Genomic DNA, 55,125 nt, shown 5'->3' on the forward strand with positions numbered 1-55,125 from the left:
CGTGGTTGTGGGGGGCCGGGTAAGGGCGGGGGGCCATCCCCCTTTTTTTGGGGGGCCCGGGGGGGGGGGCCGGGGTGCCGTACGGCACCCGGGCCCCGAGCTTTCAACACCATCTACCGGCAAACTGCGCCGGCCTTCTGTGTCCGCAGGTTCCGCCTGGGAGGGCGGGGCTGCGGGGATCGCGGATGCGTGACCGGGGACCACCTTCCAATCCGGGGCCTGCGGTACCCGAGCGGACTTCTTCCTCGCCCGGGCGATCCTGATGGCGTCTGCTCCTTACCTTCGGTTACTCGGTTGTACTGCTGGATACCGTGGGTACTGCTCGCGGCCTCTGGGGCCGCGTCCTGCTTGACCTGCATGCACGGCAGTTCGTCTCTGCCGCGCCCTCATCGACTTCCTGGGTACGACGGAAACAGTAACCCCGCAACAAGCCAATGTCTACTGTGGACACGACAGGTTTTCTTCAGAGTCGATGCACGGAGTTCTGCCGCAAATACACCCAGAAGAGTGCTGTCCCGGGTTGAAGCCCCGCCCGGCGGGCACACGCTGAGCCTGGCGGCACAACCGATCCAGGGCCGGGTGGTAGCACATGACCGACACGAAGACGACGAGCTCGGAAACCCCAAGGCCCCTGTGGTTCTTGAGGGCGACAGCCCCGCCGGTATCGCTCGCGCCCGTTACGTCGCCCGCGCCTTCGCCGATGGCCTGGAACCGGCTCCGGCCCCCGGAACGGCGGAAACCCTCGCCCTCGTGGTCTCCGAGCTCGCCACCAACGCCCTCAACCCCGCACCCCCGCGGGAACGCGCCCCCGACCTCAACGGTGGTGCCGGCGGGTTCGTCGGGTCAGACCGGCGATGGAGTCGCCCTCGTCGACATAACGGCGAAAGGGCTCAGCCACCACGGCAGCCTCGGCATCATTGATCTCGTAGCGGGCCGCACGCTCCGGGCTCTTGCGTACGAAGCGGTAGCCGAACGGCGCCCCGGACAGCACGTTCACCGATTCGATCCGGCCCGGGCCCGGTCGGTCTTCCCGCGCCGGTAGCGCTCCATCAGCTGGGCCTTTTCGTACTCGGCGAACATGCCCTGGAACTGGACCAGCAGTTGGTCCTCGGGGCTGTCTCCGCGCGGCCCGCGTACGAACCCCACCCGCGTCCCCCCACGGGCGAACTCCTCGATCAGCAGGGCCTGATAGCGAACTTCCGTGCGAGGCGGTCCGGCGCGTAGACGACCACCACATCCACTCCGACCTGAGCGACCAGGTCCCGCAGCCGCTCCAGCGCGGGGCGCATCAGCGTGGCACCGGAATGGCCCTCGTCCTCGAAGACCCACTCCTGGGGCACCTCAAGCCGCATTCGCTCGGCGTACGCGCGCAGCGCTGCCGTCTGCGAGGCGATCGTCTGGTCCTTCTTCTGCCGCTGCGAGGACACCCTCGCGTAGATCCCCGCCGTGGTCACCGCCCGCTCCTTCCTGCACCTGTGGTAGCTGCTGATCGCCTCGGATGCGGGGACGGCGCTGGGCCCAACACCTCGTAGGCCGCACGCAGTTCCTCACCGGTATGCCGGGAGAAGACCCACTCCAGCTCCACCACCGGACGGTTCACGGCCCCGGCCGCCGTCCGCCGTCATCGTTGCGGAGGTAGTCGGCCAGCGCCCGGGCCACCACCGAGGAGACGGTCGCCTCACTCGCACGGGCATGCTCACGGACCCGCTCGGCCAGCGAGCCGGCAGCTTGACGGTGAACACCACACGCGCCTCGGGGACGGCGACTCGACCTTGCGCCACGGCCTGCTCCACATACCGGTGTGCCTGACGCACCGACACCCCGAAACGGGCAGCCAGCACACGGGCCGCCTCCGCGACAGATACCTCCACCGCGAGCAGGTCCGCGGCAGTGTTGACCCGCCGCGCGTACTCGATGCTGTCGACACGATCCCCCGCACCATGTCATGAACGTACTGCCCGTCATGACGCTGCCTGCTCTCGCCACGAGGCAGCTTCTCCAACCTTCGGTAATGCAACGTCACTTCGAAGACGAAGTTGCCCATTGCGTTGGAGGCGTGGCCGGGGAGCACTGCGCAAAATCAGAGGTAGACACTCCACGTTTCCAACGCCTGCCGGTCTCACGCTGCGGACGCTCCGACATTCCTGCCGTCACCTGGTGTACCCCTGGCCGAACTGGGCAGAAAGCGCTTCCTGCCTCCTTGATCCGGCTGACGGAGAGGACCACCGCGGATGGCGTCGTCGCATGAGAGACCGCTCGACCACCGCTACCGGGGCGAACACCCGATACGCACCCTCGCCTACCTGTTCCACGCCGACCGATGGCGACTGGCCGCCGCGGTCGGCGTCTTCACGGTCAAGCACAGCCCGGTCTGGCTGCTGCCGCTGATCACCGCGTCCATCATCGACACCGTCGTCCAGCACCAGCCGATCAGCAGGCTCTGGACCAGCACCGGGATCATCATGTTCATCCTGGTGGTCAACTACCCGTTGCACGTGCTGTACGTCCGCCTCCTGTACGGCAGCGTGCGCCGGATGGGCACCGCCCTGCGCTCCGCGCTCTGCACCCGGATGCAGCAGCTCTCCATCGGCTACCACTCCCGGGTCAGCGCCGGAGTGCTGCAGGCCAAGGTGGTGCGCGACGTCGAGACCGTCGAGCAGATGGTGCAACAGACCGCCGAAACGGGACTCGGCGCGATCACCGTCCTCACCGGAGGACTCGTCATCATCGCCATCCGCACCCCCGAGTTCGTCCCCGTCTTCCTCGTCGTCGTGCCCGCCGCCGCACTCCTCGTGGCCCGCCTCAGGGCCCGGCTGCGCACCCACAACGAGCACTTCCGCCACGAGGTCGAGACGCTCTCCTCGCGCGTGACGGAGATGACCCGTCTGATCCCGGTGACTCGCGCGCACGGCCTGGAGGGCAAGGCGCTGCGCCGCATGGACGGCACCCTGCGCCGGCTGCTGACCTCAGGGATGCGCCTGGACCTGGTCAACGGCCGGTTCGGCTCACTCGCCTGGGTGGTCCTCAACGTGGTCGGTGTCCTCGTTCTCGCCGGTGCCGCGCTGATCTCGTACTACGACGTCTGGGGCGTCACCGCCGGCGATGTCGTCATGCTCAGCGCTTTCCTGACCACCCTCACCAACTCCACGACGACACTCACCGGCCTGGCCCCGGTCATCACCAAGGGCCTCGAATCCGTCCGCTCGGTCGGTGAGGTGCTCCAGGCTCCCGAGCTCGAGGACAACGAGGGCAAGGCCGAACTCACCGCGCTGCGCGGCGCTGTCACCTTCGACAGCGTCTCTCACGCGTACGAGGACGGCGGACGGCCCGCCGTACGCGACTTCAGCCTCTCGGTGACACCGGGCGAGACGATCGCCCTGGTGGGCGCGTCCGGCGCCGGGAAGTCCACCGTGCTCAACCTCGTCATCGGCTTCGTCCGCCCCACCGCGGGCCGGCTGCTGCTCGACGGGACCGACATGAACACCCTCGACCTGCGCACCTACCGGCGCTTCGTGTCGGTCGTGCCGCAGGAGTCGATCCTCTTCGACGGCACCGTCCGTGAGAACGTCGCCTACGGGATGGACGACGCCGACGAGGAGACGGTCCGGGCGGCGCTGCGGGACGCCAACGCGCTGGAGTTCGTCGACGGGCTGCCGCAGGGACTCGACACCCTGGTCGGCGAGCGGGGGGCGCGGCTGTCCGGCGGGCAGCGGCAGCGGCTGGCCATCGCCCGTGCCCTGATCAGGGATCCCAGGGTGCTGGTGCTGGACGAGGCGACCTCGGCGCTGGACACCCGTTCCGAGGCGCTCGTCCAGCAGGCCCTCGCCCGGCTGCTGCACGGACGCACCACGTTCGTGGTCGCGCACCGGCTGTCCACCGTGCGGGGCGCGGACCGGATCGTGGTGATGGCCGACGGCCGCATCCAGGAGATCGGCACGCACGAGGAACTGCTGCGCCGGGGCGGCGCCTACGCGGCACTGCACAGCGGCCAGGCCGCCTGACCGTCCGACAGAAGGGCCGGACACCTGTGCGGTGGGCGACGGTTTTGCGTCAAATGGGTGCCGGGCACCCAAGAAGACGAATGGTCCGGCCCCGTCCGGGCATACGGTGCGCAAAAGTCGAGAGAGGGGCGCCCCGTGCTTGTTCCGGACCCGAAGGTCGTCAGGAGGCTGCTGACCAGGTACGCATCGCTGCGCATCGCTCAGGCGGAGAGGGAGACGCCGACGAGGGCACGGGAGTTGGCGGACGTCAGTCACACCCTGTGCGTCCTGACGGGCACGACCAGCATCCACGAGGCGATCGCCCGGGCGGACGCCCTGCTGGCCGGTGGGAACGCGCCGGACCCGGACGGGGAGAGCGGTCTGTCGCTGGCCGGGTGACGCCGTCCGCGGGGCCGCTCGTAGTGTCAAGGGACCCTGGTGCCCGTGCCGTTGACCCGGTTCGGCCGGTCCGCGGTGGGCCGGGCCAGCCACTCCGCGATGGTGCGGGCGATCGGCTGGCCCGTGTCCACCTCCACGAAGCCGAACTGCCCGGACTGGTTGCACTCCAGGAACCACCACGTCCCATCGGTGTCCTCCACGAAGTCGAAGGCGCCGTAGGACAGTTCCGCCTCCCGGAGGTATGTACGGACGCCGTCCGCGATCCGTGCGGGGACGTCGGAGGGGCGCCAGGGCCGGTTGTCCGTGGCGAAGCGGACGTCGACCTCGTCCGGGTCGGCGTCGGGGGCGGTCGCCTTGCGGGCGGCCAGCATCCGCTCGCCGACCACGGTGAGCCGGATGTCGGCCCGCTTGGCGATCCGCCGTTGCAGCAGGGTCGGGCCGAAGGCGACCGCGGCGAAGTCGGTGTCCGGTGCCACCCGGCTGGTCGGCACCGCCCTCGGCGGCTCCTGGGGATGCGCGCCGGAGACGGGTTTGACGACGAGGTCGGGGAAGCGTTCGGCGAAATCCCGGGCGGCCTGCGGGAAGGTCGTGATCAGTGTGGCCGGCACGGGCAGTCCGCTGCGCTGGGCGAGGCGGAGCTGCCAGGGCTTGTACCGGGCGCGACGGGCCGCGTCCGGATGGTTCATCCAGCGGGCGGTGGAGCTGCGCAGCATGCCGTACAGCGCCTGCGAGGACTCCTCGGTGAGCCACGCGGACGGCTCGGCCACCCGCGTGGCGGGAGTTCCCGGCCGGCGCACCCACACGGACCGCAGCCCGTCCATGCTCACCAGCCGGCCCGCGGACCACAGATGCCCGCGGAAGGCACCGTGCACATACTCGCCCGACAGTGCGGCGCCGCCGGTCAGGTCGGCGGGATCGAGGCGGACCACCGGGACTCCGGACGCGTTCAGGTGGACGACCACCATGTCCGCCGTCACGTCCTGGTCGCCGGTCAGGATCAGTACGGTCATCGTCGACGGTCCGTGTTCAGTCGTCGAAGTGCGTCTTCGAGCCCGCGGTGGACGTCGTGGTCCCCAGCTCTCTGAGCAACGCGAGATCGGTGGCGGCGATCCGGCCGTCGAACAGCACGTTCAACTGCAGGCCGGGATCGTAGGCGTACGGAGTGGCGACATCCAACTCCGCCGCCGGGCGTGCGTAGTTGAGCGCGAACGGTTGCATCGTCTCTCCCTCTTCGGTGCTGCCCCGGCCAGGCGTCGGCCTGCCGTGTCGTCGCGTAGCCCGTGGATCTCCGGGGCTTTCCATGGACTTATACGAATCGAACGGGTGATTGGTTTCCTTACGCTCCGTAGTGGCGGGCGAGTTGGCCGCTCTGAACCTGAGACGGAGGACGGCGCCTTCCGGTTGACTGGTCGTGATGCACAGCACGGCGCACCCCGGGCGACCGGGGGAGCACATGGGGGTGATGGCGGGCGCGCGGGCCCGGCGTCGCCCCGAGCGGCCGCAACGGGGCGTGGATCTGTCGTGGAACGCGGGCAGTTGGAGGTCAGGCGGGGTCGACGGGGCGTCGTGCCGGGGCGGTGCGGTGGTCTCGTGCGGTCAGGGGCGTGCGCAGTGTGCGCAGGGCCAGGAGCAGTGCGCCGACGTCGTCGAGGTACACCGGATCGGGCAGCAGGTCGGCCGGGAGCACGAAGTACAGGACGGCCCCCCAGAACACCCAGGGCGGCCCGGTCGGCAGCCCGGCGCGCCGCAGTCCGCGCCGGGCCCGGACCAGCCGCACCAGCAGCCCGACGGCCGCGGCGAGCACGACGGCGAGGATCACGGCGATGACGGCGAGCACTGCTGTGGTGGAATCCACGGGCCCTCCTCGGTCCGGTGCGCCGCCGGTGGACGCGCCCTTCCTTGAATTCCCGGATTCCGCCCTGATATTGCCTCCGTTATGCCGTTTGTGACCTATCGGCACACCCCGTACGACTATGCCGGTGACCGGAGTGCGCCGGTGACTGCTCTCAGCCGCCGGAACCGCCCTCGGCACCGTCCGGTTCCGCGGACGACGCCGGACGCCGGAACTTCGCGGTCGCCTTGAGACGTCCGAAAGTGCGCGTCAACTGCTGGAGCGGGGAACCGGAGGGCGCCTCCTGCGGTGGCTCCGTCGTCGGCGGTTCCGGCAGCGTGGCGGACGACTCGCGGTAGACGGCCAGCGCCTCGTGGGCCCGCTCGGCGGCCTCCCGGTACAGGTCCCGGGACCTCGTCATCGCCTCCAGGGCCTCGGCGTACATGGCCACCAGCGCCCGCTCGCGGGCGAGCTCCTCCTCCAGGGTCAGCAGGTGCCAGTCCTCCCGCAGCGCGGTGAGGACGCGGTCGGCACCTTCCGGCAGCGGCCGCGGCGAGGCGACGTAACGGGTCAGCGCGTCGATGAGCTCGGCCGGTTCGCTGCCGTCCAGGAAGACACTGCGCACGGAGCAGGCGTCGCTGTCGTAGTCGTCCGGGGCCGGCGAGCCGGGCAGCACCACGGCTCCGCCGCGCGGCACCTGCACACCGAACTCGCGCAGGGCCCAGTTCACGGCCCGCAGCTGGTGCGGCGCGGCGCGGTGCTCCACCACGCGGTGCCGCAGACCCGGCGGCAGCAGCCGGGCCAGCGGCAGGCGTCCCAGCGCGTCGGGCGTCATGGCCTCGTGGACGACGATGTGGACGGACCACGCGCTGCGCGCGGCGCCCCTGAGCACGCGCCGCAGGTCCTTGTCGTCCGGGGGCAGGGGGTTGATGTCCCGCAATCGCAGGTCCGCGTCGGCCTCGTGGTCCCAGGCGGCGTCGGGATCGTCCGGCCAGAACATGGTCGCGGGGGACGGCCATTGCAGGTCCCACGGACGCTCCGCCTCCGCCGCCAGCACCCACTCCTGCCCGGCGGCCGAGCCGTGGGCGAGGGCCAGCCTGGCCCGCACGGTCACCGTCCCGTCCACCTCCCAGCGGGCCTCGAAGACGTGTTCGCGGGCGCCCTCGGGCTCGGGCAGCTCCAGATGGTCGCGGATGACGCCGCGGTCCTTGAGGTGCTGGAGGTTGCGCCGGAGGACGTCTTCCGCGGCGGGCCCGACGTGGCGGCCGCGAGCCAGCCAGACCGTGGGGGGAGTCATGGGGCGGACGGTGGTGGAGGGCATGGGGTCCATCTGTGAACGGGGGCGTGGTGCGACTGCCAGTATCGTCGCCGCAGGTGGCCGGGATCATCCCGGGGGTCACCCGGAACGGCCGTGTCGAGGACGGCGGCCGTCCGCCTGCGGCCGGGTGCATCGTCGGCGATCGTGGGCAGGAGGACATCGGCCGACCGCACTGCGACAAGGAGCGACCCCCGTGAACGTGGACCTCGATGGGCGAACCGCGCTGGTGACCGGCTCCTCCCAGGGCATCGGAGCGGCGATCGCCGTGGGACTGGCCCGCGCCGGAGCACGCGTGGGCGTCAACGGACGCAACGCCGAACGCCTCGAACGGAGCATCGGGAAACTGCGGGCCGAGGCGCCGGAAGGAGACTTCGTACCCGTAGCGGCCGACCTGGGCACCGAGGAGGGCGCCGCGGTTGCGGTGGAGACGCTGCCCGACGTGGACATCCTGGTCAACAACCTCGGCATCTTCGGCCCGGCGCCCGCCCTGGACATCACCGACGACGAGTGGCGCCGCTACTTCGAGATCAATGTGCTCTCGGGCGTCCGGCTGACCCGCTCGTACCTCCCACGGATGATGCGGCAGGGGTGGGGCCGGGTGCTGAACATCGCGAGCGACTCGGCCGTCGTGATCCCCGCCGAGATGATCCACTACGGGATGTCGAAGACCGCCCTGCTCGCGGTGAGCCGCGGTTTCGCGAAGGAGGCGGCCGGCAGCGGTGTCACGGTGAACTCCGTCATCGCCGGTCCCACCCACACCGAGGGCGTCGAGGACTTCGTCCACCAGCTGGTGGGCCGCGACCTGCCCTGGGAGGAGGCGCAGCGCGCGTTCATGCGGGACCACCGCCCGCAGTCACTGCTCCAGCGCCTCATCGAGCCCGAGGAGATCGCGAACCTCGTGGTGTACCTGAGCTCCCCGCTGGCGTCCGCCACGACCGGTGCCGCCGTGCGTGTCGACGGGGGATACGTCGACTCGATCCTGCCGTAGGCACGGGCGGGCCGCTCACCAGCCGGTCCACAGCAGGTGGTTGACGAGCAACGCGACCACGGCCTGCGCCGCCAGCCAGATGCGGGGGTGGGGCAGGAACGCGCAGGCGGTGAGGAGCCAGAGGGCGAAGGGCAGCCAGATGCGCTCCGTCTCCGCCTTGCTCATCCCGGACAGGTCGGCGGCGAGCAGGGCGAGAAAGGCGCCGAGCAGGAGCACGGCGAGGCGGCCCTCGGCGTCACCCGGCCGGCTCAACAGACGGCGGCGCTGCCCGACGAGCGCCCCGCCCGCCCGTGACAGCCCCGCCACCGTCGCGAGGCCCACGACGAGGACGGTGCACGCCGGGTTGGCCCACACCCAGTACCCGTACGGCCGCACGCCCCCGGCACCCTGGTTGTAGCGCTCTACCAGCAGGTGGTACGCCTCCCAGTAGTTGAACCCCGCAAGGGTGAAGACCAGCGGGAACACGGCCAGCCCGGCCAGGAGCGGCAGCAGTACCGCGCGCCGGTTCCGACCGAGGACGAGCACCCCCAGACCGATGATCCCGATCAGCGTGAGCCCGTACGACAGATAGCAGGTCAGCCCGAACAGCAGTCCCGCCCCGCCCGCCGCGATCCGCGACCGAGCCCCCGGCCGCCCCGTCACGGCAAGCGCCAGCAGCGCCACCGCCCAGGCGGCGACCGCCGCGAAGTACCCGTCGGCCGACGTGCCCATCCACACCGCGCCCGGCGCCAGCACCACAAACGGCGCCGCCCGCCGCGCGAGCCCCTCCCCGGTCAGCACCCGCACCGTCACCAGCACGGCCGTCACCGCCGTGGCCCCGACGGTGATGCACCAGACCCCGGCCCAGGCCCCGCCCCCGAGGCCGATCCGGTCGAGCAGGACGAAGGTGAGCGTGGCCGCCGGAGGGTGCCCGGCGATGTGCGCGGGCCAGTGGTCGGGGCCCTGGATCACGATGTACTCGGTGAAGTCCCGCACAGTGGTGGGAATGTCCTGGAAGCGGTCGATGACCTGGAGGTACTCGTACCGCGTGGTGAGCCGCTGCGCGACACCTCGGTGCCAGCCGTCGATCAGGGCCAGCGACCAGGTCCAGGCCATGGCGGTGCCGCAGGCCACAGCCAGGAGCGCGCGCCACGGCAGCCGCGCGGCGAGCCCGGGCCCGTACGCCACCACGGCGATCGCCACCACGATCGCGGCCGGGGTGCCCGGGCCCACGTGCGGGCCCCAGGAGGCGAGCAGTGGAGGCCAGTTGACGAACAGCGTGCCGTCGGTGTCCTCGATGTGGCGGCCGATCAGGATCGCCGCGACGACGAGCAGGACGGCGGCCAGGGCGGCGCCCAGGTCACGGAGAGGAGAGCGGATCACACGCAGGACGCTAGGCCGCCGACGCACCCACCAGGGCGTCCTGCGTCCTGATGTCAGCGTTTCGTCATGAGTTGCGCGGTCTCTTCGGGCGGGCCGCGACCTACCGTCGAATCATGCGCGACCAACGGCTTCCCTCGTCGCCCGGCTTCTGGCGCAGCCCCCTGCGCGGCCCCCGGTTCACCGCCGTCTTCGGCGTCGTGCTGCTGGTCGGCATCACCCTGCTGTTCGTGACCGGCCTGCTGTCGTACGCCGCCTACAACCCCGACCTGTCGCCGGTCAACGACCAGACACCGGACAAGGGGATCCTCGGCTTCTACCTCTTCTCCTGGCCGACCGACCCGCACTGGCTGTACCGGCTCACCCAGGGCGTCCACGTCACCCTGGGGCTCACTCTCATCCCCGTCCTGCTCGCCAAGCTGTGGTCGGTCGTGCCCCGGCTGTTCGCGCTGCCGCCGGCCCGTTCGGTGGCGCACGCGCTGGAGCGGATCTCGCTGATCCTGCTGGTCGGGGGCGCCCTGTTCCAGTTCATCACCGGCGTGCTCAACGTCCAGGTGGACTACGTCTTCCCCGGCTCGTTCTACACGCTGCACTTCTACGGCGCCTGGGTGTTCTTCGGCGCGTTCGTCGTGCACGTCGCCCTGAAGCTCCCCACGGCCGTGCGCAACCTGCGCGGGCTGCGCGCGGAGGAGGGCGATCTGGTGTCCCCGCGGCCGGCCGAGCCGACCGTGACCCGCCGCGGCGCCTTCGGGCTGGTCTCAGGAGCCTCGCTGCTGATGTTCGTCACGACGGCGGGCCGCAGCTTCGACGGGCCGCTGCGCGAGACGGCCGTCCTCGCACCGCGCGGGGGACCCCAACCGGGCAGCGGCCCCGGCGGCTTCCAGATCAACAAGACGGCCGCGTACGCCGGAATCGACCGCCGGGAGACGGGTGACGAGACGTGGCGGCTGGTCGTCACCGGCCGCTCCGGCGTCGTCCGGCTGAGCCGGGACGAGCTGCTGGGCCTCCCGCTGCACAGCGCCGCGCTGCCGATCGCCTGTGTGGAGGGCTGGTCGACCTCCGACCAGTGGTGGCGCGGCGTACGGCTGCGGGACCTCGCGGCCCTCGTCGGCCACGACGAGCCGACCGACGTGCTGGTGGAGTCCCTCCAACGGCACGGCGCCTTCCGCCGGGCCGCGATGCGCGCCAACCAGGTGGCCGACCCGCGCTCCCTGCTCGCCCTGGACGTCAACGGCGAGCCGCTGACCCTCGACCACGGCTACCCGGCCCGGATCATCGTGCCCGCCGCGCCGGGCGTGCTCAACACCAAGTGGGTGGCACGGCTGACGTTCGGAGACCTGTGATGCGCCGCCCCACCCTCGTCCGACCGCGCATCGTCCTCGGCAGCCCGCTGCAACTGCTGCTGCTCGCCGCCTCGTTCGCGCTCGCCGGATACGCGGGCGTCCGGCTGCTCGCGGGCGACTGGTTGCGGGTGGCGCTGTGGTTCGTGGGCGCGGCGCTCGTCCACGACCTGCTGCTCCTGCCGCTGTACGCGGCCGCGGACCGGGCGGTCACCGGCGCGCTCGGCGCGGTGCGGCGCCGGGAGTGGATCCCGTACGTCCGTGTCCCGGCCGCCCTGTCCGGCCTGCTGTTGCTGGTGTGGTTCCCCCTGATCAGCGGCCGGGTCGACGAGCGTTACCGGCTGGTCTCCGGTCTGTCGGCGGACGGCTTCCTGGCCCGCTGGCTGCTGATCACCGCCGTTCTGTTCGGCGGTTCGGCACTGCTGCTGGTGCTCCGGCTGCGCAGGGCGACGAAGCAGCGTCCGCCGGCCGCCCACTGACCCTCCACGTCGAGCCGCAGCGCGCGGGCGTACCGCACCAGGGCCGGGGTGCCGAGGCGGGCCCACGGGAACGGGACGCCGACGGTGCCCCGCCCGTCGGTGACATGGACCTGGACCCGCTCGTCCACGTCCGCGGGAACCGTCTCGGCGATCACCAGACCGCCCGGGGCGAGGAGCCGGGACACCCGGTCCAGCAGCGCGGGCGGGTCGCCGCCGATGCCGACGTTGCCGTCCATCAGCAGCGCGGTGCCCCAGCGCCGCTCCGCGGGCAGCGGCTGGAAGACCGACCGACGCAGGGCCCGGCCGCCCAGCCGTGAGGTGTGCGCGACCGCGGCCTCGCTGACGTCGATGCCGAGCGCGGTCCGGCCCCGGGCGGCGAGTTCCGCGACCAGCCGGCCCGGGCCGCAGCCCACGTCCAGCACGGCACCCTCGCAGCGGTCCAGGACGGTCAGATCCGCGTCGTCCGGGCGCGCACACCACCGCTCCACGTCCAGCGGGAGCAGCCAGCCGTCGGTGCGGCGCAGGAACAGCGGTCCGCGGCCGGTGCGCAGGGCGTGCACATAAGGATCGGCCGACCAGGGGAGCAGGGCGGGCTGTTCGGTGTCGTCGGGCTGGGCGATCTCGTACGGAGCGCTCATCGGCCGGTGGCCGCATGCAGTCGGGCCAGCTCCGTGGCGAACCGGCCGTGCGGCGCCAGCGCGGCCACCGCTTCGGCGTCGGCTGCCGTGTCGACGTCCCGCAGCGGGGGCAGATCCCGCACCCGGAGCCCGGCGGCGACGAGCCGGTCGCGCTGTACGGCGCCGGTGACCGGCGTCGACATCGGGACACCGCGCAGCAGCTCCGGGGCCGGCTCGGCGAGGCCGAGCGCCCAGAAGCCCCCGTCCTCGGCCGGACCGAAGTACGCGTCGCTGTCGGCGAAGTCCACGGTCAGCAGCTGCGGCGTCACCTGCGGCGTGTCCATCCCGATCAGCAGGGCGGGCCCGTCGCACCCGGCGAAGGCGTCCGCGAGCCGCTCGTCCAGCCCGCCCGCACACTGCGGTACGACGTCGAAGCCGGACGGCAGCCAGGCGCCGGGGGTCCCGTCGAGCACCAGGACCCGGCGCCGGGCCGGCGCGGAGGCCACCGCACGCAGGGTGTCCACCAGGGCCGCCTCGGCCAGCACGGCCGCCTGAGCGGGGGTGAACGGGGGCGTCAGCCGTGTCTTGACCCGTCCGGGCCGCGGCTCCTTGGCGATGACGAGCAGCGTGGTCAACGGGCGCTCCCTCCCTGCGCGGACGGGGTGGTGCGCCCCTGTGTGGCGGGGGGTTCGGCCAGGACGCGGCGCATGTCCCGTACCGCCTGCCAGGTGCCCCGCCAGGTGCCTGTGACCTTGGACTCCCCGGTGCGGGGCAGGTAGGGCACCTCGTGTTCGGCGATGCGCCAGCCGGCGTCGGCGGCGCGCACGACCATCTGGAGCGGATAGCCGCTGCGCCGGTCGGTGAGCCGGAGGCCGAGCAGCGCCTCGCGCCGGGCGGCGCGCAGCGGGCCCAGGTCGTGCAGCCGCAGACCCGTGCGGCGGCGCAGCATCAGCGCCAGCGCGATGTTTCCCGCCCGGGCGTGCACCGGCCAGGCGCCCCGGCCCTGTGGCCGGCGCCGGCCGAGCACCAGGTCGGCCGCACCGCCGTGCACCTCGCGCACGAACGGGGCGAGGAGCGAGGGATCGAGCGAGGCGTCGCAGTCGCAGAAGCACACGATGTCGGCACCGGCGGCGGTCAGTCCCGTGTGGCACGCCGCCCCGAATCCGCGCCGCGGTTCGTGGACGACGGTCGCGCCGAGCGCGCGGGCGAGGTCGGCCGAGCCGTCGGTGGAGCCGTTGTCCACGACGAGGGCGCGCCATCCGGCAGGGATGCGCTCCAGGACCCAGGGCAGTGCGTCGGCCTCGTTGAGGCAGGGGAGGACAACGTCGACGGTGGGTGAGGGGGGAGGGGTCGTCACGGCTTTCACCCTACGAAGAGAAAGGGGGCATATCGGACTTCGGCTCCTTACGAAACACGGACGTCGGGCCGCTGCCACGGGGCGGCCCGCTCATTGGCCACGCAGCCCGGACCGCGCGAACTCCCGCATCCCGTCCGCGAATCCGACCTCGGGCTTCCAGCCCAGTTCGGACCGCAGTCGCGAGGAGTCCGCGGTGATGTGGCGGACGTCCCCCAGCCGGTACTCCCCGGTCACCACGGGCTCGGGCCCGCCGTACGCCGCGGCCAGCGCCCGCGCCATTTCCCCGACCGTGTGCGGTTCTCCGCTTCCGGTGTTGTACGCCACGAGCGCGCCCGGCGGGCAAGCCGCCTCCAGCGCCGCCACGTTGGCCGCCGCCACGTCCCGGACGTGGACGAAGTCCCGCCGCTGGCGGCCGTCCTCGAACACGCGCGGGGCCTCGCCCCGGGCGAGCGCCGAGCGGAAGAAGGAGGCGACCCCGGCGTACGGCGTGTCGCGGGGCATCCGGGGCCCGTACACGTTGTGGTACCGCAGGGACACCGCCGACCCGCCCGTGACCCGGGCCCACGCCGCCGCCAGATGTTCCTGGGCGAGCTTCGTCGTCGCGTAGACATTGCGCGGATCGACCGGCGCGTCCTCGCCGACCAGCCCGGGCGACAACTCCGCGCCGCACGCCGGGCACCGGGGTTCGAAGCGTCCCGCCGTCAGATCGGCGACCGCCCGGGGCCCGGGCCGCACCACTCCGTGCCGGGCGCAGTCGTACCGTCCCTCGCCGTACACCACCATCGATCCCGCCAGGACGATCCGCGGGACGCCCGCGTCGGCCATGGCCGTCAGCAGTACGGCCGTACCGAGGTCGTTGCGCGAGACGTACTCCACGGCGTCGGCGAACCCGGACCCCAGCCCGACCATCGCGGCCTGATGGCACACGGCGTCGACACCGGACAGGGCGCGGCGTACCGCGTCGATGTCCCGCACGTCCGAACCGGGGTCGGCGCGCACGTCGTACACGACGGGTTCGTGCCCGCCCGCCGCCAGTGCCTCGACCACATGGGACCCGATGAACCCGGCACCGCCGGTGACCAGTACTCGCATGGCCACACGCTAGGTCGGCGAGCCGCCCGCGCCGCCGCTCCGCGCCCGGCACGTCACAGGTCCGTAAGACCGACCCCGGCACCGCACGCGTGAGGGGCCCGGCGCCACCATCGCGCCGGGCCCCTCACCGCGGGTTCGCCTCCGCGCTTACGCGCCGCTCTCCCGCAGCATGTCCTCACGCTCGACGATCTTCACGCGCTCCCGGCCCTGCGGCTCGCCCAGGGCCTTCTCCGCGGCGTCCAGCTTGTACCAGCCCTCCCACGTCGTGAAGCGGATGTTCCGCTCGGCGAGGAACGCGTCCACGGCCTCGGGCTCCGGCGCCGACGGGGTGTGCAGACGGCTGTTGGCGAAGTCGTCCAGGAGGTTGGACACTGTCTCGTTGGCGTCGCCCTTGGTGTGGCCGATGAGGCCGACCGGGCCGCGCCGGATCCAGCCGGTCACGTACACCGACTGCAGATGCGAGCGGCTCTCCTCGATGACCCGGCCGCCCTCGTCCGGGACCGTGCCCGAGTCGATGTCCCAGGGCAGCTTGGGCAGCTTGTCCGACAGGTAGCCGACCGCGCGGTAGACCGCGGTGACGTCCCAGTCGGTGAACTTGCCGGTGCCCTTGACGTTGCCGGTGCCGTCGAGCTCGGTGCGCTCCGTGCGCAGGCCGACGACCTTGCCGTCCTCGCCCAGGACCTCCGCCGGCGACTCGAAGAAGTGCAGGAACAGCTTGTGCGGCCGGTCGCCGACGTCGCGGATCGCCCAGTTCTCCAGGGTCTTGGCGACCATGTCGGCCTGCTTGTTGCCGCGCCGCGTCTCGATCGAGCCCTCGTCGTAGTCGATGTCCTCGGGATCGACGATGACCTCGATGTTGGGGGAGTGGTCCAGCTCGCGCAGCTCCATCGGGCTGAACTTCGCCTGCGCCGGGCCGCGGCGGCCGAAGACGTGGATCTCCTTGGCCCGGTTGGCCTTGAGGCCGTCGTAGACGTTCGCCGGTATCTCGGTGGGCAGCAGCTCGTCCGCGGTCTTGGCGAGGATGCGCGCGATGTCGAGGGCGACGTTGCCAACGCCCAGCACGGCGACCTTCTCCGCCTCCAGCGGCCAGGTGCGCGGCACGTCCGGGTGACCGTCGTACCAGGAGACGAAGTCCGCCGCGCCGTAGGAGCCGTCCAGCTCGATGCCCGGGATGGGCAGGGCCCGGTCGGCTGTGGCGCCGGTGGAGAAGATCACGGCGTCGTAGAACGAGCGCAAGTCGTCCAGGTTGATGTCGGTCGGGTAGTCGACGTTGCCGAAGAGACGGATCTGCGGCTTGTCGAGCACCTGGTGGAGGGCGGTGACGATGCCCTTGATTCTGGGGTGGTCGGGGGCGACGCCGTAACGGATCAGTCCGAACGGCGCGGGCATCCGCTCGAAGAGGTCGATGGACACACCGGGTTCGGCGGCCACGTCGGACTTGAGCAGTGCGTCGGCGGCGTAGATCCCGGCGGGGCCGGCTCCGACAATGGCTACCCGCAGAGGGCGGGGCATGATCAGGTTCCCTTCGAGCGGTGACGTGCGACTCGAGGGGAAGCCTAAGCTGAGGCAAGCCTAACCTGGTACGCGGGTCCGTTCTATGGGCTCATAAGTTGACCTTATGGGTCTCATAAGGCCTCCTCGGGGAGTGCCGAGGCGCCGCCGCACCACCGGTCCGCGCCGGCCCGCCGGAGTGTTTTGCTTCTGCCTGTGGTGGTGAAGGAGAGCCGCGGTGGCATGCCGCATCTTGATCTGTTGTCGACGTTCCTGGAGATCTACCGGGCGGGATCGCTGTCCGCGGCGGCTCAGCGGCTCGGAGTGACCCAGCCGGCCGTCACCGGTCAGCTCGCCCGGCTCGAGGAGCAGATCGGCGAGCCCCTGTTCGTCCGTACGCACAAGGGCGTCACCCCGACCCAGCGGGCAGCCGCGCTGGCGTCCCGCATCGGCGTGCACGTGGACGGGCTGCGCGAGGCCCTGCACCCGGCCGATGCCGAGCCGCCCCTGCGGGGCACCGTGCGGATCGGCGGAGCGGCCGAGGTGATGACGCTGCGTGTGCTGCCGGTGCTGGCCGGGCTGGCCCGCCGCGGCGTGACCGTCCACGTGACCCTCGGGCTGGCCGACGACCTGCTCTCCCAGCTGGTCAACGACCGGCTCGACCTGGTCGTCTCGGCGGTACGGCCCTCTCGTGCGGCGGTGCTCGCGGTGCCGCTCGTGGACGAGGAGTTCGTCCTGGTCGCACCGCCCGCGATGGCCCACACGATCGACGCCGGCCGCCTGAGAAGCGAGCCGGTGGCCGCACTGGCGCATCTGCCGTTGGTCGCGTACGCCGAGGAACTGCCCATCGTGCGCCGCTACTGGCGCAGCGAGTTCGGGCGGCGGCCGCCGAATCCCGTGGCCATGGTCGTCGCCGACCTCAGGGCCGTCCTCGCGGCAGTGGTCGCGGGTGCCGGAATCTCCGTGCTGCCGCGGTACATCGCCGCACCGGCCCTCGCTGCCGGGGAGGTCGTGCAGCTGCACCACCCGGAGGTGGCGCCGCTCAACACCCTGTACCTGGCGGTACGGCGGGGCGCTCCGGCGGGCCCCGCCGTCACCGTGCTGCGCGACCATCTCCAGCAGGCCGCGCGCCGGTGGAACACCCTGTGACCGCTACTCGGCCACGCCGCCCGGAGTGAGCACGACCTTGCCGACGACGGTGCCGGACTCGGCGTGCCGCAGCGCGGCGGCCGCCTGCCGGAGCGGGTAGACCCGGTCGATCCTGGCCTCGATCGCCCCGGCCCTGAGCAGGCCGAAGATCTGCGTGAGGTCTTCGCGCAGCTCCGCCCGGTACTGCCGCGGATGCCGCGCCTTGCCGGCCCACAGGTTGAAGAAGTGCGCGCTGCGGCCGTTGGGCAGGGCGTTCCACACCGCGAGCCGGGCGACGAGCTTCAGAACCGTGATCGTCCCGTTGCCGGTCTGGTCGCGGGTCGAGGCGCTGCCGTAGGAGACGAGGGTGCCGCCGGGGGCGAGCATCCGCCAGGAGTCCTCGATGCCCTTGCCGCCCACGTGGTCGAAGACGGCGGACACGCCGTCGGGCGCCAGCTCGCGGACGCGGGCGGGGACGTCGCCGCGGTAGTCCACGGGGAGGGCGCCCATGTCGGCGACGGCCTGCTGGTTACGGGCCGAGGCGGTGCCGATGACGGTGATGCCGCTGCTGCGGGCGAGCTGCACCAGCACACTGCCGACGCCACCGGTGGCCCCGTGCACCACGACGGTGTCGCCCGGGCGGACCTTCGCCGTGCGGTGAAGCATGCGCCAGGCCGTCGCGCCGTTGGTGACCAGTGTCTCGGCCTCCGCCGCGGTCACCCCGTCGGGCACCGGCACCAGATCCGCCGCGTCCAGCAGGACGTGGTCGGCCCATCCGCCGGTCTTGGTGAGAGCGGCGACCCGCTGCCCGACGGACAGCCCGGGCTGGTCGGGCACCGGTGGGCCCAGCTGCTCGACGACGCCTACCAGGTCGTAGCCGGGTACGAAGGGGAACTTCGGCATGTCGTAGTACTTGCCGCGCCGCATCTGCTGCTCGGCGAAGGTCACGCCGCTGGCCTCCATCCGGACCACGGCCTGTCCGGGGCCGGGCTGGGGCAGCTCTCGCACCCGGAGTTCGAGGCTCTCGGGCTCTCCGACGGCGGGCAGGACGACTTCGGTGGCTTGCATGGCTGGCTCCTTCTGTGGATGTGTGGTCAACCACTCACTAGTGAGGCCTTGGAAAGGGCGGCTGTCGGTCCACAGGACCGGACGGCCGCCCGGGTGGGGTCGGTCAGTAGTGCGTGATGCCCGCCGCCAGGGTGCGGGTCCAGGGCGCGTCGACGGACTCGGCGTCGATGGAGACGATCAGGTGGCAGAGCATGCCGGTGGCGAAGAACTGCTGGATCTGCTCCTCGCTGCCGCCGGACGCACCGCGCACGTATTCGACCGCGCGGGCGTACCCCGCCCTGACCGCCTCCCTGACGGCGGGCTCGGAGATGGCCGCCGCCTGGGCGTGCAGCTGTACCAGCAGCAGGTCGTTGTCGCTGATGAGGCGGGCGTAGGCGTCGCCCATCGACTCGAGCACGGCCTCGGGGGCGCTGCTGCGGGCCTCGGCCGCTCCGCCTTCGAGGGCCGCGCGCACCTGGGTGAAGCAGTGCTCGACGACCGCGGTGAACAACGCCTCCTTGTTCGGGAAGAGCCGGTAGACGTAGGCCTGCGAGATGCCGGCCGCCTTGGCCACTTCCGTGGTGGTGGTGCCGAAGTAGCCGCGGGCCGCGAACGCGCCGATGGCGGTACGCAGGACCGTCTCGCGGCGTTCCTCGGCGGTGGAGAGCCGGCGCTGTTCCGTCTTCATGTGAGTACTTAACCACTCACACTTTGGGGGTGTCAACGGTCCCTTAGTCACCCGTCTCCCTCGGGGCAAGACGAGAGCCATAAGTTTTCTAATGGCTCTCGCGTGCAGCTGGAAGTTCTCTGATGGAACATGGTCCACATGTCGAAGATTCTGATGGTCATTTCGAGCGCGAACAGCATGCAGTTGGCCGACGGCTCCACCCACCCCACCGGTTACTGGGCGGAGGAGGTCGCCGCGTCCCACGAGGTGCTCACCGCCGCCGGTGCCGAGGTGGCGATCGCCACGCCGGGCGGTGTCCGGCCGACGGTCGACGCCCTCAGCCTGGACGAGCGCGGCGGTGTGGCGGAGGCCGACGCGCAGCGGTTCCGTGCCTACCTCGACGGCATCGCCGACCAGCTGTCCGCGCCGCTCTCCCTCGCCGAGGTACGGGCCGGCGACTACGACGCGATCTACATCCCCGGCGGCCACGCCCCGATGGCCGACCTTGCCACGGACGCCGACCTCGGCCGGCTGCTCGACGAGGCCGACGCCTCGGGCCGAACGGTGGCGGCCCTGTGCCACGGCGTGGCCGCGCTGCTCAGCGCCGGCCGGCCGGACGGCGGCTTCACCTTCGCCGGCCGCACCCTGACCTCCTTCACCGACGAGGAGGAGCGCCAGGGCGGTCTGGGCGACAACACGCCCTACTACGTGGAGAGCAGGCTGCGTGAGCGCGGTGCCGTGGTCGAGGCCGGCCCCGCATGGAGCAACACGGTGGTGCAGGACGGCAACCTGATCACCGGTCAGAACCCCCAGTCCAGCAAGGCCACGGCCGAGGCCGTGCTGAAGAACCTCGCCGACTGACCGCCGGGCCGCGCCCGCTCGGGCGCGGTTCAGCCCTGCACCGGCGTTCGGGCCGACAGCCCTCGGTTCAGGCACTGGGCCAGACGGGCCGCGATACTTCCGTCCGGATCCAGGCGGGGGTTGAAGATCGTGACATCGATTCCGGTGGCCCGTTCGTCGGCCAGGGCCGTGTGCAGTACTTCCTCCAGCTCCGCCCAGCTCAGCCCGCCGGGCAGCCGGTAGTCGACGGCAGGCATGACCGCGTCGTCCAGGACGTCGACGTCGAGGTGGATCCAGTAGCCGGGGCCCGGAACGCCGGTGAGCCGGTCGACGGCCTCGCGAGCGGCCGTGGCAGCGCCCGCCGCACGCACGCCGTCGAAGTCGATCGCGTACAGCGAGGGCGGCAGTGGCTGCATCCCGAACACGGCGGCCTCGGCGGCATCACGGAACCCGAAGACGACGACGTCCTCGTCCCGCACCAGCGGTCCTCGGCCCTCGAGGTCGGCGAGCGGCCGTGGCCCGCGGCCCGTGGCCAGGGCGAGGTCCATCGAGGCCGCCTCGCCCACCGGTTCCGCTTCCGGCTGGTAGAAGTCGCTGTGGCCGTCGAGGAACAGCAGCCCGTGGCGTCCGCGCCGCTTGAGGGCGAGGAGCGCACCGAGCAGGATGCTGCAGTCGCCGCCGAGGACGACGGGGAAGCGACCGGTGTCGAGAACGCCGGCGACCGCGTCGGCGAGCCGGACGGAGTACTCCGCGATTCCGGCACTGTTCAGGACCCCCGTGTCGGGATCCCGCCCGGGGGCGTAGGCCGGCGGTTCGATCCGGCCGGCCCGCACCGCCCCGGGCCGGTCCAGCAGACCGGCATCGAGCAGTGCCGCCGGCAGCTCCTGCACGCCGGTGGGTCGCAGTCCCAGCACGGACGGCGCCTCGATGATTGCCAGTTCCTGCACGTCACAGCCCCTTCGCCGATGGGCGGCGGCTCCACAGTCCATCGTCCCGCAGAACGCGGCCCAGGCCCAGCCGACCCGGGTCAGCCGGCCGCCCCGTCCCGTCGGCAGTACAGGAACAACTGGGGCTCCGGTACGGCATCGGGGTGAGCGGGAGTGAACAGCGCCTCGTCCTGCCGGAGCACCCTCAGGCCCGCCGCGCTCACCATCGCGGTGAAGTCCTCCGCGGCGAAGCTGGTCACCCGTACCGGCTGCCCCATGAAAACCGCCTCGACGTCCTCCACATCGAGCGGCACCGTGGCGAGGACCATGTGACCGCCGGGCCGCAGCGCCCGCGCCAGCCGGCGGACGAGGGCGGACTGCTCGTCGCGGGACATCTGCAGCAGTGCGAAGTACACGCAGATCGCGTCGAACGAGCCGTCCGCAAGCCGCTCCTCGCGGATGTCGGCGCACCGGAAGGAGGCGCCGGGCACCTGCCGGGCCGCGAGGCCGACCATCACGGGGGAGCAGTCGATCCCGAGCACGTCATGACCCGCCCCGGCGAGTGTCTGCGCAGTGGGCCGCCCCGTCCCGCTGCCGACGTCCAGCACCCGGCTCCCCGGCTCCAGCCGCCCGAGCAGCCACGCCAGCGACGCCCGGTGCGGCTCGGACCCCGCGAACGCCTGCTCGTACGCCGCCCCGATCGCGTCGAACACGGCTGCCGCGCGCGGCCGGTGGTCCCCGTCGGTCACGATGCTTCCCTTCGTCACGGGTGTGGCCGGTGCCGCGCATCGTTCCACCCATGACCTGTGGTGACAACGGGGGTTACGGCCGTCCCGGCGCCGTGCGCGGCTTGCGGCCGTACCCGGGGTCACGGCAGGGTTCGGTGGCGTGACCACCTTGCTGATCGTGCATCACACGCCGTCGCCCAACTGCCAGGCGATGCTCGAGGCCGTCATCTCCGGTGCGACGACCCCGGAGATCGAGAACGTCCGGGTCGAGCGACGGGCGGCACTGTCCGCCACGGCGTCCGACGTGCTGTCCGCCGACGGGTATCTGCTGGGTACACCGGCGAACCTCGGCTACATGTCCGGCGCCCTCAAACACTTCTTCGACCAGGTCTACTACCCCTGCCTCGACGAGACACGGGGAAGGCCCTTCGGCTACTACGTGCACGGCGGCAGCGATGTCACCGGAGCGGTGCGCGGCATCGAGTCGATCACGACCGGCCTGGGCTGGCGGCGTACCGCCGACGCGGTGACCGTGACGGGAGAGCCGGACCGGGCCGGCATCCAGGCGTGCTGGGAACTGGGGGCGACGGTGGCCGCCGGACTCATGGAGCCGTGACGATCGGCCACCCGTCCGCCTCCTCGGTCATTCCGTGCCCCGACTCGCCTCGGCCACCGGTCGTGGCGCCGGGTACCGGTCCGCCACCTGCACCATCAACAGCAGGAGCAGCGCGGCGAGCGAGGCCAGCGACGCGCACGCCGCGGTGAGGCCGGCGCTCCAGGGCGGAGCCAGTGTGATGTGCAGGGCCCGGGACAGCCCGGCCGAGTGGATCCTGCCCTCGAGCAGCCCGGCCGCCGCCAGCGTCGCAGGCAGGGCCACACCCGCCATCAGCATCGGCACCGTGGCCCGAAGAGCCAGCAGGACGGCCAGCACCACGCACGCGCCGGACGCCCCGAGTGTGGCGACGTAGATGCTGGAGGTCGTGCCCTGACGGTGCAGCGGGAAGCACGCGGCGCCGCACACGACGAGGGCTGCAGCGGCCAGCCAACTCGGCCAGAAGACAGGTCTCTTGGGCGGGGCAGGGGGACGGTGGCGCCGGATTCGGACGGTTCGCCTTCCGCGAAGCCCGAGGGTGAGTCTGCTGTCCGCCGCCGGGAACACGTTGGGGGCGGGCGCGAGGGCGGCGCTCGCCATCGCCTCCTGTGCGGCGGACCCGGATATCTGCTCCGGCTGAACCCCGTACGGTTCCCGCACCTGTTGCCGGGCCAGCCGCCCGATGAGCTCCACGAGTTCCTCGACCGGCCGGCCCGTGGCGGCCGCCCGCACCGCTGCCTGTCCGCAGTGCGGCCCCAACGGCGTCTGGTGCAGCAACGCCATCAGACGTGTGACGTCCTCAACGCACCGGCCCTCGACCGCCGCGCGGATGGTTTCGTCCGCGCTGTCGGCCTCACGTGGCGGCCGGGTCAGTTCGGCGACCAGCCGGGCGACGTCGTCCACCGAGCGGGTCACCGCGACGGCCCTCAGGACGGCGACGACCGTCTGTGCGTACTCGGGTGACTCCTCCATCAGCGTGACGAGCCGGACGACTTCCTCCAGCGGCCGAGCGCTGACGGCGGCATGGACGAGGTCGAGGACCGGATCGCCGTACGAGCCTCCGCCCGCAGCGCCCTCCTCGGCCCGGGGTGCCGTGGGGAGTTGGGGAGTGCTGTCGTCGGAGTGTCCCGTGGGACAGGCGGACCCGGTGTTCTCCTCGGGTCCTGGGCCGATCGCCGGGGCCGGGCCGACGGCCGAGGCCAGGTCGATCGCCGGGGTGGTCCCGGACAGCGGTTCCGCCGAGGGGATGGCCTGGGTGAAGGCTATGGCGGGCTGATTCGACTGGGATGGTGAAGAGCGGGTGGTCATCCTGGGCTCCATGGGAGAGGTGCGGCCGCTCCTGCGCTGCCGAAGCGCGACGCGCGTTGTACCGTCCCATTCCTATGGCCCCGTCGGCCGCCTCGCCACCTGGGTGCAGCGACCGTGTGATGTCCCGGTGGGGGAGTTCGGTTGTCCTGCATGCCGGACCGGATCTGTGGCCGAGGCCACGCCGCAGATGAGATCCGGGCCATGTGGTGCCGGCCCGGCCGCGGGCTACCGTTTGCACACCCCCTGCTTCCCGCAAACACCTCGGACGGCCCGGCAGTGCTCGTAGACCTCTCCCCGCTCATCGCGGCGACCACCCAGTGGCTGACGCGCGCCTACCCGGCGTCCGGCGGTGCCCTCGCCTCCGCCCTGTGCGAGGTGCAGGCACGGCAGGCCGTGACGGTCGCGGCGCGGCTGCGGTATCCGACGCAGATGGACGCCGCGCTGGTCGGGATGGCCGGGCCCGGAGGCTCGGCGCGACTCGACTGGATCACCGGCGCGGACTCGGACGGGGGACAGGACCCGGAGGGTGAGGCCTGGCGGACCTGGGTGGACGAGGTCGTGGCGAGCTGGGCGGCCTGCCTGCTCACGGACGCCGAGCTGGCCGGCCTTGCGGTGACCGCGCTCGCCGACGGCGGACACACCGGGGGCACACCGGTCGAGTTCCGGCGCCTGATCGCGCCCGACGAGCAGGACCGGCAGGCCGCTGCCCTGCTCCGACACCCCGACCTGCTCGCACCCGTGGCCGAGCTCCACCAGACCCTCCTTCTGGACCGCCTGGGGCCGGGACAGGCACTCACCGCCTGAGGCCGACGTGGCGGTGATGCCGGGGATGGGCGTCTGGGGCCGGCCCTGAGAAGACGCAGGCGCTCTGCGCTGAGGCTGACCTGGCCGGTCCGCCGTACAGGGGAAGGCCGCGCCAGGCGCTCGGCGTCCGGCCCGGCCGTGCGGTGACACAGGCGCTCAGCCCGGGAGGCCGCCCCCGGCCGGTACGCCTGCGGGACCGCCGGGGCAGGCGCTCGGCGGCCGAGGCCCACCCCGTGTGACGACGCGTGTGAGGCGACCCGCGTCGTCAGTCCGGCTTGCCGCGTCCCGTCAGTGTGTCGCGCAGCCGGTCGACCAGTCCGGTACCCGGCGCCAGCAGCTTGTTCAGCGGAGGCGTGTCCGGGGCCGACGGATGCGGACGGGTCGGCGCCAGCATCTTCGCCTGGCGGACCTTGTCGCCCAGGTCGTCGAGTGCCTGCGGCGGACACGCGGCGCGCAGCTTGGGGAACAGGTTCTGTTCCTCGTCCGCCACGTGCGCGCGGATCTCACTCATCAGCAGGCCGATGAGGCGGTTGAACTCCGGATCGTCCGCCTCGCAGCTCTCCAGGTCCTTCATCAGCTGTTCGGCCCTGGAGTGGTCCTCGATCTCCTTGTCGGCCAGGGCGTTCCCGTCCGGTACGTGTTCCCGGACCGCGGGGTAGAGATACGCCTCCTCGGCCACCGAGTGCCGTACCAGCTCCATCGTGACCTGGTCGGCGTGGAGCTTGCGGTCCTTGTCACCGGGCGGCAGCCCCTCGATCCGGCCGAAGAGCTCCTCCACCTCCCGGTGATCGGTCACCAGCTCGTCGATGACGTTTCCCTCATGTGGCATGTCCATCGCCTCCAGCGTGGCTTCGGCGGTTCCGGATGACTCCCGCCACGCCTCCGAGTGCCCTGCACCCCAGGGGACCAACCTGCTCGGGTCCGGCGCCTCACGCCCGCCAGCTGTACCGCCGCTCCGGCCGCCCTGCCACCCCGTACCGCAGCGACACCTCGGCGTTGCCGGTCGTGTGGAAGTACTCCAGATAACGGCGTGCGCTCACCCGGGAGACGCCGGTCAGGGAGGCGCACTCGGTGGCCGAGAGCGTGCCGTCGGCGGAGCGCAGGGCGCGTTCGACCAGGTCGGCGGTCTCGACGCTCATCCCCTTGGGCAGCGCACCGCCGGCCGGCGCCGGTGCGCTCGCCCCGGCCAGGACCCGGTCCACATCGGCCTGACCGCGTACGACGGTGGCCAGCAGGCGCCCGCGCTGGGCGACGTAGCGCTCCAGGCGGGCCCGCAGGTCCTCGAACTCGAAGGGCTTGAGGAGGTAGTCGACCACGCCGTGCCGTACGGCGCCGCGCACCGTGTCCGCCTCCCGCGCGGCGCTGATGATCATGACGTCGCAGTCGTGGCCGGCGGTGCGCAGCCGTGGGATGACGTCCAGGCCGAAGACGTCCGGCAGGTACAGGTCGAGCAGCACGAGGTCGGGGCGCAGTTCGTCGACGGCGTCGATGGCCTGCTCGCCGTTGCTGGCGACGCCGACGACCCGGAACTGCGGGACCCGTTCGACGAAGGTGCGATGGACCCGGGCCACCATGAAGTCGTCGTCGACGACGAGGACGTCGATCGCGTCCCCCGTACCGGACGGTTCCGTCGTGCTGGTCATCGGCCCGCTCCTTCCGCCACCGCGTCGGTGAGGTGGCTGACGGTCATGCGTGCGGTGAACAGGGCACCGTCGGGGGTGTTGGTCACCGAGATCTCGCCGCCGTGCCGCTCGCAGACCAGCCGGGTCAGCGCCAGGCCGATGCCGCGTTCGCCCTTCTGGGCGGCCTTGGTGGTGAAACCGTGCGAGAACACCTCCCGTGCGAGGTCGGGCGCAACACCGGGTCCGGAGTCCCGTACCGCGATCTCGACGGTGGAGGCGTCCTGCCGCAGTTCGACCTCGACCCAGGCCCCCCGGTCACCGCCGTCGCCCGCCGCGGCCGCGTCCACGGCGTTGTCGACGAGATTGCCGACCACCGTGGCCACATCGGCGGCGTCCTCCGGGGCGAGCCGGCCGAGTGCTGTGTCGTCCGAGATCCGCAGGCGGACCTTGCGTTCGGCGGCCTGCGAGGACTTGGCCATGAGCAGGGCGGCCACGGCCGTGTCGCGTACGCGGCGGCTGAGCGTGACGTCCAGCGACTGGCGGCGCTGGTGCAGCGCGCGGATGTAGCGCACCACCTCGTCCTGTTCCCCGATCTGGATCAGCCCGGAGATGGTGTGCAGCTGGTTGGCGAACTCGTGCGCCTGCGCGCGCAGCAACTCCGAGGAACTGCGGAAGGAGCCGATCTCCCGCTCCAGCCGGGCCAGTTCGGTGCGGTCCCGCAGCGTGGTGACCGAGCCGAGGAGCCGGCCGTCCTTGGTCACCGTCATCCGGTTCATCACCAGGACCCGGTCGTGCCGGATGACGACCTCGTCGCGCTTGTCGGCCGGGCCCTCCCGGTCTCCGGCCAGCACGTCCCGCAGCCGCCCCTCGATGCCCAGGTCGGCCAGGCTCCGGCCCACGCAGTCCTCGGGCAGGCCGAGCAGGCGCCGGCCCATCTCGTTCACCAGGGTGAGCCGGTGCTGCGGGTCCAGGGCGACGACGCCCTCGGCGATCCCGTACAGCATCGCCTCACGATGCTCGGCCAGCCCGGTGATCTCGCGCGGCTCCAGGCCGAGGGTCTGCCGTTTGACCCGCCGGGCCAGCAACAGGGACCCGGCCAGACCGAGACCGCTGGCGACGCCCAGGTAGGCGAGCAGATAGGAGGAGGCACCGCTGAGCCGCTGCCACACCGTCGGAGAGGCCTCGCCGATCATCACCGTGCCCAGCTGCCGCCCGAGGTTCTCCCGCGCGGCCCCGAGCACGGGCACCTGCGCCACGAGTTCCCGTACGCCGTCCACCTCCAGCTCCCCCGACCAGCCGCGCCCCGCGATGGCGCCCTCGCCCAGCGGCAGCGCGTCGCCGATCACGGTGGGATTCGTGGAGCTGACGATCCGGCCGTCCGCGTCGGCCACCGTCACCGAGGTCACCCCGGACTGGGACTGCGTGGAGTTGACCAGTGGCGCCAGGGCCTCCCGCGGCAGCGGCGCCACGAGCTGGCTGCGCACCAGGGGATTGGCGGCCACCTGCTCGGCCAGCGCGCTCACCCGGCGGCCCTCGACCCGGTTGAAGGTCGCCTCCGACTGGGCGAGCGAGACCGCGGCGACCGCCAGCAGCACCACCACGACGATGGCGAGCTGAAGCACCAGCATCTCGCCTGCAAGGGTCTGGCGACGGAAGGTGGCGACCACGACGACTCGATCTCTGACAGCGGAGGGCTCACGGACGGGGCTGCCTCATCATGGCGTCCACCTGCGCCGGAGAAAAGAGATCGGTCGGCAGCCCGCGCGCTGACACAAAGACCAAAACCTCCGTTGGTTCCGGAAGCGAGACAGGCAGTCGACACGCAGGCACCATGTGGCCCACATCACCCTCCCCCACAGGGCCTTCCCGAACCGCATCCACGAACCGACAGGTGGTGGCACCAGTGCGCCTGCGCACCCCCCTCGCCCTGCTCGGGGCCGCCGTACTCCTGCTCCTGGGGCCGCCCCTGCTGAGCACCGGCAGCGGCGCCGAGACCGGCACACAGATCCCGGGACTGCGCTTCATGGTCCCCAACACCCCCGGCGGCGGCTACGACATCACGGCCCGCACGGCCGCGAAGAACGCCGAGGACGCCGGTCTCACACCCAACGTCGAGGTGTTCAACCTGCCCGGCGCCGGCGGCACCGTCGGCCTGACCCGCCTGGTGAGCGAGCACGGCAACGGCAAGCTCGCGATGTCGATGGGGCTCGGCGTCGTCGGCGCCGTCCGCTCCAACCACGCGCCCAAGACCCTCGCCGACACCACCCCGATCGCCCGGCTCACCGAGGAGCAGGACGTCGTCGTGGTCGCCAAGGACTCCCCGTACAAGACGATCGACGACCTCGTCGACGCCTGGAAGGCCGACCCCGGCAAGCTCCCCGTCGGTGGCGGATCCTCGCCGGGCGGGCCCGACCATCTCGCGCCGATGCTGATGGCGCGGGCCGCCGGCATCGCCCCGAAGGAGGTCAACTACATCCCCTTCGACGGCGGCGGTGAACTGCTCGCCTCGATCCTCGGCAACAAGGTCGCCTTCGGTGTCTCCGGCGTCGGCGAGTACCTCGACCAGATCAGGGCGGGGGAGCTGCGGCTGCTCGCGGTCACCGGCCCCGAGCGCGTCGACGGCCTCGACGCGCCCACACTCCAGGAGGCGGGCTACGACGTGAACTTCACCAACTGGCGCGGCATCGTCGCGCCGCCCGGTCTCTCCGACGCCGAGCGCGACAAGCTCGTCCGACTGATCGAGGAACTCCACGACTCACCCGAGTGGCGGAAGTCCCTGAAGCAGAACGGCTGGGACGACGCATTCCTGCTCGGCGAGGAGTTCGGCGACTTCCTCGCGGAGCAGGACCAGCGTGTTCGTTCGGTACTGAAGGAGCTGGGGCTTTGACTCCTCCCCCATGCCACCACGGGGGATTCCTGGCTCACGCTGCTCAATCGCTCAGCGAGCGGCCGAGTCTTACGCGATCAACACCAGCCGGGTTGAGACCAGCCCGGATTGTGACTTCAGACTTTGGGACTTGATATGCGCGCTTGGTTCTCGCTACGCACTCGGCGACTTTATCACCGGTCACGTGGGCGCGGGCCCACTTCCGAACTCGGCGTCAGCGTTGCGCTGCTGACGCTCGGCGTGCTCGTCCTGACCGACGCCCTCACCATGGACGTCGACATCGCCCAGCGCGGACCCGTCGGACCGAAGACCGTACCGATCGTCGTGGGCGCCGGACTGCTGCTCATCGCCGCCCTGCTCGCCGTGGACGTCCTGCGCGGCGGCCGCGGCCAGGCCGAGACCGGCGAGGACATCGACCTGTCCGAACCCGCCGACTGGCGCACCGTGCTGCTGCTCGCCGGAGTCTTCCTGGGCGCCGCCGTCCTGATCGAACCCCTCGGCTTCCCCATCGCGGGCGCCCTCCTCTTCTGGGGAGCCGCCTTCGCGCTCGGCAGCCGCCACACCGACCGTGACCCGCTCATCGCGGCCGGCCTCTCCCTCGTCACCTACGTCCTGTTCAACAACCTGCTCGGAGTGCCGCTGCCCGGCGGCCCCCTGATGGGAGTGCTCTGAGATGAACGCCCTCAACTCCCTGCTGGACGGCTTCGGTACGGCACTGACCCCGCTCAACCTCCTCTGGGCCGCCCTCGGCGTGCTCCTCGGCACCGCGATCGGCGTACTGCCCGGCATCGGCCCGGCCATGGCGGTGGCGCTGCTGCTGCCGGTGACGTACGGGCTGGACCCCATCGGTGCCTTCATCATGTTCGCGGGCATCTACTACGGCGCCATGTTCGGCGGTTCGACGACGTCGATCCTGCTCAACACCCCCGGAGAGAGCGCCGCCGTGGTCGCCGCCATGGAAGGCAACCCGATGGCCAAGGCAGGGCGCGGCGCACAGGCGCTGGCGGCCGCCGCCATCGGCCACTTCGCCGGCGGCATGGTCGGCACCATCCTGCTGGTAGCGCTCGCCCCCACGGTCGCCGAACTCGCCGTCGACATCGGCGCCCCCGACTACTTCGCCATCATGGTCCTCGCCTTCATCGCGGTGACCTCCGTGCTCGGCTCGTCCCGCATCCGCGGGCTCGCCTCTCTGCTGATCGGCCTCACCCTCGGCCTGGTCGGTCTGGACCAGATGACCGGGCAGCAGCGGCTCACTTTCGGATCGCTCCAACTCGCCGACGGCATCGACGTCGTGATCGTCGCGGTCGGCCTGTTCGCCATCGGTGAGGCCCTGTGGGTCGCCGCCCACCTGCGGCGCAGGCCCGGTGAGGCGATCCCGGTCGGCCGCCCCTGGCTGGGACGGGGCGATGTGCAGCGGACCTGGAAGTCCTGGCTGCGCGGTCCGTTCATCGGCTTCCCCTTCGGGGCCGTCCCGGCGGGCGGCGCGGAGATTCCCACTTTCCTGTCGTACGTCACGGAGAAGCGCCTGTCGAAGCACAAGGACGAGTGGGGCAAGGGCGCGATCGAGGGCGTCGCCGGACCGGAGTCCGCCGCATCGGCCTCGGCGGCGGGCACGCTGGTGTCGATGCTGACGCTGGGCCTGCCCACCACCGCGGTCGCGGCGGTCATGCTCGCCGCGTTCCAGCAGTACGGCATCCAGCCCGGACCGCTGCTGTTCGAACGCGAACCCGAGCTGGTGTGGGGCCTGATCGCCTCCCTGTTCGTCGGCATGGTGCTGCTGCTCGCCCTGAACCTGCCGCTCGCGCCGGTCTGGGCGAAACTGCTGCGCATTCCGCGGCCGTACCTCTACGCGGGGATCCTGTTCTTCGCCGCGGTCGGCGCCTACGCGGTGGGCGGCGAGGTCGTCGACCTGGTGATCCTGCTGGTCATCGGCCTGATCGGGTTCGGTATGCGCCGCTACGGCCTTCCCGTGCTGCCCGCCGTCATCGGGGTCATCCTCGGCCCGAACGCCGAGCAGCAGCTCCGCCGCGCCCTGCAGATCAGCGACGGCAACGTGTCCGGCCTGGTCGACACGCCGTTCGCGGTGACGGTGTACGCGGTGGTCGTCGTACTGCTGGCCTGGCCGCTGCTGAAGCGCTTCGTGCGCCGTCCGGGCACGTCCTGAGGCACGCTGGGGGCCGCGCGGATGCGCCGCGCGGCCCCGGGCTCCGCCGAAAGGCACGGCCGGTCATGTGTCGTCCGCCCGGCGCCGGTCCGCCTCGTCCCAGGCGCGGGTGTCGCGTGGCTCGATGTAGGGCTCGGCGTCGGGCGGGTGCCCGCCGACGATGGCCCGCTGGCGTGCGATCTCGGCATCGAACTCCAGGCCCAGCAGGATCGCCAGATTGGAGATCCACAGCCAGATCAGGAAGACGATGACGCCGGCCATGGTCCCGTACGTCTTGTTGTACGAGCCGAAGTTGGCGACGTAGAACGCGAAGCCGGCGGAGGCGATCAGCCAGATCACGAGGGCGAGGAAGCTGCCCGGGGTGATCCACCGCCAGCCCTTGATCCTGGCGTTGGGGCTCGCCCGGTACAGGATCGCGATCATGAACGTGACCAGGAGGACCAGCACGGGCCACTTGGCGATCGACCACACCGTCAAGGCGGTGTCCCCGATGCCGATGATGTCGCCGGCCCGGCGGGCCAGGCCGCCGGTGAAGACCACGATCAGCGAGCTGATCATGGCCAGCACCATCAGGACGACGGTCAGTGTCACGCGGATGGGCAGGACCTTCCATGCCGGACGTCCCTCGGGAATGTCGTAGACGGCGTTCGCGGCGCGCATGAAAGCCGCCACATAGCCCGACGCGGACCACACCGCCAGCACCAGGCCGACGACGGCCACGATGGTGCCGGTGCCGGCGGTGTTCTGCAGTTGTTCCACGGCCCGGACGATGATGTCCCGGGCCGGCCCCGGCGCCAGCTGCCGGACGTTGTCCAGCACCTTGTCCGTGACCGACGGACCGGCGATGCCCAGCAGTGACACCAGCACCAGCAGCGCCGGGAACAGCGACAGCACGCCGTAGTAGGTCAGGGCCGCCGAGCGGTCGGTCAGCTCGTCGTCCTTGAACTCCCGCAGGCTGCCCTTCAGCACCGCACCCCACGACCGCTTCGGCAGGTGCGTCGGCGCATCCGGTGCCGTCCGGTCCACCTCCGGCCCCGGTCCGGCCTCCTCCGGCGCCGGACTCCGGTCGCCGTGATTCTTTCGCCCAGGAAGATGGAGCTTCGTCATGCGGGCCGAGTAACCCTCGGTGCCGGATTTCAGTCGGCCGTCACATGGGCCGCGGACAGTGACGGCCGATGACGAGCCGTGGCGTCGGCGCGCCGGGCGGTGCCGTGGCTCTGGTCCGAACCACGACACCTCACGAAGCCGATTCCGCGGCGCCGGCTTCGTGTTCCCTCCGCGTACCCCCGATGAAAGGTCGCTGATCGGGCTGGGTCAGCTTTCCGGGACGGCCTTGGCGCGGATGGTCTGGGCCACGTCGCGGAGCTTGACGTTGTGCGTCTGGGAGATGCGGCGCAGCACGTCGAAGGCCTCTTCCTCGCTGAGGTGATGGCGCTCCCGCAGGATGCCCATCGCCTCGCCGATCGCATGACGGGTGTCCAGGGCGTGCTCCAGCTGGTCCACCGTGCGGGCACTGGCCAGGGCGACGGCGGCATGGGAGGCGAGCAGCCAGCCGGCCGTCTCGCTCTCCGGACCGAAGGCTCCCGGGCGGGAGGAGTAGAAGTTCAGGGCGCCGAAGTCCTCCTCCTGCGTGTAGAGCAGGAAGCCGAGCATGCTGCCCACGCCCAGCTCCTGGGCGGCCGGTGCGAAACGCGGCCAGTGCGGCTGCGGTTTCGTCATGTCGGTGATGCGGAACAACCGCTCGCCGTCGGTACGCCGGGCGGCGTCGAAACAGGGGCCCTCACCCAGTTCGCCCTGCAGCCGGTCGGACTCCTTCCCCATGTCCCCGTACGAGGAGAGGGTCACCGCGCGCCCCTTGCGCAGGGTGAGGACACCCGCCGCCTCGCACCCCTCGATCAGCTCGACGGCACTCGAGGCGATCTCGTCCAGCGTGTCCTGCGTGGAGTTCTGAGCCAGCAGGTGCCGGGCGAGCCCCGCCATCTGTTCGGCGAACTCACGCCACTCCATCGCCCACCGTCCGCTCCTCGTACCTTCGCTGCGGAAGGAGGCCGAAGGTCGATCGTCCGGACCGGCCGCCGGAACCCGACTGCTCACGCCGACCAGAGCGCCGACCCGGCCGCCCTCAGCCTACCGCTCGGCCGCGGCCCTGGAATCCGTGCACGACTCTGGGAACCTTTGCGCCGTCTCGTTACCCTCCGCCCATGATTTCCACGGTTGTGTGGGGTACGGGGAATGTCGGCCGTGCGGCCATCCGCGCGGTCGACGCGCATCCGGCGCTGGATCTTGCGGCCGTGCTGGTGGCCGACCCCGCCAAGGTCGGCCGGGACGCGGGCGATCTGGGCGGGCTGGGCCGCTGCCTGGGGGTGCCGGCGACCGATGACGTGACCTCGGTTCTCGCGGCCCGGCCACGCGCCGTGGTGTACGCGGCGTCGGGTGACCTACGGCCGGACGGGGCGCTGGCGGACATCGGTCGAGCCGTTCGGGCCGGGGCGGTGGTCGTCACCGCGTCGGTGTACGGGATGTACGACGTGCGGGGCGCCCCGCCCGAGATCAGGGACCCACTGCTGGAGGCCGTCTCGGCCGGCGGCGGGTCGCTGTTCGTGTCCGGGGTGGACCCCGGCTGGGCGAACGACACGTTGCCCCTGCTGATCAGCGGACTCGGCTCGCGCATCGACGCGGTCCGCTGCCAGGAGATCTTCGACTACTCCACTTACGAACAAGAGGAATCCGTGCGGAACTTGGTGGGCATGGGCCGCCCGATGGACTACCAGCCGCTCATGCTCGCCGAGAGCGTGCCGACGATGGTGTGGGGCGGGCAGATCCGCATGATGGCCAGGGCGCTCGGCGTCGAACTCGACGAGATGCGCGAGACGCTGGAGCGGCGGGCGCTCGAGACCACCGTCACCACCTCGACGATGGGGGAGTTCGAGGCCGGTACCCAGGGCGCGGTGCGCTTCGAGGTACAGGGCATCGTCGACGGCCGGCCCCGTCTCGTCATCGAACACGTCACACGTATCCACCCGTCCTGCGCCCCGGACTGGCCCGCACCCCCCGAGGGCGGTGCGGGAGCACACCGGGTGATCATCGAGGGCCGCCCCCGCATCGAGGTCACCGTCACGGCGACCGACGAGGGCGAGAACCGGTCGGCGGGCGGCAACGCCACCGCCGTCGGCCGGCTGGTGAACGCCATCGACTGGCTCACCGAGGCCAAGCCCGGCCTCTATGACGCGCTCGACGTCCCGCTGCGCCCGGCAGCCGGCCGACTGGGAAGGACCTGAGCGGTGACCCTGCGCATCGACATCCCCGACGGAGCTGACCCCATCCCGTACGTGTGGGGCGAGATGGTCCCCGAAATCGGCACGGCCGCATCGAACTTCTCGCTGGCCGTGTACGCCCACACGACCCTGGGCCTGAGCGAGTTCGAGGCTGCGCGGCTGCGTATCGCGCAGATCAACGGCTGCGCCTTCTGCCTGGACTGGCGCACCGAGCGGGACGGACGGAAGGTCGGCGAGGACTTCGCCGACGCCGTCGCCTCCTGGCGCACCACGGACGCCTTCGACGAACGGACCCGGCTGGCCGCCGAGTACGCCGAACGCTACGCCCTGGACCACCACCACCTCGACGAGGAGTTCTGGAGCCGGATGACGGCGCACTACAGCCAGGCCGAGATCGTGGAGTTGAGCATGAGCATCGGGTCGTGGCTGGCGTTCGGCCGACTCAACCACGTGCTCGGTCTCGACACGGTCTGCGTTCTGCCCCGGCCGTGAGGCGAGCCGAGGCCACGCGGGGACCTCGGCCCGCCGGAGGCCGGGACGATCACAGATCAGCGGCGATGATCTCTTCGATGTTCCGTTCGGCGAGCGCTGTGATGGTGACGAAGGGATTCACGCTCGTGTTGCCGGGGATCAGCGAACCGTCGATGACGTAGAGACCCGAATGGCCGTGCAGACGGCCGTAGTTGTCCGTCGCCTTGCTGAGCACCGCACCGCCCAGAGGGTGGTACGTGAGGTGGTCGCCCCAGATCTTGTACGCGCCGAAGAGATCGGTCCGGTAGATCGTCCCCTCTTTGGCGTTGATCCGGTCGAATATGGACTTGGCCATGTCGATGGACGGCTGTTTCCAGGCCGTCTGCCAGTTCAGTTCCGCTTTCCCGCTCGCCGCGTTCCAGGAGAACCGGGCGCGGTGCGGGTTCTTGGTGATCGACAGATAGAACGAGGCGTAGGTCTCGATTCCCGTGGGCAGCGGGGCGACTTCCGCGAATGCTCCGCCCGAGGCCCAGTTGTCGATTCCGGCGGTGGGAATGGCGGACTGCAGGGCGCCGGTCGGATCCCACATGTGGTTGGCGCGCCCGCACATGACGTTGCCGTTGTCGCCCCAGCCCTCGCCGACCTCGCCGTTCAGCCCGGGCAGCGCACCGGTTGCCTTCAGCCGGACCAGCAGTTTGCTGGTTCCCACGCTGCCGGCGGCGAAGAACACGCGGTCCGCGGTCACCGTCTTCGTCGCCGTGACGGCGCCGGCGGTGTCGAGTTGTTCGATGCCGACCAGGTAGCCGCCGGTGGCCGCGGGAGTGACCGTCGTGACGCGGTGGAGGGGCGAGACGGTGACCTTTCCCGTGGCTCTGGCCCGGGCGAGATAGGTCTTCTGCAGGGTTTTCTTCCCGTGGTTGTTGCCGTACAGGATCTCTCCGGCCAGCGCCGACCTGGGGACCGTACCGGCGGCCTCCTGTTTCATGTACTCCCAGTCGTACACGTCCGGCACGAAGAGGAACGGGAAACCGGAACGTTCGGCGTGCTTTCGGCCGACACGGGCGTACTGGTAGCACGCGGCGGTCTCGAACCACGCCGGGTCGATGGTGCTGACGCCGAGGCCGGTGTTGGCGCGCGGGTAGTACACGTCGTACATCTCGTCGGCGTCGACCGAGGGCAGGACGGCACCGAAGTTCTCCCGTTTCGGCGTGACGGCCATGCCGCCGTTGACCAGTGATCCGCCGCCTACACCGCGTCCCTGATAGACGATGATCCCGCCCATGTCCTCGGCGTCCAGGATTCCGGTGTAGCGGGGTACGTCCTTGTCGAGCGGATAGCCCAGGAAGTTGCTCAGGGGTTGTCTGGTGCGGGTGCGCAGCCAGAAGGACCGGTAGTCGGGGCTGGTCGTGTTGGCGAAGATCTTGCCGTCCGGGCCCGGGGTGTCCCAGGCCATTCCCATCTCGACGATGTGGACGTCGACGCCCGCCTGGGCGAGTCGCAGTGCGGCGACCGAGCCGCCGTATCCGCTGCCGATCACCAGGGCGGGAACGCGGGCATCCGGTTCGATGACGGCGCCGCTGCTTCGGGACGCCGCCGAGGCGGGAGTCGGAGTGTTGCTCCTCCCGATCGCAGCCGCACCAAGAATAGAACCGGTTCCAACGATGAATCGACGGCGGGAACTCCCTCTGTAATGGCCTCTGTTCTGGAGGTCAGCGCTCATGCAGCACTCCTCTGCTTCGAGTGGTCGAAGCGGGTTTTACTGCCACTTGCGCGATAAGTCACGACACACCCGGAGGTAACTTGCCCTCCTTCTCCACCCCTTGACGAAGGCTTGGTCCGTACCTATGGTCTCGGCCAGCGCGCGTGTTCAGTCCCCCACCTGTCGTTCACATAGAAGAACGGACTCACATGTCACACGCCCCCGTCCGACACCGCCTTCGGTCCCGTGCATCCCTCCTCACCCTGGGAGCCGCCACCGCCGCTCTCGTGGCGGGACTGTTCACCTGGCCCGGCGCACCCCACGCCGACGCCGCTCCGGCCACCTTCGTCCACCCCGGAGTGACCGTCTCCCGGAGCCAGTTGGACTTCACCCGAAACAAGGTCAACTCCGGCGCCCAGCCCTGGAAGGGCGCCTTCGACCGGATGGCGGCGAGCAAGTACGCCGACCTGAACCGCACACCAAAACCCCGCGCGATCGTCGAGTGCGGCTCGTACTCCAACCCCAACAACGGCTGCACCGACGAGCGCGAGGACGCGATCGCCGCCTACACCCACGCGCTCGCCTGGTACATCACCCGCGACGAACGGCACGCGAAGAAGGCCATCGAGCTGATGGACGCCTGGTCGGCCGTGATCCAGGACCACACCAACAGCAACGCACCCCTGCAGACCGGCTGGGCCGGCTCCTCCTGGCCGAAGGCCGCCGAGATCATCAAGTACACGTACACCGGCACATGGGCCAACTCCGGCCGCTTCGCCACCATGCTCCGGAACGTCTACCTGCCCGAGGTCATCAACGGCTCCAACTCCAACGGGAACTGGGAACTGTCGATGATGGAGGCTGCGATCGGCATCTCCGTCTTCCTCGAGGACAAGGCGTCGTACGACAAGGCGATGGCGAAGTTCCGCACCCGTACGGCCGCCTACGTCTACCTCTCCTCCGACGGGGAACTGCCGAAGACCGTCCCCAGCCAGAACCTCAACACCCGCGAGAAGATCGTCAACTACTGGCAGGGCCAGTCCACCTTCGTCACCGGTCTCACCCAGGAGACCTGCCGGGACTTCACGCACGCGGGCTACGGCATCTCCGCGATCTCACACGTCGCCGAGACCAGCCGGATCCAGGGCCAGGACCTGTACGGCACCGACGTCGGCGAACGGCTGCGGCACGCGCTCGGCTTCCAGGCCAAGTACGAGCTGGGCGCGGCCGTCCCGGCCTGGCTGTGCGGCGGTTCCCTGCACCTCGGGCTCGGCCCGGTGACCGAGGTCGGCTACAACGCGATGCACAACCGGCTCGGCCACGCCATGACCAACACCCAGGCGCTGACCGAGCGAAACCGCCCGGCCGGCAGCAACAACCTGTTCGTGGCCTGGGAGACGCTCACACACGGCGACAACCCCAACTGAAGCGGTCAGGTCAGGTGATGTGCACCACCTGGCTGGTCAGCTCGTAACGGGCACCGACGATGGCGAGTTGGCCGGCCCTCACCTTGGCGGCGAGGTCGGGCTCGGCCGCCAGCCGCGAACGGACGAGCCGTACGTTCGCGTCGATCGCCGCGTCGACGCGGGCGTCGCCCTCCTTGGTGTGGTCTATGGCCGGTGCTATCTGGTCGGCGAGGTACTGGATGTGGGCGGGCAGCGGCTCCCCGGACTCGTCGGCGTCCACGGCGGCCCGCACGGCACCGCACGACTGGTGCCCGAGCACCAGGACCAGCGGTATCCCCAGTTCGAGCACCCCGTACGCGACGCTGCCGAGCACGGCCTCGTCCAGCACCTCACCGGCCGTGCGCACGGTGAGCAGATCCCCCAGCCCCTGGTCGAAGACCAGCTCCGGAGGAACGCGGGAATCGACACACCCGAGTACCACCGCGAAGGGATGTTGACCCGACGTCAGCGCCTGACGGACGGCAGGCGTCTCGTCCGGGTGCTGCTCACGATAGGTGCGCCACCGCACATTGCCCGCCGCCAGCTCCCGCAGGGCCTGGCCGGGAGTACTGGGACGCGGTCGCGCGGGCGAGGATGTGGCGGACGCGGGCGAGGCGACGGCGAAGCCTGCACCGAGGGCGGCGGCACCGGTCAGTGCGGTGCGCAGGAGAGCGCGGCGGGCGGGAGTCACCGCGGCGGCTCTTTGAGGAGTGGAATCGGAGTTCACGATGCAGAACGTATGCCCGAGTCCGGCGCCCGCTCGTTCAGGCTACTGAATCATGAACCGGCATGGAGATTTCTTGGCCGCGGGTTGGTCTGTGTTTGGTGGGGTGCAGGGATTGTCTTGTGACTCGGACGATCGGAGCCTGCTGCCCCGGGCGCCGATGCACAGGGCTGACCGGACATGACGAAGCCCGGGTGTTGCCGCGTCAAGCGGGCAGCAACACCCGGCTGTGGTGCGAAGCCGTTCCTGCCAGGCCCCAGGGAGCGCGGCGTCCCGGCGGGACAGATCTGGCTTCCACTCAGCTGCTGCCCGGTCTCCTCGTCCCGTGCGCTCAACAGCAGGGAGAGCATGTCCCCGGAGTCGTGTCCGGATGCCTGCAGTTCGGCCACCGCCCGACCGATGGTTGCCCGTACGGCATCGCGTGCCTCGGTGAAGCGGCGGTTGAACGGCAGCGGCAGTCGCTCGACCCGGTCGGGCAGCATGATGCGCGCGCCGACGCCGTTCATCACCACGGACAGGTCCTGGCGCAGCCGACGGAACGTCTGCTCGTCCAGGCTGCCCGAGAAGACGGTCTTGGCGAGCATGTCGAGCGAGAGCTTGACCATCGCCTCGCGCACATCGAGGGTTTGGCCCGGCGTCCAGGTGTCGACGGCGGTGGTCGTCTCGCCGCGCATGATGTCGACGTAGCGGGCGATCTCGGGACGGGCGGAGGCCGGCTGCAGCTGCCGCCGTTTGTGAACGTGTTCCTGCCCGGCGGCGGTGACCACGGAGTCGCCCAGCAGTTGGCCCATCTTCTCGAAGAAGCGGCCCTTGTCGAGGCCGGGTCCGAGGTCGACGAGCATGGTGCGGATGAGCTCGGGATCCTGCACGATCAGCGTGCGGGTTCCTGGCTGGAGGGTGATCTCGGCGAGCGGGCCGTAGTTCTCGCGGAGCGAGGCGATGAAGGCGAGATTGTCGCGCATGAGCTGTACCGCATGGCCCAGCAGCGGCAACGATCCTGCCGCTTTGGGTATGGGGGGAGGCGCTACGAGTGTCACGGGTCGGGCTCCCTTCGAAATGATCATGGGCGCCCGTATCACTTCCCTGATCACTACCCTGCGCACTCCAACATCAGCGCGTGTCCTCCGCCACGCGGCCGCTCAGTCGATGACCGCGGTCGCTTCGACCTCGACCAAATGGTCGGGTACGTCCAGTGCTGCCACGCCCAGCAGCGTGCCCGGGGGGACCGGGGTGACTCCCAGCTTCGCGGCCGCCCGTGCGACCCCTTCCAGGAACAGGGGCATCTTGTCGGGGGTCCAGTCGACGACGTAGACGGTCAACTTCGCCACGTCGTCGAAGGAAGCACCGATCTCGGCCAGGGCGGTGCCGATGTTGAGGTAGCACTGTTCGACCTGAACGGCGAGGTCACCTTCGCCGACCGTGACCCCGTCGGCGTCCCAGGCGACCTGCCCGGCGATGAAGACCAGCTTCGAGCCGGTCGCGATCGACACCTGCCGGTAGGCATCGATCTCGGGCAGTCCGCTGGGGTTCACCAGGGTGATGGCCATGCTGTCTGCCTCCTTGTCATGAGAGCCCGTGGGCTCGCTTCCACCGATCCAGGAAGCATGTGCTCTCTTGTGGTTACTCAGGAACCGTAGGAGAGTTGCCGCTGACATGGAAGAACGCACTTTTCAGTGACTGGGAACCGAATGGTGACCGAGCAGGCAGCAGGGCCGCGGTGGCCGGAGGGGTGGGAGAGCTTGATGGGGTGCCGGTGCGGTCGGGTGGGGATGAAGAATTCCTCATCCGGCGTTCATCCTGCCCGTCCGGTGCCGGCTGCAGGATCGGATGCATGGTCTTCTCTCGTCGGTTGGCGGCCCTCGCCGCGGTTGTGGTGATTCCCGTCGGTATCGCCGCGACCAGTTTCGCTCTCGCAGACAGTCCGCGCCCTCCGGAGGTTCCCTCCCAGGTGGATCTGGACAGTGGTTCCCCCATGGCCACGCCCACACCCACGCGGCCCGGGCCGACCCCGAGTGACGAGGCGGTCCCGAGGCCCGAAGTGACCGACAGCCCCGCGGATGACGACGATGACGATGACGACCGCAGCCGACCCTCCGCAGACCACCCCGCCGAGGACGACGGAGCCGACGACGGCTGACGGACGGCGCCGGCGGGTCTCCGCCCGCGTCCGGATCGTGCTGTGGCTGCTGCTCGTCATGGCGGTCGCGCTGGCCTCGGTCGCCACGACCACGCGCTCGATCCTGCTGCGGGACGCACACCACCGGATCAACGGTCTGCTGGCCCAGGAGGCGGGCGAGTTCACCAACTTCGTGGACCGGGGCGTCGATCCGGCGACCGGCCGCCCGTTCAGCGATCCGGCCCGGCTGCTGCGGGTCTTCCTGGAGCGGCAGAACGCCGACCCCGACGAGGAACTGATCGGGCTGGTGGGCCGGTCGGGCCGCGGTCCCGCACAGATCTTCCAGCCGCGTGACATTCCCGTCGCCGTGCCCCTGTACGAGGACGCCGGCGCCCGGCGCCGTATCTTCGAGGCGCCCGGTTCCACCGGCACCCTGCACCGGGCGTCGGGCGAGATCCGCTGGGCCAAGGTCACCGTCGCCCGGCACGGCAGCGAACCGGACGCCGCGTTCGTCGTCGCCTTCCACCCCGAGCGCGAACGGCAGCGCGCGAACGCGGTGTTCCGCATACTGCTCGCGATCTCCGGAGTCGCCCTCGTGCTCACCACCGGCATCGGCTGGGTCGTCGCCGGACGGATCCTGAAGCCCGTACGACTGGTCCGTACGGCTGCCGCGCAGCTCACCGAGCAGGACCTCACCCGGCGCATCCCGGTGCGCGGCCGGGACGACGTGGCCGCGCTCGCCGAGACGTTCAACGCGATGCTCGACCGGCTGGAGCGCGCCTTCGCGGCCCAGCGCGAGTTCGTCGACGACGCCGGGCACGAGCTGCGCACGCCGATCACCATCGTCCGCGGGCATCTGGAACTGATGGGCGACGACCCGGCCGAGCGTGCGGAGACCCTGCGTCTGGTCACCGACGAGCTGGACCGGATGAGCCGCATCGTGGAGGACCTGCTGCTCCTCGCCAAGGCCGAGCGCCCCGACTTCGTCACACCCGAGCCGGTCCAGCTGGCCGAGCTCACCGCCGACGTCTACGTCAAGGCCCGCACGCTCGGCGACCGCGACTGGCAGCTCGCCGAAGTCGCCGACCGCGAGGCCGAACTGGACGCCCAGCGCATCACGCAGGCGATGGTGCAGCTCGCGCAGAACGCCGTGCAGCACACCGCGCCCGGTCAGACCATCCGCATCGGCTCGCGCAGCGACGGCTCGCGCACGGAGCTGTACGTCGCCGACTGCGGACCCGGCGTCCAGTCGCAGGACACCGAGGTCATCTTCGAACGGTTCCGGCGCGGCACCGCCCGCCGCGGCGCCCGCGGCTCCGGTGCCGGCCTCGGACTGTCCATCGTCCGCGCGATCGCCGAGGCGCACGGCGGCCGCGTGCGCCTGCACGCCACCGAGGGCGGCGGCGCCACCTTCGTACTCACCCTGGAAGAGGCACGCCCGTGAACTGCACCCGGAAAGCGGCAGAGGTACGCACGTGAACCGCATTCTCATCGTCGAGGACGAGGAACGCATCGCCTCCTTCGTCGAGAAGGGCCTGCGCGCAGGCGGCTTCACCACCACCGTCGTCGGGGACGGCGACACGGCCTACGAATACGCCCTGACCGGCGGCTTCGACCTGGTCGTCCTCGACATCGGCCTGCCCGGCCGGGACGGCTTCACCGTCCTGCGCGAGCTGCGCGAAGCCCGGGTGACGGTACCGGTGATCGTGCTGACCGCGCGGGACTCCGTACGCGACACCGTGGCCGGTCTGGAGGGCGGCGCCGACGACTGGATGACCAAGCCGTTCCGCTTCGAGGAGCTGCTCGCACGGGTGCGGCTCAGGCTGCGTACGGCGGCCAGGGCACCCGAGGTGACGGTGCTGCACTCGGGCTCGCTCACCCTGGACCTGCGGACCCGCCGGGCCCGGGCGGGAGAGCGGACCGTCGATCTGACGGCCCGTGAATTCGTGCTGCTGGAACTGTTCCTGAGGCATCCGGGGCAGGTCCTGTCCCGCGAGCAGATCCTGTCCCACGTGTGGGGGTACGACTTCGATCCCGGGTCCAACATCGTGGACGTGTACGTGCGGGCGCTGCGCAAGAAGCTGGGTGCGCAAGCGGTGGAGACGGTCCGCGGGATGGGGTACCGACTGCCGGTGTGAGGTCGGCGTGTGCGTGAGGTTTCCTTCATCCGAGGCTCATTGCTCACTCACCGGCCGCGTGAATTGTCGATGACGTGACCCTGAACCTCCGTCTGACCGCATCCCTTTGCGTGGCGCTGTCCCTGTGCGCGCTGCTCGCGGTCCCCGACAACTTCCCCGGCCTGAGCGGGCAGGCCCGCCTCACCCTCGCCGTGTTCGCCCTGGCGACCTGCGCCTGGATCGGTACGCCGGTCGACGACACGTACATCGCGCTCGGCGCCGGGCTCGCGCTGACGGTGACCGGAGTGATCAGCAGCGACACGCTGTTCGGCACGCTCGGTGACCCGACCGTGTGGCTGCTGATCTGTGCCTTCGTCCTGGCCGCCGCGGTGACCCGGACCGGGATCGCGGGCCGGGCGGCGGCGTTCCTGGTGGGCGGGGCGCGCACCGTGCGCCAGTTGGTGCACCTGACGACGGCGGCGCTGGTCGTCACGGCGTTCGCGGTGCCGGCCACATCGGGCCGGGCCGCGCTCGCCCTGCCCGTGTTCCTCGCCCTTGCCAAGGCGCTCGCCGACCGCAGGCGCCTGGTCGTGATGCTGGCGTTGCTGTTCCCGACGGTGATCCTGCTGTCGGCGGTGGCGACGCTGATCGGTGCCGGAGCACACCTGATCACCGTGTCGGTGCTGTGGCAGGCGGCCGGCGAGCGGATCGGCTTCACCCAGTGGCTGCTGCTCGGGCTGCCCCTGGCCGTGGCCTCCTCGCACCTGGCCGCCGAAGCCGTCCTGCTGACCACCACGCGGCGTGCGGACCGCAGGGCTGCCGTGCACATCACCGCCGAGGAGATCCAGGAGCACAGCAAGAGCCCGGTCACCGGCCCCTGGACACAGGCCGAGAAGCGCTGTGCCCTGCTGCTGGGCACGGTGGTCGCCCTGTGGTGCAGCGAGCCGCTGCACCAGGTGCCGCCCGCGGTCGTCGCGTTGATCGGCGCGATCGTGGCGTCCTCGCCCGCCCTCGGCACCGTACGGCTGAAGGACGCTCTGAAGACGGTGCCCTGGTCACTGCTGCTGTTCATGGCCGCGACCATGGCCATGGGCGTGGCGCTCGCCGACTCGGGCGCGGCGCAGTGGGTGGTCTCCGGGCTGCCCGCGGACGTCACCCCCGTGGTGTTCCTGACCGTCGTGGTCGTGGTCAGCACGGCGGCCCATCTGGTGCTGCAGTCCCGCTCCGCCCGCTCCTCGGTGCTGGTTCCGCTGGTGGTGGCGGCCGCCGTCGGCGCCGGAGTCAACCCGGTCGCGGCTGCGCTGGCCTCCACCGCAGCCGCCGGCTTCTGCCACACGCTTCCGGCCTCCGCGAAGCCGGTCACCCTCTTCGCCGACATCCCCGGCACCCCCACCTACACCCCACGCGACCTGCTGCGCCTGTCCGCCGTCCTGGCACCGCTGACCGCCGCGCTCGTCCTGCTCTTCGCCGTCGCGGTGTGGCCGCTGCTCGGCGTCCCCGTCGTCCCTTAGGAGCTGGTCCCATGCTGACCCGTGTCGTCGTTGCCCCCAGCGGCTTCAAGGAGTCCCTGTCCGCCGAGGCCGCCGCCGACGCCATCGCGGCAGGCGTGCGCCGGGTCCTGCCGGACGCCTGGATCGACCGGATTCCCCTGGTCGACGGCGGCGAGGGCACGGCCGCCGCACTGTCGGCCGCGACCGGCGGACGGCTCGTCGCACTGTCCGCCACGGGCCCGGTCGGCGAGCCGGTCGACACGCACTTCGCGCTGCTCGGATCCCGGGACACGGCGGTCGTGGAGATGGCCGCGGTCGCCGGCCTGAGCCTCGTCCCCCTGGCCCGCCGCGATCCCGGTGCCACCACGACGTACGGCGTCGGTGAGCTGATCCGCGCCGCACTCGACACCGGCGTACGGCGGATCCTCATCGGCTGCGGCGACTCCGGGACGTCCGACGGGGGCGCCGGCGCGCTGCAGGCGCTCGGCGCCCGGCTGCTGGACGCCGACGGCTGCGAACTTCCGTGCGGGGGCCGGGAGTTGACGCGGCTGAGCCGTATCGACCCGTCCGGACTGGACCCTCGCGTGAGGGAGGTGGAGTTCCTTGTCGCCTGCAACCCGTACAACATGCTGTGCGGTGAGCGGGGCGTGGCCCGTGTCTTCGGACCGCAGAAAGGGGCGACGCCCGCGCAGGTCGAGCACCTGTCGGCCGGCCTGGAGAACTGGGCGGACGTCCTCACCCGCGACCTCGCCGTCACCGCCACCGACCTCCACCACGGCCCCGGCACCGGCGCCTCGGGCGGCCTGGGCGCCGGCCTCGCCGCACTCGGCGCCCGGCTGCTGCCCCGCTTCGACGTGCTGCTGGACCACCTCGACCTGGACGCCCGCCTCGCCCGCGCCGACCTGGTCGTCACCGCCGAGGGCGCCCTGGACCACCAGACGCCCCGCGGCAAGGTCCCCGCCGAGGTGGCGCGCCGCGCCAAACTGCACGGACGCCCGGTGCTCGCTCTGGCGGGAACCCTCGGCGAGGGCGCCGACGACGTGCCCGGCGTGGACGCCTACAGCGCGATCCTCCCGGCACCGATGGCACTCGCCGAGGCACTGGCAAGGGCCTCGGAACTCCTCACCGACGCCACCGAGCGCGCCCTGCGGCTGATTCTGCTGGGGGCCCGGCTACCGGTGCACACGCGAGCTTCCGGGGCCGATCTCCCGCTGCAGGTGCGCTAGCTGCCCGACAGCCTCGAGAACCTGGCGACGTACTGGCCGAAGGGGCGCTCCGATGACGTCAGTCACATTCCCTTCACGCACGGCGATCCGCTCTGGTAGACGTGGCTCGGCCAGCACGTTCCCCGCGAAAGCACCGCCCCATGAATGACCGCTCGGACCCCGACCTCGTGACCTTCACGTTGGACCTCGCGCTGGAGGAGGCCCGGCGGCGGGCGGAGGTGGTGGCGGCGCTCGGGCCCGACTGGGATCCCGTCGCCGCGCTGCGGTCGGAGGAGGCGGCCCGTTCCCTGCTGTACTCCGGTCTGGATGCCGACCAGGAGCGGACATACGCCATGCTCGTGGAGGCCGGCGTGCTGCCGGGACGGGACACGGGCGATGCGACTTCCGATTGACCCGCAGGCGGACCGGGCCCGGCGTGCCTGGGTGCCCTGTCCCGGCTGTGACGACGCGCGCGACTGCGCCCCGTGCGCCGAGGGCCGCAACTGCCCGGTGCACTGGCGCTACCTCATAGCGAACGAGGGAGCGCTGGTGCACCTCCAGTGCCCGGCCTGCACGCACACCTGGACCCTGGACACCCGCCCCGGCAGGCGCGGCCGAACCCGCTGAACCCGAATGCGGAGGGTTCCGGATCGCGCGGGGCCGGTCAGCAGATCCTCGGAAGCTGCTCGCCGAGCGGCATGTCCACCACCCGAGTGCTGCCGAGCCCGGTACGCGCCACGACCATGCCCGGATGGTCCTCGACCACCTCGCCGATGACCACCGCCTCGGCCCCCAGCTCGTGCGCGCGCATGGCGGCGAGGACGGCATCGGCGTGCTCGCGGGGGACGAAGGCGACGAGCTTGCCCTCGTTGGCGACGTACATCGGGTCGAGACCCAGCATTGCGCAGGCACTGGCCACCGGAGGCGGCACCGGCACGGAGCGTTCCCGTACGACGATCCCGGTTCCCGATGCGGCGGCGATCTCGTTGAGGGAGGCGGCCAGACCGCCCCGCGTGGGGTCGCGCAGTACATGCAGGTCCGGGGTGACGGCGAGCATCGTCTCGACGAGTCCGCCGAGCGCCGCGCAGTCGCTCTCGATCTCGATGTCGAACCGCAGGTTCTCGCGCTCGCTCAGGATGGCCACACCGTGGACGCCGATTGCGCCGCTGACGATGACGACGTCGCCGGGGACGACCCGCTCCGGCCGAAGATCGACTCCGGACGGGACGAGCCCGATGCCCGAGGTGTTGATGTACACGCCGTCGCCGTGTCCGGCCTCCACGACCTTGGTGTCGCCCGTCACCACCCGCACGCCGGCGCTACGGGCGGCGGCACCGAGCGCCTCGGCCACCCTGGTGACGGTGTCGAGCTCGACGCCCTCCTCCAGGATGACGCCGCATGAGAGGTAGGCCGCGCGGGCACCGCTCATGGCGAGGTCGTTGACGGTGCCGTTGACGGCGAGGTCGCCGATGCTGCCGCCGGGAAAGAACAGCGGCCGCACCACGAACGAGTCGGTGGAGAACGCGATCCGCGCTCCGCCCAGCTCGACGGCGGCGGAGTCGGTCAGCGCGGCCGGCGCCCAGCCGCCGAGGGCGGGAAGGAAGACCTGTTCGACGAGCTCGGCGGACATGGCGCCGCCACCGCCGTGGCCCATCACCACGCGCGGCCGGTCGCGCAAAGGCGTGGGACAGGTCCAGGACAGCATGTCCGGCGCTGCGGTGGAGTCAGACAACGGAGCTGTCCTCCAGGCTGGGGGGCGTCACGGCCGCCGTGGGATCCGGGGCCGTCGTGGAGGTGGCCGGCGTCCGGCCGGTGGCCGCGTCCGGGCGGGCCGGCAGGTCGAGCCGCCGGTACAGGAAGTAGGCGGCGCAGGCGCCCTCGCTGGACACCATGGTGGCCCCGAGCGGCGTGCGCGGGGTGCACGTCGTGCCGAAGGCCTCGCACTCGTGCGGCTTCAGCAGCCCTTGCAGCACCTCACCGCTGCGGCACTCGGCGGGCTCCCGCGTGCTGATGTCCCCGACCTGGAACCGGTGCTCGGCGTCGTGGTCGCGATAGCGCGCGGACAGGCGCCAGCCGCTCTCGGGAATGACGCCGATTCCGCGCCAGGCGCGGTCGGTGACCTCGAAGACGTCGTCGAGCATCGCCCGCGCCGCCGGATTGCCCTCGGCCCGCACGGCACGCGGATAGGCGTTGTCCACCGTGTGCTCGCCCCGCTCCAGTTGCCGCACGGTGCGCCGCACGCCCTCGAGGATGTCCAGCGGTTCGAACCCGGTGACCACGATGGGCACATGGAACCGCTCGGCGAGCCGCGGGTACTCTGCCGTCCCCATCACGCTGCACACGTGCCCGGCCGCAAGGAAGCCCTGGACACGGCAGTCGGGCGACTGCATGATCGCCTCGATCGCGGGCGGGACCCGGACGTGCGACACCAGCAGGCTGAAGTTGCGGATGCCCCGCTTGCGGGCCTGGTACACGGCCATCGCGTTGGGCGGGGCCGTCGTCTCGAAGCCGATGCCGAAGAACACGACCTCCCGGTCCGGGTTCTCCTCCGCGATCCGCAGCGCGTCGAGCGGGGAGTACACCACCCGCACATCCCCGCCCTCGCCCCGCACCTGGAAGAGGTCACGGCCGGTGCCCGGAACCCGGAGCATGTCACCGAAGGAGCAGAAGATCACCTCGGGCCGCGAGGCGATCTCCAGCGCCTTGTCGATCACCTCGAGCGGGGTCACACACACCGGACAGCCCGGCCCGTGGATCAACTCGGCCTCGTCCGGAAGGAGTTGGTCGATGCCGTGCCGGATGATGGTGTGCGTCTGCCCGCCACACACCTCCATCAGCGCCCAGGGCCGGGTCACCGTGGCCCTGATGTCGTCGAGCAGCCGCGCCGCCAGCTCCGGGTCCTGGAACTCGTCGACGTACCTCACCGCAGCACCTCCCCGCCCGGGCCGGCGTCGGCCTGAGCGGCCTGCTCCCAGGGGTCGCCGAACTCCTCCTGGAGCATGCCGAGGTTCTCGAACAGCTCCAGCGTCCTGCGCGCCGACTCCTCGTCCAGCCGTTGCAGGGCGAACCCGACATGGACGATGGCGTACTCACCGACCTTGAGGTCCGGCAGGTATTCCAGGCACACCTCCTTGACCACACCGCCGAAATCGACCGTGGCCATCCGGGTGCCGTACCGTTCCTCGATGCCCAGCACTCGGCCGGGTACCGCCAGGCACATGCGTGTCTCCTCACTCTCGCGGGGCGGGCCCGAGCCCGTCATCCACTGCCGTCCGCCGTCCGGGCGGCCACGACGACCTGGCCGAGGGCCAGCCCTCCGTCGTTGGGCGGGATCCTCTGGTGGCGCAGCACGGTGAAGCCGTCCGCGCGCAGACCGCGGGCGCAGGCCGAGGACAGCAGCACATTGGCGAACACGCCGCCCGTGAGGGCGACCGTGTCCAGGCCGGCCGCCTCACGCGCCGCGGCACACACCGTCCGCACCAGCCGGGCTACGGCCAGGTGGAAGCGGGCGGCGACGACCGCGGCGGGAATGCCGAGCCGCACGTCGTCGACGGCGGCGGCCAGCAGCGGCGCCGGATCGGCAACCAGCGGCGCGGCGTCCGGCCGTTCGCGCCCGGTCAGGCGGAAGGCGTACCGAGGGTCCTCGTCCTCGACGCCGGAGGACACCGCCGCTGCCTCCAGCTCGATCGCGGCCTGCGCCTCGTATCCCGCGTGGTGGCAGACGCCCACCAAGGACGAGACGGCGTCGAAGAGCCGGCCCATGCTGGAGGTGGGCACGCAGTTCAGGCCACGGTCCAACTGCCCCAGCAGCAGCGGTAGTTCATCGGGCGGGCAGGCGGCGGTGCACGGCAGGTCCTGGTCGGCGGTGATGCCCGCGGCGCGCAGGTGTGCCAGCGCCATGCGATACGGCCGCCGTACGGCGGCGTCGCCTCCGGGGAGCGGTACGTAGGCCAGGTGCGCGAACCGGGAGAAGCCGTCGTAGCCCGCAAGCAGGAACTCACCGCCCCACACGGCACCGTCGCCGCCGTGCCCGGTGCCGTCGAAGGCGACGCCGATCACCCGGCGGCCGTCCGCGACGCCGTGCTCAGCCAGGACGGCGGCGATGTGCGCGTGATGGTGCTGGACCCGGGCGACGGGGCGTCCGTCGGCGTGCCGCCGCGCCCATGCGCCCGACCGGTACGCCGGGTGTGCGTCGGTGACGAGCAGGCCCGGTCGCACCCCCGTGATGGATTCGAGCTGCCGCTCGGCGCGGCCGAACGCGCGCTGGGTGGTGAGGTCGTCCATGTCCCCGATGTGGGCGGACAGCCAGGCCTTGTCGTCCTGCGCGAGGCAGAAGACGTTCTTGAGGTCGCCTCCGACGGCGAGCGCGGGGACCACCGGGAACGGCAGGGTGACCGGCAGCGGGGCGTAGCCGCGCGAGCGGCGCAGCACGAGCGGTCTGCCGTCGCAGACGCGCACGACGGAGTCGTCGCACGGCACGTGAATGGGCCGGTCGTGCAGCAGCCACGCGTCCGCCAGCCCGCCCAGCCGGTCGAGGGCTTCGTCGTCGTCGGTGACGATCGGCTCGCCGGAGACGTTGCCGCTGGTCATCACCAGCAGGCGGGGCGCCTCCGGTCGTGTGCGGAACTCGGCCGTCCCGAGCAGCAGATGGTGCACGGGTGTGTACGGCAGCATGACCCCGAGGTCGGGGCTGCCCGGCGCCACAGCGTCGGCGGGCGTGAGCCTGCCCGGTCCGCGGTGGACAGCGTGGCGTCGCCGCAGCAGGACGATGGGGCGTACCCGGCCGGTGAGCAGCTCCCGTTCGGCGGGGCCGACGTGCACGAGGTGCTCGATGCCGGCCACGTCCCCGGCCATCAGCGCGAACGGCTTGTCGCCGCGGGCCTTGCGGCGGCGCAGCTCGGCGACCGCCTCCGGCTGCGTGGCGTCACAGGCGAGGTGGTAGCCACCGATGCCCTTGACGGCGAGGATCGCCCCGGCGGCGAGCAGCGAGCGTGCCGCGTCGACCGGGTCCTCCTCGATGCCGGCGCCGGTGTCCGTCACGACGAGCCGTAGCCGCGGGCCGCAGAAGGGGCAGGCGACGGGCTGTGCGTGGAAGCGGCGGTCGGCGGGGTCGTGGTACTCGCGGGCGCACTCCGGGCACAGGGGGAAACCGGCCATCGTCGTGTGCTCGCGGTCGTACGGCAGACCGGTGACGATGGTGAAGCGCGGCCCGCAGTGCGTGCAGGTGATGAAGGGATGGCGGTGGCGCCGGTCGGCCGGGTTCGCGAGTTCGGCGAGGCAGTCGCCGCAGGTGGCGGTGTCGGGGGCGACCAGGGTCCGGACGGGGCCGGCGGTGTCCGACGGGACGATGGTGAAACCGCTGCCACCCGTGGCGGGCAGGTCGATGGTGTCCACCGACTCCACATGGGCGAGCGGCGGCGCGTCCGGCACGATGCGGGCACAGAACCGGTCGACGGCTTCCGGCCCGCCCTCGACCTCCACGACGACGCCGTCGCCCGTGTTGGTCACCTGGCCGGCCAGCCCGAGGTCCGTCGCGAGGCCGTACAGGTACGGCCGGAACCCCACCCCCTGCACCACGCCCCGGACCATGACGCGAGTGCGCCGCACCGGTGCGGCGAGCTCCGTGTCGGCCCGCTGCGTGCTCACGTCCGGGGTGGTGCTCACGCCTCGACCCGGGCCATCACCGGCGTATGGACGTGACGCCCGTCGGCCGCCGCCAGCGCCCGGTTGAGCAGCAGCCCGACGCCCCTTGAGCTGCGTGCGGAAGTCAGGCGCACCTCGACGCCCGGGTTGACCTGCTGGACGTTCGCGCGGAAGGCGGCCTCGTCGAAAGCGGCCGGGCCGGCCAGATCGATCTTGGTGACGAGCACGAGCTGCGCCAGGCCGAATGCGGTGGGGTACTTGAGCGGTTTGTCCTCGCCCTCCGTGACCGAGGCGAGGACGACCCGCAACGACTCGCCGAGGTCGTAGGAGGCCGGGCAGACGAGGTTGCCCACGTTCTCCACGAAGAGCAGGCGGGTGTCCTCGGGAAGCCAGTCGTGCAGGTGGCCGGCGAGCATGTCGGCCTCCAGGTGGCACAGTCCGCCGGTGAGCACCTGCTTCACGGGAACGTTTGAACGGGCCAGGCGGGAGGCGTCGTTCTCGGTAGCGAGGTCCGCGGTGAGGGCGGCGACGGGAATGCCGCGCTCCCGGGCCAGCAGCAACTCCCGTTCCAGCAGCGCCGTCTTGCCACTGCCGGGGCTCGAGAGGAGGTTGACCACCGTCGTGCCCCGGGCCGTCAGTTCGGTGCGCAGGACGCCCGCCGCCATCGCGTTCTTGGCGAGCACCGCCTGCTGGAGGTCGACTACGCGGCACATGGTCAGGTCTCCTCGACGTTCGTTGCGGGAGCGCACTCGGGCGTGTCGTCCTCGGCGGCCCAACGCACCTCGGCGATCCGCAGTTCGCGGCCCGACACCAACTCGGTGGCGGCCCGGGAGCATTGGGAGCAGATCAGGTCCGGCGGCATGCCGGTGTGCCAGCTCCGGTCGCACGGCGCGCAGCGCGCCCGGGCCGGGACGGACCGGGTGACCAGGTCGGCGCCTTCCAGGACGGTCCCGGCGCAGGCGAGTTCGAAGCAGAAGCCGAGCGCGTCGGGGACCACTCCGGCCAGCTCGCCGACCTCGACGTGCACGTGCTGCACACCGTGTGCTCCGCGGGACCGCGCCGCTTGCTCGACCTGGTCGACGACCGCCAGGGCGACGGACATCTCGTGCATCGGTCTCCGTCCTGGGCGCGTGGGTGTCTCTCCGCCGCCCATTACACGGCGGGGGCCGACGGCGCTGAGGCGGGCGCGCCGCGATCACACGCCTGCCTAGCCCGTTCGGTGCACGCGAGTACGTGCCGGGAGATGTCACATCCTGCGGATGTGCAGGTAGCGGCGGATGCCGGGCAGGACGTGCACGACGAACGCCGCGAGTGCGGTGGCGGCGGCCGTCGTACGGCCGATGAGGCTTTTGTTCATGGTGCTCCGTGGGGGTGGGTGCCCGGACGTGGCGCCGGGGCCGTCCTCGCCATGTCGACGACGGCTTGGCCGCGGACCAGTTCGGTGACCAGGCGCACCGCCTCGGTCACCGCGGCGGCCACCGGCGGACTGAGGCCGATCCCTTCCTCGACGGCGGCGGGTTCGCAGCCGACGACCAGCGTGCGCCGGGGAGGCGTCGCGCCGGTGTGCGCGCACAGGGTGTCCAGCAGGACCAGGACGGCGTCGGGCGTCATCCGGTGGCCGTCGAGTGGGGTGCTCTCGGGTGCCCGGAGGCTGTCGGGTGCTGCCGCGTCGATGACGTACAGGGTGCCCGGTTCGCCTCCCCGCGCCGTCGCGTCGAGGAGGACGAGTGTGTCGTACCCGTCGAGGAGCCGGTAGGCCAGGTGGACCCCGCGGATGCCGATGTCGGCGACCTCGACGCCGGCCGGCAGTTCCCGGCCGGCCAGCATGCGTGCCGTCTCCACGCCGAATCCGTCGTCGCCGAGGAAGATGTTGCCCGCCCCGGCAACCAGCGTGCGGGGGCGGGGCGTTGCGTCGGTGCTCAAGCGTCCTCCAGGGCGGGGTCGACCTCGTCGGGCTGGAAGCCGTGCTCCTCGGCGGTCGCGCTCCAGGCCGGAGGGACGAGGACCCCGAACTGCCGGCGCAGCCGGTTCTCGGCCGCCGAGGCACGGTAGGGGTGGAGCACGTACTCCTCGAAGAGCACGGCGTCCGCGACCTGCCGTGCAATGGCCGGCCGGGTCTCGGTGCCGGGGGCGAAGGCCGTCGTGGTCATGGGGTCCTCTCCCCGGCCGACTCCACTGCGGGATCTTCCACTCGAAGGTGGTCTCCGGCTCGGTGAGCGTGCGAAGCAGGTTGATGACGACACTGTGGCCGGTGGCCTTGACGTAGCCGCTGTCCAGCGGCAGGTACTCCTTGAAGTCGAACAGGCCGTCGTGGTGCGGCACGGCCCGCTTCAGGAACTCCCCGTAGCGCATGCGCCGTGTCCTGCAGTCCGTGAGGAGCCGGACCGACGCGATCGTGCCGACGCCACCCGGGACCGGCGTCCAGCTCCTCGTCGGCCTGGAGCACGGTGACGCTCCACTCGCCGACGTCCTCGTGGAGGGCCCGGTCCAGCAAGGAGGGGCTGCGGTCCCCAACGGGTCCGGGATGGACGATCAGGCAGGTCCGGGTGGTCCACAGGTCACATGGCACGACCATCTTGAGCTGAGGCGCCACGACCAGACCGGGGGTGTGCCGCTCGACGGCGGTACGCACGTCACAGCTGCGGGGGGTCACCTCGACGGCGACGGCGTACCCACGCTCGCGCAATTCGGCGTGCATGCGCTGCGTGAGGCTGTTGCAGGCGCTGGCAATGAGCAGAATGCGCATGGCGCCCCTTCCGCGGATGCTCGGGCCGGTCCATGGCACGGCCGTCGTGCGGCGACCGGCCGCTTGCGATGGTCGGGCACAAGCCCCCGTGGACGTCAGCACGAATCTCGTGCGTCACCCGTATGAGTTGCGGTTCCCGCCACATGGTCGGGCTGGGGGAGGAGCGCCGCGGCCTGGGGCTGGGACTGGCTCACGCTCGGGGATCGTTGATATGGCCGGATTGCTGTGAACCGGATTGCTGTGAAGCGGGATAATTTCTGTTGTCCGGGCACCGACAGCGTGCCTTCCCCCGGCAGCGGGACGAAGGACGACTCCGCCTCCACCGGGGTCGACCCCGACGACTCCGCTTCGTCGACGCCGACGACATCGCCGCCGACCTGGACCGTGCCATCGCCGACGGCGCCGAGGACCGCACCAGCGACACGGTCCAACGCCTCACGGGCCAACCTCCGCACAGCTTCCGCGCATTCGCTGAACGGGAGCTGACGCCGCGCGGATCCGCGGTGGGCGAGGCCTGACCGCCGGTCGGCGTCTATGTTGGGGCCATGTACTCGACCCGGGTCTCGTGGCATGTGAACGCCTCGCGTGCGGCCGTGTATCGGGCGCTCGTGGACGCTGACGCAATCGCCCAGTGGCGGGTGCCGGACGGAATGAGCAGTCACGTGCACGCGTTCGACGCCCGCGAAGGCGGAGCGTTCCGCATCTCGCTCACGTACGACATGCCGGTCGGCGCGGGCAAGACGGACCCGCACACCGACACTTACCACGGCCACTTCGCCAGGCTCGTGCCCGACGAGCAGGTGGTCGAGGTCATGGAGTTCGAGACGGCGGATCCCGCACTGCGCGGCACGATGACGTTGACCACCACGCTCACCGACGCGGACGGCGGGACGGACGTCCTCATGGTGCACGAGGGCATTCCCGATGCAGTGCCCGCCGCGGACAACGAGACGGGCACCCGCATGACCCTGGCACGACTCGCCCGGCTCGTGGAGGCGGGCGAGCGTCGGCCGGGCTGAGCGTCCGTGGCAGGGGGCCTTCAGCGCGTGCCGGTCCAGTTGTGCGCCACGTCCACCACGACGCGATCGTTCAGCACCAGCACCCGGAAGGGCAGCCGCGCACGCACTCCGAGTCCGATCTGCGTCTCGCCCTCGAAGCTGCCGGCGAACCGTGCGTCCCTGAAGGTGCGGTACCCGGTGAGATCCACGCTCGGCAGCGGGCGCCCCGCCC

General features: G+C 71.3%; 58 protein-coding genes and 2 pseudogenes (1 of these 60 cut by a window edge). 23 read left to right on the plus strand and 37 right to left on the minus strand.

All coding sequences use genetic code 11. From position 1 onward, the window contains the following. Positions 1-814: 814 nt before the first annotated feature. Genes ACFVJQ_RS13905 through ACFVJQ_RS13915 form a run of 3 tightly spaced genes read right to left on the minus strand, consistent with a single transcriptional unit; the run spans position 815 to position 1,454 of the window. The gene (locus ACFVJQ_RS13905) at positions 815-997 is read right to left on the minus strand and encodes a hypothetical protein (RefSeq protein WP_385514907.1); all 183 of its coding nucleotides are present in this window, start codon (positions 995-997) and stop codon (positions 815-817) included. Next, complete coding sequence (locus ACFVJQ_RS13910) at positions 994-1,146, minus strand: recombinase family protein (protein WP_385514906.1); 153 nt, start codon at positions 1,144-1,146, stop codon at positions 994-996. Before ACFVJQ_RS13910 ends, ACFVJQ_RS13905 begins: the two co-directional genes overlap by 4 nt. A 29-nt stretch (positions 1,147-1,175) precedes the next feature. Then, positions 1,176-1,454: a recombinase family protein gene (locus tag ACFVJQ_RS13915; RefSeq protein WP_385514905.1), complete on the minus strand. Its 279-nt coding sequence runs from the start codon at positions 1,452-1,454 to the stop codon at positions 1,176-1,178. A gap of 777 nt (positions 1,455-2,231) precedes the next feature. On the opposite strand from ACFVJQ_RS13915, the gene ACFVJQ_RS13920 reads away from it, so the two are divergent. Both ACFVJQ_RS13920 and ACFVJQ_RS13925 read left to right on the plus strand, forming a co-directional pair. Further along, positions 2,232-4,001: an ABC transporter ATP-binding protein gene (locus tag ACFVJQ_RS13920; protein WP_385514904.1), complete on the plus strand. Its 1,770-nt coding sequence runs from the start codon at positions 2,232-2,234 to the stop codon at positions 3,999-4,001. Positions 4,002-4,136: 135 nt separating this feature from the next. Continuing rightward, entirely contained in the window at positions 4,137-4,379 is a 243-nt protein-coding gene (locus ACFVJQ_RS13925) for a DUF5133 domain-containing protein (protein WP_385514903.1), read from the plus strand. Between the two features lie 26 nt (positions 4,380-4,405). Here ACFVJQ_RS13925 and tgmB read toward each other — a convergent pair whose 3' ends face one another. The 4 genes from tgmB to ACFVJQ_RS13945 all read right to left on the minus strand — a co-directional run bounded on the left by tgmB (position 4,406) and on the right by ACFVJQ_RS13945 (position 7,531). Further along, a complete protein-coding gene (gene tgmB / locus ACFVJQ_RS13930) occupies positions 4,406-5,389 on the minus strand; it encodes an ATP-grasp ribosomal peptide maturase (protein WP_385783607.1) in 984 nt (327 codons plus the stop codon). Positions 5,390-5,405: 16 nt separating this feature from the next. Then, positions 5,406-5,597, minus strand: coding sequence for a putative ATP-grasp-modified RiPP (tgmA, locus tag ACFVJQ_RS13935; RefSeq protein WP_129803094.1), 192 nt, complete (start codon positions 5,595-5,597; stop codon positions 5,406-5,408). Positions 5,598-5,922: 325 nt separating this feature from the next. Then, positions 5,923-6,234, minus strand: coding sequence for a hypothetical protein (locus ACFVJQ_RS13940; protein ID WP_385514901.1), 312 nt, complete (start codon positions 6,232-6,234; stop codon positions 5,923-5,925). Positions 6,235-6,385: 151 nt separating this feature from the next. Further along, a complete protein-coding gene (locus ACFVJQ_RS13945) occupies positions 6,386-7,531 on the minus strand; it encodes a hypothetical protein (RefSeq protein ID WP_385783611.1) in 1,146 nt (381 codons plus the stop codon). A gap of 190 nt (positions 7,532-7,721) precedes the next feature. Here ACFVJQ_RS13945 and ACFVJQ_RS13950 point away from each other — a divergent pair, with 190 nt between their 5' ends. Next, positions 7,722-8,516, plus strand: a complete 795-nt coding sequence (locus ACFVJQ_RS13950; protein WP_385514899.1) for an SDR family NAD(P)-dependent oxidoreductase — start codon at positions 7,722-7,724, stop codon at positions 8,514-8,516. Positions 8,517-8,531: 15 nt separating this feature from the next. On the opposite strand, the gene ACFVJQ_RS13955 is transcribed toward ACFVJQ_RS13950, so the two are convergent. Next, positions 8,532-9,878 (minus strand): hypothetical protein, encoded by a 1,347-nt coding sequence (locus ACFVJQ_RS13955; protein WP_385514898.1) that lies wholly within the window; start codon positions 9,876-9,878, stop codon positions 8,532-8,534. 113 nt (positions 9,879-9,991) lie between these two features. Here ACFVJQ_RS13955 and ACFVJQ_RS13960 point away from each other — a divergent pair, with 113 nt between their 5' ends. Next, positions 9,992-11,218, plus strand: a complete 1,227-nt coding sequence (locus ACFVJQ_RS13960; protein ID WP_385783614.1) for a molybdopterin-dependent oxidoreductase — start codon at positions 9,992-9,994, stop codon at positions 11,216-11,218. 331 nt (positions 11,219-11,549) lie between these two features. On the opposite strand, the gene ACFVJQ_RS13965 is transcribed toward ACFVJQ_RS13960, so the two are convergent. The 5 genes from ACFVJQ_RS13965 to ACFVJQ_RS13985 all read right to left on the minus strand — a co-directional run bounded on the left by ACFVJQ_RS13965 (position 11,550) and on the right by ACFVJQ_RS13985 (position 16,272). Then, entirely contained in the window at positions 11,550-12,332 is a 783-nt protein-coding gene (locus ACFVJQ_RS13965) for a class I SAM-dependent methyltransferase (RefSeq protein WP_385783617.1), read from the minus strand. Further along, positions 12,329-12,946: a DUF2064 domain-containing protein gene (locus ACFVJQ_RS13970; RefSeq protein WP_385514895.1), complete on the minus strand. Its 618-nt coding sequence runs from the start codon at positions 12,944-12,946 to the stop codon at positions 12,329-12,331. Before ACFVJQ_RS13970 ends, ACFVJQ_RS13965 begins: the two co-directional genes overlap by 4 nt. Continuing rightward, positions 12,943-13,677, minus strand: coding sequence for a glycosyltransferase family 2 protein (locus ACFVJQ_RS13975; RefSeq protein ID WP_385514894.1), 735 nt, complete (start codon positions 13,675-13,677; stop codon positions 12,943-12,945). The genes ACFVJQ_RS13970 and ACFVJQ_RS13975 overlap by 4 nt, the downstream gene beginning before the upstream one ends. Positions 13,678-13,758: 81 nt before the next feature. After that, a complete protein-coding gene (locus tag ACFVJQ_RS13980; RefSeq protein WP_385514893.1) occupies positions 13,759-14,760 on the minus strand; it encodes an NAD-dependent epimerase/dehydratase family protein in 1,002 nt (333 codons plus the stop codon). A 147-nt stretch (positions 14,761-14,907) separates the two neighbouring features. Beyond that, entirely contained in the window at positions 14,908-16,272 is a 1,365-nt protein-coding gene (locus tag ACFVJQ_RS13985) for an FAD-dependent oxidoreductase (RefSeq protein ID WP_385514892.1), read from the minus strand. Between the two features lie 222 nt (positions 16,273-16,494). On the opposite strand from ACFVJQ_RS13985, the gene ACFVJQ_RS13990 reads away from it, so the two are divergent. Continuing rightward, complete coding sequence (locus ACFVJQ_RS13990) at positions 16,495-17,400, plus strand: LysR family transcriptional regulator (protein ID WP_385514891.1); 906 nt, start codon at positions 16,495-16,497, stop codon at positions 17,398-17,400. Positions 17,401-17,403: 3 nt separating this feature from the next. Here ACFVJQ_RS13990 and ACFVJQ_RS13995 read toward each other — a convergent pair whose 3' ends face one another. Continuing rightward, on the minus strand, positions 17,404-18,447 hold the full coding sequence (locus ACFVJQ_RS13995; RefSeq protein ID WP_385514890.1) for a medium chain dehydrogenase/reductase family protein: 1,044 nt from the start codon (positions 18,445-18,447) through the stop codon (positions 17,404-17,406). 103 nt (positions 18,448-18,550) lie between these two features. Continuing rightward, positions 18,551-19,114 carry a TetR/AcrR family transcriptional regulator gene (locus ACFVJQ_RS14000; RefSeq protein WP_385783624.1) on the minus strand — a complete coding sequence of 188 codons (564 nt, stop codon included), beginning with the start codon at positions 19,112-19,114 and terminating at the stop codon, positions 18,551-18,553. A 138-nt stretch (positions 19,115-19,252) separates the two neighbouring features. On the opposite strand from ACFVJQ_RS14000, the gene ACFVJQ_RS14005 reads away from it, so the two are divergent. After that, complete coding sequence (locus ACFVJQ_RS14005; RefSeq protein WP_385514888.1) at positions 19,253-19,954, plus strand: type 1 glutamine amidotransferase domain-containing protein; 702 nt, start codon at positions 19,253-19,255, stop codon at positions 19,952-19,954. Positions 19,955-19,983: 29 nt separating this feature from the next. Here ACFVJQ_RS14005 and ACFVJQ_RS14010 read toward each other — a convergent pair whose 3' ends face one another. Beyond that, a complete protein-coding gene (locus ACFVJQ_RS14010) occupies positions 19,984-20,880 on the minus strand; it encodes an arginase family protein (protein ID WP_385514887.1) in 897 nt (298 codons plus the stop codon). An 80-nt stretch (positions 20,881-20,960) separates the two neighbouring features. Next, on the minus strand, positions 20,961-21,608 hold the full coding sequence (locus tag ACFVJQ_RS14015; RefSeq protein ID WP_385783628.1) for a class I SAM-dependent methyltransferase: 648 nt from the start codon (positions 21,606-21,608) through the stop codon (positions 20,961-20,963). 139 nt (positions 21,609-21,747) lie between these two features. On the opposite strand from ACFVJQ_RS14015, the gene ACFVJQ_RS14020 reads away from it, so the two are divergent. Beyond that, positions 21,748-22,203: a flavodoxin family protein gene (locus ACFVJQ_RS14020; RefSeq protein WP_385514885.1), complete on the plus strand. Its 456-nt coding sequence runs from the start codon at positions 21,748-21,750 to the stop codon at positions 22,201-22,203. 27 nt (positions 22,204-22,230) lie between these two features. Here ACFVJQ_RS14020 and ACFVJQ_RS14025 read toward each other — a convergent pair whose 3' ends face one another. Then, positions 22,231-23,487, minus strand: coding sequence for a hypothetical protein (locus ACFVJQ_RS14025; protein ID WP_385783632.1), 1,257 nt, complete (start codon positions 23,485-23,487; stop codon positions 22,231-22,233). 276 nt (positions 23,488-23,763) lie between these two features. Here ACFVJQ_RS14025 and ACFVJQ_RS14030 point away from each other — a divergent pair, with 276 nt between their 5' ends. Next, the gene (locus ACFVJQ_RS14030) at positions 23,764-24,291 is read left to right on the plus strand and encodes a hypothetical protein (RefSeq protein WP_385514883.1); all 528 of its coding nucleotides are present in this window, start codon (positions 23,764-23,766) and stop codon (positions 24,289-24,291) included. Between the two features lie 265 nt (positions 24,292-24,556). Here the strand turns inward: ACFVJQ_RS14030 and ACFVJQ_RS14035 are convergent, their stop codons facing one another. The 3 genes from ACFVJQ_RS14035 to ACFVJQ_RS14045 all read right to left on the minus strand — a co-directional run bounded on the left by ACFVJQ_RS14035 (position 24,557) and on the right by ACFVJQ_RS14045 (position 27,580). After that, complete coding sequence (locus ACFVJQ_RS14035) at positions 24,557-25,120, minus strand: hemerythrin domain-containing protein (protein WP_385514916.1); 564 nt, start codon at positions 25,118-25,120, stop codon at positions 24,557-24,559. A 100-nt stretch (positions 25,121-25,220) separates the two neighbouring features. Further along, positions 25,221-25,934 carry a response regulator gene (locus ACFVJQ_RS14040; RefSeq protein ID WP_385783635.1) on the minus strand — a complete coding sequence of 238 codons (714 nt, stop codon included), beginning with the start codon at positions 25,932-25,934 and terminating at the stop codon, positions 25,221-25,223. Beyond that, positions 25,931-27,580, minus strand: coding sequence for an ATP-binding protein (locus ACFVJQ_RS14045; protein WP_385783638.1), 1,650 nt, complete (start codon positions 27,578-27,580; stop codon positions 25,931-25,933). Before ACFVJQ_RS14045 ends, ACFVJQ_RS14040 begins: the two co-directional genes overlap by 4 nt. A gap of 236 nt (positions 27,581-27,816) precedes the next feature. On the opposite strand from ACFVJQ_RS14045, the gene ACFVJQ_RS14050 reads away from it, so the two are divergent. The 3 genes and pseudogenes from ACFVJQ_RS14050 to ACFVJQ_RS14060 all read left to right on the plus strand — a co-directional run bounded on the left by ACFVJQ_RS14050 (position 27,817) and on the right by ACFVJQ_RS14060 (position 30,964). Further along, positions 27,817-28,800, plus strand: coding sequence for a Bug family tripartite tricarboxylate transporter substrate binding protein (locus ACFVJQ_RS14050; protein ID WP_385783824.1), 984 nt, complete (start codon positions 27,817-27,819; stop codon positions 28,798-28,800). Positions 28,801-28,943: 143 nt separating this feature from the next. After that, a pseudogene (locus tag ACFVJQ_RS14055) lies at positions 28,944-29,472 on the plus strand (tripartite tricarboxylate transporter TctB family protein). A gap of 1 nt (position 29,473) precedes the next feature. Beyond that, positions 29,474-30,964 (plus strand): tripartite tricarboxylate transporter permease, encoded by a 1,491-nt coding sequence (locus ACFVJQ_RS14060; protein WP_385514880.1) that lies wholly within the window; start codon positions 29,474-29,476, stop codon positions 30,962-30,964. Between the two features lie 63 nt (positions 30,965-31,027). On the opposite strand, the gene ACFVJQ_RS14065 is transcribed toward ACFVJQ_RS14060, so the two are convergent. Both ACFVJQ_RS14065 and ACFVJQ_RS14070 read right to left on the minus strand, forming a co-directional pair. Next, entirely contained in the window at positions 31,028-32,071 is a 1,044-nt protein-coding gene (locus ACFVJQ_RS14065; RefSeq protein ID WP_385514879.1) for a YihY/virulence factor BrkB family protein, read from the minus strand. Between the two features lie 207 nt (positions 32,072-32,278). Then, positions 32,279-32,971 (minus strand): GAF and ANTAR domain-containing protein, encoded by a 693-nt coding sequence (locus ACFVJQ_RS14070; protein ID WP_385514878.1) that lies wholly within the window; start codon positions 32,969-32,971, stop codon positions 32,279-32,281. Between the two features lie 194 nt (positions 32,972-33,165). On the opposite strand from ACFVJQ_RS14070, the gene ACFVJQ_RS14075 reads away from it, so the two are divergent. Both ACFVJQ_RS14075 and ACFVJQ_RS14080 read left to right on the plus strand, forming a co-directional pair. After that, positions 33,166-34,242, plus strand: coding sequence for a dihydrodipicolinate reductase (locus tag ACFVJQ_RS14075; RefSeq protein ID WP_385514877.1), 1,077 nt, complete (start codon positions 33,166-33,168; stop codon positions 34,240-34,242). Positions 34,243-34,305: 63 nt separating this feature from the next. Beyond that, the gene (locus tag ACFVJQ_RS14080; protein ID WP_385514914.1) at positions 34,306-34,731 is read left to right on the plus strand and encodes a carboxymuconolactone decarboxylase family protein; all 426 of its coding nucleotides are present in this window, start codon (positions 34,306-34,308) and stop codon (positions 34,729-34,731) included. A 49-nt stretch (positions 34,732-34,780) separates the two neighbouring features. Here ACFVJQ_RS14080 and ACFVJQ_RS14085 read toward each other — a convergent pair whose 3' ends face one another. Continuing rightward, positions 34,781-36,430, minus strand: a complete 1,650-nt coding sequence (locus tag ACFVJQ_RS14085; protein WP_385514876.1) for a GMC oxidoreductase — start codon at positions 36,428-36,430, stop codon at positions 34,781-34,783. Positions 36,431-36,618: 188 nt separating this feature from the next. On the opposite strand from ACFVJQ_RS14085, the gene ACFVJQ_RS14090 reads away from it, so the two are divergent. After that, complete coding sequence (locus ACFVJQ_RS14090) at positions 36,619-37,836, plus strand: alginate lyase family protein (protein WP_385783645.1); 1,218 nt, start codon at positions 36,619-36,621, stop codon at positions 37,834-37,836. A gap of 10 nt (positions 37,837-37,846) precedes the next feature. Here the strand turns inward: ACFVJQ_RS14090 and ACFVJQ_RS14095 are convergent, their stop codons facing one another. The 3 genes from ACFVJQ_RS14095 to ACFVJQ_RS14105 all read right to left on the minus strand — a co-directional run bounded on the left by ACFVJQ_RS14095 (position 37,847) and on the right by ACFVJQ_RS14105 (position 40,125). Then, positions 37,847-38,581 carry a carbonic anhydrase gene (locus ACFVJQ_RS14095; RefSeq protein ID WP_385783648.1) on the minus strand — a complete coding sequence of 245 codons (735 nt, stop codon included), beginning with the start codon at positions 38,579-38,581 and terminating at the stop codon, positions 37,847-37,849. Positions 38,582-38,631: 50 nt separating this feature from the next. Next, positions 38,632-39,642 carry a cytochrome P450 gene (locus tag ACFVJQ_RS14100; RefSeq protein WP_385514873.1) on the minus strand — a complete coding sequence of 337 codons (1,011 nt, stop codon included), beginning with the start codon at positions 39,640-39,642 and terminating at the stop codon, positions 38,632-38,634. 75 nt (positions 39,643-39,717) lie between these two features. After that, a complete protein-coding gene (locus ACFVJQ_RS14105) occupies positions 39,718-40,125 on the minus strand; it encodes a RidA family protein (RefSeq protein ID WP_385514872.1) in 408 nt (135 codons plus the stop codon). 284 nt (positions 40,126-40,409) lie between these two features. Between ACFVJQ_RS14105 and ACFVJQ_RS14110 the strand changes: the two genes are divergently transcribed. The 7 genes from ACFVJQ_RS14110 (at position 40,410) to ACFVJQ_RS14140 (ending at position 46,133) form a co-directional block, all read left to right on the plus strand. Beyond that, positions 40,410-40,715: a small secreted hydrophilic protein gene (locus ACFVJQ_RS14110; protein ID WP_385514871.1), complete on the plus strand. Its 306-nt coding sequence runs from the start codon at positions 40,410-40,412 to the stop codon at positions 40,713-40,715. Next, positions 40,645-42,138, plus strand: coding sequence for an ATP-binding protein (locus tag ACFVJQ_RS14115; protein ID WP_385514870.1), 1,494 nt, complete (start codon positions 40,645-40,647; stop codon positions 42,136-42,138). The genes ACFVJQ_RS14110 and ACFVJQ_RS14115 overlap by 71 nt, the downstream gene beginning before the upstream one ends. Positions 42,139-42,169: 31 nt before the next feature. Continuing rightward, on the plus strand, positions 42,170-42,832 hold the full coding sequence (locus tag ACFVJQ_RS14120; RefSeq protein WP_385514869.1) for a response regulator transcription factor: 663 nt from the start codon (positions 42,170-42,172) through the stop codon (positions 42,830-42,832). A 74-nt stretch (positions 42,833-42,906) separates the two neighbouring features. Beyond that, positions 42,907-44,322 carry an SLC13 family permease gene (locus tag ACFVJQ_RS14125; RefSeq protein ID WP_385514868.1) on the plus strand — a complete coding sequence of 472 codons (1,416 nt, stop codon included), beginning with the start codon at positions 42,907-42,909 and terminating at the stop codon, positions 44,320-44,322. A gap of 11 nt (positions 44,323-44,333) precedes the next feature. Beyond that, positions 44,334-45,527, plus strand: a complete 1,194-nt coding sequence (locus ACFVJQ_RS14130) for a glycerate kinase (protein WP_385783654.1) — start codon at positions 44,334-44,336, stop codon at positions 45,525-45,527. Between the two features lie 140 nt (positions 45,528-45,667). Beyond that, positions 45,668-45,919 carry a DUF6400 family protein gene (locus tag ACFVJQ_RS14135; protein WP_385514866.1) on the plus strand — a complete coding sequence of 84 codons (252 nt, stop codon included), beginning with the start codon at positions 45,668-45,670 and terminating at the stop codon, positions 45,917-45,919. Beyond that, entirely contained in the window at positions 45,903-46,133 is a 231-nt protein-coding gene (locus ACFVJQ_RS14140) for a hypothetical protein (RefSeq protein ID WP_385514865.1), read from the plus strand. Before ACFVJQ_RS14135 ends, ACFVJQ_RS14140 begins: the two co-directional genes overlap by 17 nt. Positions 46,134-46,170: 37 nt before the next feature. On the opposite strand, the gene hypE is transcribed toward ACFVJQ_RS14140, so the two are convergent. The 9 genes and pseudogenes from hypE to ACFVJQ_RS14185 all read right to left on the minus strand — a co-directional run. After that, positions 46,171-47,211, minus strand: a complete 1,041-nt coding sequence (hypE, locus tag ACFVJQ_RS14145; protein ID WP_385783827.1) for a hydrogenase expression/formation protein HypE — start codon at positions 47,209-47,211, stop codon at positions 46,171-46,173. Positions 47,212-47,230: 19 nt separating this feature from the next. Further along, on the minus strand, positions 47,231-48,430 hold the full coding sequence (gene hypD, locus ACFVJQ_RS14150) for a hydrogenase formation protein HypD (protein WP_385783658.1): 1,200 nt from the start codon (positions 48,428-48,430) through the stop codon (positions 47,231-47,233). After that, positions 48,427-48,726 (minus strand): HypC/HybG/HupF family hydrogenase formation chaperone, encoded by a 300-nt coding sequence (locus ACFVJQ_RS14155; RefSeq protein ID WP_385514863.1) that lies wholly within the window; start codon positions 48,724-48,726, stop codon positions 48,427-48,429. Before ACFVJQ_RS14155 ends, hypD begins: the two co-directional genes overlap by 4 nt. Positions 48,727-48,764: 38 nt before the next feature. Beyond that, a complete protein-coding gene (gene hypF, locus ACFVJQ_RS14160; RefSeq protein WP_385783830.1) occupies positions 48,765-51,095 on the minus strand; it encodes a carbamoyltransferase HypF in 2,331 nt (776 codons plus the stop codon). A gap of 71 nt (positions 51,096-51,166) precedes the next feature. Then, positions 51,167-51,862 (minus strand): hydrogenase nickel incorporation protein HypB, encoded by a 696-nt coding sequence (gene hypB / locus ACFVJQ_RS14165; RefSeq protein ID WP_385514862.1) that lies wholly within the window; start codon positions 51,860-51,862, stop codon positions 51,167-51,169. Positions 51,863-51,864: 2 nt separating this feature from the next. Continuing rightward, positions 51,865-52,260 (minus strand): hydrogenase maturation nickel metallochaperone HypA, encoded by a 396-nt coding sequence (hypA, locus tag ACFVJQ_RS14170; protein WP_224733330.1) that lies wholly within the window; start codon positions 52,258-52,260, stop codon positions 51,865-51,867. A gap of 135 nt (positions 52,261-52,395) precedes the next feature. Further along, on the minus strand, positions 52,396-52,506 hold the full coding sequence (locus ACFVJQ_RS14175; protein ID WP_385783662.1) for a DUF6893 family small protein: 111 nt from the start codon (positions 52,504-52,506) through the stop codon (positions 52,396-52,398). Beyond that, complete coding sequence (locus tag ACFVJQ_RS14180; protein ID WP_385783833.1) at positions 52,503-53,072, minus strand: hydrogenase maturation protease; 570 nt, start codon at positions 53,070-53,072, stop codon at positions 52,503-52,505. Before ACFVJQ_RS14180 ends, ACFVJQ_RS14175 begins: the two co-directional genes overlap by 4 nt. Before the next feature lie 23 nt (positions 53,073-53,095). After that, positions 53,096-53,299: pseudogene (locus ACFVJQ_RS14185) on the minus strand (hypothetical protein); the annotation flags it as partial. Between the two features lie 856 nt (positions 53,300-54,155). On the opposite strand from ACFVJQ_RS14185, the gene ACFVJQ_RS14190 reads away from it, so the two are divergent. Together ACFVJQ_RS14190 and ACFVJQ_RS14195 are read left to right on the plus strand one after the other, a co-directional pair. Further along, entirely contained in the window at positions 54,156-54,413 is a 258-nt protein-coding gene (locus ACFVJQ_RS14190) for a hypothetical protein (protein WP_385783665.1), read from the plus strand. A 27-nt stretch (positions 54,414-54,440) separates the two neighbouring features. Further along, positions 54,441-54,914: an SRPBCC domain-containing protein gene (locus ACFVJQ_RS14195; RefSeq protein WP_385514859.1), complete on the plus strand. Its 474-nt coding sequence runs from the start codon at positions 54,441-54,443 to the stop codon at positions 54,912-54,914. Between the two features lie 20 nt (positions 54,915-54,934). Here the strand turns inward: ACFVJQ_RS14195 and ACFVJQ_RS14200 are convergent, their stop codons facing one another. After that, positions 54,935-55,125, minus strand: partial view of a hypothetical protein gene (locus ACFVJQ_RS14200; protein ID WP_224738547.1) — the 3' end only. It continues 391 nt past the right edge of the window; 191 of the gene's 582 nt are visible here — the last part of the coding sequence; the start codon falls outside the window, past its right edge — the gene reads right to left on this strand; it ends in the stop codon at positions 54,935-54,937.

Origin of the sequence: Streptomyces sp. NPDC127197 (assembly GCF_042672405.1) — a bacterium.
In the GTDB taxonomy this organism is placed as follows: domain Bacteria; phylum Actinomycetota; class Actinomycetes; order Streptomycetales; family Streptomycetaceae; genus Streptomyces; species Streptomyces flavusporus.

Coding starts and splice junctions, on each gene's coding strand:
- ACFVJQ_RS14000 (WP_385783624.1), bottom strand. CDS start 19,114: ATGAAGACGGAACAGCGCCGGCTCTCCACCGCCGAGGAACGCCGCGAG.
- tgmA (WP_129803094.1), bottom strand. CDS start 5,597: ATGCAACCGTTCGCGCTCAACTACGCACGCCCGGCGGCGGAGTTGGAT.
- ACFVJQ_RS13965 (WP_385783617.1), bottom strand. CDS start 12,332: ATGAGCGCTCCGTACGAGATCGCCCAGCCCGACGACACCGAACAGCCC.
- ACFVJQ_RS14075 (WP_385514877.1), top strand. CDS start 33,166: ATGATTTCCACGGTTGTGTGGGGTACGGGGAATGTCGGCCGTGCGGCC.
- ACFVJQ_RS14025 (WP_385783632.1), bottom strand. CDS start 23,487: ATGACCACCCGCTCTTCACCATCCCAGTCGAATCAGCCCGCCATAGCC.
- ACFVJQ_RS14135 (WP_385514866.1), top strand. CDS start 45,668: ATGAATGACCGCTCGGACCCCGACCTCGTGACCTTCACGTTGGACCTC.
- ACFVJQ_RS14100 (WP_385514873.1), bottom strand. CDS start 39,642: ATGATCATTTCGAAGGGAGCCCGACCCGTGACACTCGTAGCGCCTCCC.
- ACFVJQ_RS13985 (WP_385514892.1), bottom strand. CDS start 16,272: ATGCCCCGCCCTCTGCGGGTAGCCATTGTCGGAGCCGGCCCCGCCGGG.
- ACFVJQ_RS14070 (WP_385514878.1), bottom strand. CDS start 32,971: ATGGAGTGGCGTGAGTTCGCCGAACAGATGGCGGGGCTCGCCCGGCAC.
- ACFVJQ_RS14140 (WP_385514865.1), top strand. CDS start 45,903: ATGCGACTTCCGATTGACCCGCAGGCGGACCGGGCCCGGCGTGCCTGG.
- ACFVJQ_RS14040 (WP_385783635.1), bottom strand. CDS start 25,934: ATGACCAGCACGACGGAACCGTCCGGTACGGGGGACGCGATCGACGTC.
- ACFVJQ_RS13990 (WP_385514891.1), top strand. CDS start 16,495: ATGCCGCATCTTGATCTGTTGTCGACGTTCCTGGAGATCTACCGGGCG.
- hypA (WP_224733330.1), bottom strand. CDS start 52,260: ATGCACGAGATGTCCGTCGCCCTGGCGGTCGTCGACCAGGTCGAGCAA.
- ACFVJQ_RS14105 (WP_385514872.1), bottom strand. CDS start 40,125: ATGGCCATCACCCTGGTGAACCCCAGCGGACTGCCCGAGATCGATGCC.
- hypF (WP_385783830.1), bottom strand. CDS start 51,095: ATGGTCCGGGGCGTGGTGCAGGGGGTGGGGTTCCGGCCGTACCTGTAC.
- ACFVJQ_RS14090 (WP_385783645.1), top strand. CDS start 36,619: ATGTCACACGCCCCCGTCCGACACCGCCTTCGGTCCCGTGCATCCCTC.
- ACFVJQ_RS14115 (WP_385514870.1), top strand. CDS start 40,645: ATGACGATGACGACCGCAGCCGACCCTCCGCAGACCACCCCGCCGAGG.
- ACFVJQ_RS14080 (WP_385514914.1), top strand. CDS start 34,306: ATGGTCCCCGAAATCGGCACGGCCGCATCGAACTTCTCGCTGGCCGTG.
- ACFVJQ_RS14195 (WP_385514859.1), top strand. CDS start 54,441: ATGTACTCGACCCGGGTCTCGTGGCATGTGAACGCCTCGCGTGCGGCC.
- tgmB (WP_385783607.1), bottom strand. CDS start 5,389: ATGACCGTACTGATCCTGACCGGCGACCAGGACGTGACGGCGGACATG.
- ACFVJQ_RS14155 (WP_385514863.1), bottom strand. CDS start 48,726: ATGTGCCTGGCGGTACCCGGCCGAGTGCTGGGCATCGAGGAACGGTAC.
- ACFVJQ_RS14065 (WP_385514879.1), bottom strand. CDS start 32,071: ATGACGAAGCTCCATCTTCCTGGGCGAAAGAATCACGGCGACCGGAGT.
- ACFVJQ_RS13945 (WP_385783611.1), bottom strand. CDS start 7,531: ATGCCCTCCACCACCGTCCGCCCCATGACTCCCCCCACGGTCTGGCTG.
- hypB (WP_385514862.1), bottom strand. CDS start 51,862: ATGTGCCGCGTAGTCGACCTCCAGCAGGCGGTGCTCGCCAAGAACGCG.
- ACFVJQ_RS13980 (WP_385514893.1), bottom strand. CDS start 14,760: ATGCGAGTACTGGTCACCGGCGGTGCCGGGTTCATCGGGTCCCATGTG.
- ACFVJQ_RS14085 (WP_385514876.1), bottom strand. CDS start 36,430: ATGAGCGCTGACCTCCAGAACAGAGGCCATTACAGAGGGAGTTCCCGC.
- ACFVJQ_RS13920 (WP_385514904.1), top strand. CDS start 2,232: ATGGCGTCGTCGCATGAGAGACCGCTCGACCACCGCTACCGGGGCGAA.
- ACFVJQ_RS14060 (WP_385514880.1), top strand. CDS start 29,474: ATGAACGCCCTCAACTCCCTGCTGGACGGCTTCGGTACGGCACTGACC.
- ACFVJQ_RS14175 (WP_385783662.1), bottom strand. CDS start 52,506: ATGAACAAAAGCCTCATCGGCCGTACGACGGCCGCCGCCACCGCACTC.
- ACFVJQ_RS14035 (WP_385514916.1), bottom strand. CDS start 25,120: ATGCCACATGAGGGAAACGTCATCGACGAGCTGGTGACCGATCACCGG.
- ACFVJQ_RS14005 (WP_385514888.1), top strand. CDS start 19,253: ATGTCGAAGATTCTGATGGTCATTTCGAGCGCGAACAGCATGCAGTTG.
- hypE (WP_385783827.1), bottom strand. CDS start 47,211: ATGCTGTCCTGGACCTGTCCCACGCCTTTGCGCGACCGGCCGCGCGTG.
- ACFVJQ_RS14110 (WP_385514871.1), top strand. CDS start 40,410: ATGGTCTTCTCTCGTCGGTTGGCGGCCCTCGCCGCGGTTGTGGTGATT.
- ACFVJQ_RS13995 (WP_385514890.1), bottom strand. CDS start 18,447: ATGCAAGCCACCGAAGTCGTCCTGCCCGCCGTCGGAGAGCCCGAGAGC.
- ACFVJQ_RS14130 (WP_385783654.1), top strand. CDS start 44,334: ATGCTGACCCGTGTCGTCGTTGCCCCCAGCGGCTTCAAGGAGTCCCTG.
- ACFVJQ_RS13960 (WP_385783614.1), top strand. CDS start 9,992: ATGCGCGACCAACGGCTTCCCTCGTCGCCCGGCTTCTGGCGCAGCCCC.